Origin of the sequence: Bradyrhizobium sp. C-145 (assembly GCF_023375135.1) — a bacterium.
Taxonomy (GTDB): domain Bacteria; phylum Pseudomonadota; class Alphaproteobacteria; order Rhizobiales; family Xanthobacteraceae; genus Bradyrhizobium; species Bradyrhizobium zhanjiangense.
This window is the reverse complement of sequence record NZ_CP088150.1, coordinates 3,456,170-3,513,840: the sequence shown is the minus strand read 5'-3', so window position 1 is coordinate 3,513,840 and position 57,671 is coordinate 3,456,170. Positions and strand designations below refer to the sequence as shown.

The window sequence follows — 57,671 nt, the reverse complement described above, 5'->3', positions numbered from 1 at the left end:
CGCCTTCTGTAACAAGTTGAAGAACGGTTTCGCGGCGGCAACCCTCTCCCTGAGTTTGGCTTGACGTACCTGGCAATCTGCAGCGTTCTGCTTGCAATATTCTGTCAAGACGACATTTCCGATCTTGGCCAGATTCTCGATGTTCGGGTTGCGGACCGCGTCGATCACTTCGCGCCCCTTTTCGACGTAACCCTTTACCTCGTTGTACTTCTTGACCGTGTCGTCCAACGTCTTCTTGAAGCCCTCCGCCTCTGAGAACGCAGCGGCCAGACTCTCGTTGCTCTTCACCCATTCGCCGACTGCAGATTTGACCTCTGGAATATTTGCAGCCCCCAGCAGCGCCGGCCCGAGGTCGCCCTTGACGGCGCTATCCAGTGTGGCCAGATCAACGCCGCTGAACTGACTGATGCCGTTCAGCACGGCCTGGTTCAGGGCCGACTGCGCCGCCTGAAATTGAGCATGCGCGACATCGAAGTTCTGCTGCTGTATGCGCTGCTCCTGACGCATTCCCTCGATCGACAGCATGTAATTGCGCTGATCTCGGCGGGTCTCCCGACTTTCGATTTCGAGACGCTTCAATTGCGCGTTTCCGCGCTCCGTTTCGACCCGTACGTCGGCCGCGGCGATGTCAGCCGTATTGGCCTGCCGATCGAGATTTTCGGCCTCGTCCGTGCTCGCAAGGACCGCACCGTGGATTCGGCGCATATCCGTCATAAGTGATCTTAGCCGCTTAAGATGAACGACGGGCGATGCGGGATTTCGTAGTCGCGTGAGCCCCCAGAAACCGATCCCGTGCTTCAACAGCAGGCTTCGGTACTTCGCTTCCTCACAAAGCAGAGCCGTCGTATTAGCTTCAACAACGCTCCCGATCGTGGCTGGCAGGTTGCAAGCGTTCTTCTCAACAAGGCCATAGCGAGACACAGCTTCAGCAAGCAGTGCCGGATTGGGATCCTGGTTGCCTGCAGAAATGAATGCTTGGTCAGCTCTCAGCTTCAGAGACGAAAGCCATGCCAGCCGAAGGGCTGCTGCGGAATAGGGCTGATAAGTCTGTCTATACTCCGCCTGCACCTCCTCAACGGCGCGCGGCGTGTCCGGGCTGGGTGGCGTGCTGCCTACATCAGCAGCATGCGCCTTGATAAATCCGTGTGGCCAGAGGCCTGCAATTGCAATGAATACAAAAAAAGGCGCGACAAACTTCGCTTGTCGCACGCGAAACCTGCGACACATCAGTCCCCCCTATGTCCTCGCAGACATCCTACCTGGGGGTCGCTTCGAATTGCAACTCAAAAAGGAGACAATTTCTGCGGCTCGCAACAGTTGAGCACCTCTTTACGGGAGCGGATGTAACGGCAATGATCTGCAGTTGATCGACAGCCGTGTCTCGTAGAAAGGACTTCCAGAACAGGAGCAAGCGATGAAGGCCTTGGTAACCCCGTCCGCGATTGCGCTTGTGCTATTCGGCGCGGCGACAAATGCCCTTGCCGACGACGTCTACATCATCTGCATCGATAACATCTCCAAGAAGTGCGCCGTCCAGAAGAACAAATGCACGCCAGCTCGCTACTATCGCCATCGACAGTATCAGGAGAGCGATCGCCGCAACCTTTGCCGCAAGGCCACCGATCAGACTGACCCCGATCTCAAGACCGTCTGCACCTCTGGCGAAGTCGAGGGCTGCGGGGGTTAGTCCGCCGAAGTTCAACGCTGTGTGTGTCACGATTGGAACCTTCGCCGTGCCCGGTCAGACGGATTGGCGCACGCTGCGGCGCTCCATCAAACGACGCCACAACACCCTCTTCGAAGATTCCATCCGAACACTGTCGACAAACGGGCCTTCGACAGCGGTCCGAGAAAAAGTCTAGAGTTTCAAGTCCACAAGCCGCGAGTCTATGATGCGCTCGGAGGGCGTTCGCATTTGCTGCAATTTCAACAGGTTACGGAGATGAACGGAAGGGTTAGGTGCATTTTCATGCGCAAGGGTGCCTTTCGTGGAGTATCCTTTCAGCGGCTCCCCGGTAGAGACTTCCGGGGCGCGTTTGGCCCATCTTACCGTCCGGAACCACCTCGAGAGCTTGAGCACCTGACCTTTAATCACGGGGTCCTGGGTTCGAGCCCCAGCGCGCTCACCACCTAACCCATTGCTAATAAACAATCCCGAGTTTGAGAGCCTGTCGGGAATTAGGCCTGGGTACAAACTGCTTGCCGCTGGGTACAAACTCCGGTTCTCAAGTCGTTCCCGAAAGCTTGCCGCTTGCCCTGCTGAGTGCAACTGTGGCGCGCTTTCCTCCTGAGTCTCACGCCCTTTTCCAGCAAGATCATGATCGAAATTGATTTGAACGCGCGCGTGTTACCCGAAGAGCATAACGTTTTTGTCGTGCGCCCAGGCAATAGCTATGGGCTGTTTGCAGAGATCACACAGCAAAATGTCCTGCTGTTAGAGCTCCCCGCGCTCGGGCTTGAAAGCGGAACGCGCCCCGACGACGACGACCTCCGGCGGCGCGTAAACCGGTCGCGCGCCCTGCGCGCTTGGTACGGTGGCACGCTCGACGAAAACCTCAAGCCCAACCTCGATCTTGCGACCTATTCGGCCACAGAGGGAGGCCCGAGTACCGCCCAGCTCGCGGCCCTGGTCCGCACTTTCTTTGAGCGGATGAAGCCTGGCGACCTGGTCGTTGTACCGCCAAAATCTTACATGGAGGATGCTTGGATTGGCGAGATTGCCAGTGAGAGCTACGTGGTCGAGCCGGTCAAAGTTGCCCGTCTGTACGGTGACGAAATTTTATCGGGTCGAGCCGTCCGCTGGATCACCCGGATTCCGAAACGGGACCTCCCCTACGAAATCCTCGACGCACTGCAAAAGCCGAGTGCGGCCTTTCTCGTCGAGCGATCTCTACGCAGCAGGTTCTACAAGGTTGCTTATGGCAACTACTCGATCAGTGATTTCTATTCTGCCAAATTCGAGGTCACGGAAGCGGACTTCGACACTGTCGATGACGTCTTGTTGCAGGCCTTCTTCAATTTCGTTGCGGCTAATACCCGGGCTGTCCAGGAGCCCGGTCAGCAGGTTCTAGGGTTCGGGGCTGCCGCTTTCAAAGATTCGGGGGATTTCATCCCCAAGCTGCAGACCAATGTGAACTCGCCGGGTGACATTTCCCTGGTCAGTAAGGTGATTACCCCCCTTGTTGCTTCTGTGCTATTCCTTCTAGCCGTAGACGTCGGACCGTCGGCCAAGGCCGAGGCCGAACAAGGGACCCTAATTTTACGGAACAGTAAGGCTGCTGAGAACGATCCCTGCACCGCAAAGGTCGTTGAAAGTTCGATGCAGATACTTAAATTGCTTAACTTGGATGATTGGCCTGAGGCCTGCCAGCGCGCGCAAGAGGTTGCCAAGAAGACCGGGCTGAAGAGTCCCGCGCGGGTCGAGAAGAGGCAGTGATCATGAAAAAGCTTGTGGAATGGTTGCGAGTCCACCTTCTAGCTGCGCTCACCGCCACTGGGCTGGTGGGCGCTGCTGGCGGCGCTGTCATTAACGACTTCACAAGTTGGCGGAACGCCAACCGCGACTTTCTGAAGGCTCAGACCGAAGCAAGCCTGAAAGCAGATCAAGATCTGATCGATATCCTGCGGAAATTCTCAAACAAAGCGTTGGGTAAAGAAACGACGACGCCTGATGATCTGAAGACCCTCCAGGCGAATATCGCCAAATCCTACTTGGTTGCCTCGGCTCTGTCGATCTCGCGGCCGAGCACGCCACCCCGACGATTAACGTGCTGAATGGCAAGCGCCGTGCCCAGGAAATGCTCCGTCTGCGTCACCGCCATCAGGCCGGTGCGCGAGAACAGCACGCCGATGCGCCAGGGCTCCCCCAGAGGCTTGGACGAATTGTTCATGCGAACGCGATCTCCCGCTTGATCTCACTCAAGTCGAAATCTCACCTGCACGCAAACGGCTCGCGGCACAAGTCGAATTTGGACGCGAGCACCTGAGCAGACCCCGCTCTGAAATACGAACCGTCGCGGCTGCAAATCCCGCGCGAGCCAAGACTCGTTGCGACAACCGCGACGCTGATTCTATCGCGCTGCCATCGGCAAATGCACGTGTCATTGCTGTGAGCTGACGCTGGATTCCGGACTGGATCCACCGATAGCGGAAGTCAGGTCCGCGGCTGCTGACTTGACCAGTCGGATCGCCAACTCCAACTGCTCTGCCTTCATCCGGCCCGCGGGCGCGGCAATATTGATCGCACCGGCAATGATCCCGCCGAGCTTGAAGATCGGGGCGGTGACGGAGACGAGATCCGCGTTGATCTCACCGTGGCTGACGCCGAAGCCCAGCCGCGTGATCCGCTCGAGCGCCGCCTTGAGCTGATCGAGGTCGACGATGGTGTTGTCGGTGATGCGCGTCCGCTTGCGCGCGAGAATTTTGCTCCTCTCGGGTTCTGGCAGGTGCGCCAGGATGACCTTGCTCGACCCCGCATAGAGCGGCCTTCTGCGACCGATGAAGGCCTGCACGCGAAGCTCGCGGGCCGGCTCCCAGCTTGCGACGCACACGGTTTCCTCTCCATCCGGCACCCGCAACTGCGTCGTCTCGTGAACCTGCTCGCCCAGGCGCGCCAGGAAGGGCCGCGCGATCGCGACCAGATCGATCTGACGCGATGCCTTGGCGCCGAGCATCAGGGCGGACGGGCCGAGGCGATAGGTCCGGTTCGGCTCGGCGCAAACGACGAGGCCGCGCTCCTCGAGAGTTTTGAGCTGGCGATAGACGCGCGCTTTGCCCGCCTTCAGGCGACGCGACAGATCGGACAAACCAAGATCCGGCTGATCCGCGATCAGCATCAGAAGGGAGATCGCGGTGTCGAGAGCCTGGATGGTGTAGCTGCCCCCACTCTCTTCTCCTGTCTCGCGCACGCCAGCTTCCTTGCCATCGGTCATTGGACATCTCCGCACTGGTTCGACAGACGAACCGATGTATTCCCAGGGTTGACATCTTCATCGGCCTGCGTCAATGAGAATGCGCCGGACGACGAGAAACGGAGAGAAAAGCCATGCTGGAAGTGGATGTGACCCGCCGCAGGCTTGTGAAATCGGCGATCGGCGCAGCACTTCTGGGACCATGCCTCGAGATTCCGAGTTTGGCGCGAGCCCAGGCGGGAACGCGCTTGCGCGTCGGACTGGCCGCGCCGAACACGACGCTCGATCCGCATCTCCAGAGCAACGCGCCCAACAATGCGGTGGCGACGCACATCTTCGATTCCGTCATGGTCAACGATGAAGCCTCGCACCCGAAGCCAGGCCTTGCCGCGTCCTGGCGCGTGCTCGACGACACGCATTGGGAATTCGCCTTCCAACCCAATGTTCGCTTCTCCGACGGATCGGCATTGACCGTGGAAGACGTGGTGGCGTCGATCGACCGGGCCACGACCATTCCCAGCACGGCCTCATTCCGCACCTACACGCGCTCGATCAAGGCGATTACGGGCGGAGCTGCCAACACATTCGTCGTCGAAACCAAGGCGCCTGATCCGCTTCTGCTCAATTCGCTGAGCCGCATCCGCATCATCAGCGCCAAATACAAGGATGCGCCGAGCTCCGACTTCAACGCCGGCAAGGCCGCGATCGGCACGGGCCCTTATCTCTTCAAAGAATACGTCCCCGGCAGCCACGTGCTGTTGGTCAGAAACGACGCGCATTGGGGGGCGAAGCCGCCCTGGAGCGAGGTCATGCTGCGCATCGTGGCGGACAACGGGGCGCGCATCGCCGGTCTCCTGTCAGGCGACCTCGATCTGATCGAGGATGTCCCGCACGAGAGCCTCGAACGAGTCAAGTCGAACAACGGTCTGCACACGATCAGCGGCATATCGAGCCGCCTCGTCTATTTCGGCATGGACCAGCAGCGCGAGGTCACGCAATTCGCCACAGATGCATCCGGCAAACCGCTCGAGCGCAACCCGTTCAGGGATCACAGGGTCCGTGAGGCGATCGACCTTGCCATCAACCGGCAAGCGATCGTGGAACGGGTGATGGACGGCGCGGCGATGGTCGCGACGCAATATTTGCCGCCCGGCGGCTTCGGCACCTCCCCCAACATCAAGCCGTCCGCCTACGATCCCGCCAAGGCGAAGGCCCTGCTCGCCGAAGCAGGCTACGCCAATGGATTCAGGCTGACGGTCCACGGCCCCAACGACCGTTACGTCAACGATGCCAAGATCGTGCAGGCCGTCGCCCAGATGCTGACGCGGATCGGCATCACCGCCAAGGTCGAAGTGATGCCCTGGGCCGTCTACAGCAACAGGAACAGCAATGCCGAGTTCAGCTTCAGCCTCGGGTCCTGGGGCGTGAACACCGGCGAGACCTCGAACCCCATCGTGGCCCTCAACGCGACCTACAACAAGGACGCCGGCACCGGCGCGAGCAATTTCGGTCGCTATTCCAATCCCAAAGTCGACGAGCTCGTGAAGCAGGCCGCGCACACGATGGACGACGACAAGCGCGCCAAGCTGCTGGCCGAGGTCAGCGAGATCGTGTTTGCCGATCGCGCCATCCTGCCGCTGCATCATGAAGGCCTGACCTGGGCGGCCCGAAAGAACATCCAGTACACGCCGAGGGCCGACCAGTACACGCTCGCCATGGGCGTCACCTCGAGCGGCTGAAGCTGTCCTGACATCCACGGGGCGCGCTCCACGCCCGATGCTATTCCTGCTCCGAAGGCCACGCCATGAACATTTCCGTTTCCGACCCGACCGCCCGCGCCCGCGCGCTCTATGATCTCGGCCCGACTGCGATCTTCGCCGCCAAAGCCGATCCGCGCTTCCACTACTGTCTCTACGTTCCACCGAAGGTCGGCGACGGAGCGAAGGTCGATCTGCTTGTCGCGATACACGGCACCGGCCGAACCTCGTTTCTCGACTTTCGCGACGGCTTTGCCGAGTTCGGACGCTGGAACGATTGCGCCGTGCTGTGCCCGATCTTCCCAGTCGGCGTGCTCGGGGACGGCAACCGCAGCGGCTACAAATACATCGCCGAGGGCGACATCCGCTACGACGAGATCGTCCTGAAGATGGTCGACGAGGTCGCCGGCAAATACGGCCAGGACTGGTCGCGCTTCGCGATGTTCGGCTTCTCCGGCGGCGGGCACTTCACCCATCGCTTCGCGATCCTGCATCCTGGCAAGCTGTGGGCGGCCTCGATCGGCGCGCCGGGGTCGGTGACGCTGCTCGATCCGGCAAAGGATTGGTGGGTCGGAATCCGCGACATCAAGCAGCGCTTCGGTATCGAGTTCGACGCCGCGGCGCTTGCCCGTGTGCCGGTCCAGATGATCGTCGGCGAGGCCGATCTGGAAGCCTGGGAAATCACCCACAAACCGGGCGGGACCTATTGGATGGAGGGCGCCAACGAGGCCGGGCGGACGCGGCCCGAGCGTTTGCAGGCCCTGAAGGCGTCCTTCGAGCACGCCGGAGTCGATGTCCGGCTCGAGCTCGTGCCGGGCGTGTCGCACGACCGGATGAAGGTGCTCGGCCGCGTCAAGGATTTCCTCGCAGGTGTGCTGTGGGCCAGGAGGCCCGCACGATGAAGAACGCCATGATCGTCGCTCCGCAGCCGGAGGCTGCGGAAGCCGGCGCCCAGGTGCTGGAGCGCGGCGGCAATGCCGTCGATGCGGCGATCGCCGCGGCGTTCGTGCAGGGCGTCGTCGATCCCCAGATGTGCGGCATCGGCGGCTTCGGCTCGATGCAGGTCTATATGCCCGCGCGCGGCGCCCACCAGATCGTCGAGTTCTACGGCCGCGCGGCCCTGTCGGCGACGCCGGAGATGTGGCTCGACAAACTCGCGGGCCAGTCGCGCGACGGCTTCGCCTTCCTGCTCGACGGCAACATCAACGAGATCGGTTATCAGGCCGTCTGCACCCCCGGCAGCGTCAAGGGTTACGACTATGCCCTCAAGACCTTCGGCAGTATGGACTGGCGCGACGTGATGGCGCCGGCGATCGCGCAGGCGCAGCGCGGCTTCATGGTCCGCCCGCATGTCGCCTGGTACTGGGGCCTCGACCAGAAGAGCACCGGACAGGTCAACACGATCGACAAGCTGCGTTTCTCGAAGACCGGCCGCGACATCTATTTCCGCCCTGACGGGACGCTGAAGCGACCGGGCGACCATGTCGACAATCCCGATCTTGCCCGAACGCTCGAACGCCTGTCCCGCGACGGGGCGGACCTGTTCTATCGCGGCGAACTCGCCGAAGAGATCGCCGACGACATGGCCCGCAACGGCGGCATGATCTCGCGCGAGGATCTCGCCCGCTACGAGTTCTCGGTGATCGAGCCCTTGTGGGGCTCCTATCGAGGCCACCGCATCGCGACCAGCCCACCGCCCGGCAGCGGCATGTCGATGCTGCAACTCCTCCACATCCTGGAGCACTTCGATCTCGGCGCGCTCGACCATGGCTCGACCGAGCACGTGCGCCTTCTCGCCGAGGCGATGAAGCGCATGACCAACGACAAGGACACCTATATGGGCGATCCCGCCTATGTCGATGTCCCGGTCGAGCGGCTGGTGTCAAAAGCCTATGCCGCCGATCTCGCCGCAGGCATCGCACGCGGCGAACGCGCCAAGGTCACAAGGCTGGATCGATCCTCGCGCGACACCACGCATATCTCGGTCGTCGATGCACACGGCAATGCCGTGGCGCTGACCCATTCGCTCGGCAGCCCGTCCGGCGCCATCGGCTATGGGCTGGGCTTCATGTACAACGGCCTGATGAGCCGGTTCGATCCCCGCCCGGGGCGGGCCGGATCGATCGCGCCGGGCAAGCGCCGGCCGAGCTCGGCGGCGCCGACGATCGTGTTCAGGGACGACAAGCCCTTCATCGTCATCGGCGCACCGGGCGGCAGCTACATCGCCCCGGCCGTCGCGCAGGGCATCATGAACGTCATCGATTTCGACATGTCGATGCTGGAGGCGGTCAGCGCGCCGCGCGTCGTTGCGGTCTCGGATGCCATCGACGTCTCGAACCGCGTCGCGCACCGTGTCACGGACGAGCTGACAAGCATGGGCTACGACGTCAAGCGCTCCTGGCAGAGCTATGCCTTCGCCGCGCTGCACGGAATCATGATCGACGGCGGCCGTTGCCGCGGTGGCGCCGATCCGCAGCGAGATGGCGTCGCGATCTCGGTCAGCGCGACGACTGCGGGAGGACATTCGTGATCGGCTGGCTGTCTCGCCGCCTCCTCCAGGCGCTGTTCGTCGTGCTGGCGATGACACTGATCGTGTTCATCGGCGTCAACGTGATCGGCAATCCCGTCGAGATCCTGGTCCCGCCGGATGCCGACCAGGCCGAGCGGGCGCGCGTGATCGTGCAGCTCGGCTTGGACAAGCCGCTCTGGCAACAATATCTCTCGTTCCTTTCGGGAGCGCTACACGCCGATTTCGGCAAGAGCTTCGTCTTCAGCGAGCCGGCACTTCAGGTCATCCTGCAACGGATGCCGGTGACGCTCGAACTGGCGATCTGCGCAGTGCTGCTCGCGATCGTGATCGGCATTCCGCTCGGCCTTTATGCCGGCCTGAAGCCCGGCTCGATCCTGTCGAAGGCGATCATGGCAGGCTCGATCCTCGGCTTTTCGCTGCCGACCTTCTGGGTCGGGCTGCTGCTGATCATGGTCTTTGCCGTGCAGCTCGGCTGGCTGCCGTCGAGCGGCCGCGGCGCGACGCGCGCGCTGTTCGGCATTCAGTGGTCATTCCTGACGCTGGACGGGCTCGCCCATCTGGTGTTGCCGGCGTTCAATCTGGCGCTGTTCAAGGTGTCGCTGGTGATGCGGCTCGTGCGCGCCGGCGTGCGCGAAGTGCTGCCGCAGGAATATATCAAGTTCGCCCGCGCCAAGGGCCTGAGCGAGCGCCGGGTCATCTTCGTCCACGTGCTCAAGAACATCATGATTCCGGTCGTCACGGTGATCGGGCTGGAATTCGGCTCGACCATTGCATTCTCCGTCGTCACCGAGTCGATCTTCGCATGGCCCGGCATGGGCAAGCTGATCATCGACAGCATCAACATGCTCGATCGCCCCATGATCGTCGCTTATCTGATCCTCATCGTCGCCTTGTTCGTGACCATCAACCTGGTCGTCGATTTCCTCTACACGGTGCTCGACCCGCGCGTCCGGCTTGAGAGCGAGGGCTGAGGCATGACCTTGCAGGCTCCTGTCGACGCCGCTTCCACGCCCCTCTCATCCCGACCAAACCCGATCGAGACGCCGCTGCGCCGCGTGCTGCGCGAATTCGGCTCCTCCCGTCTCGCGCTGCTCGGACTCGTCTTGCTGGTGCTCATCGTGCTGCTCGCGGCAGCCGCGCCGCTGATCGCCCCGCAGAATCCTTATGACCTGATGCAGCTCGACATCATGGACGGACGCCTGCCGCCGGGCTCGCAATCCCTAAGCGGCATGACCTTCTGGCTCGGCACCGACGACCAGGGCCGCGACATGCTGTCGGGTATTCTCTATGGCTTGCGCATCTCGCTCGGCGTCGGCGTCTCCTCGGCGCTGGTCGCAGCACTGGTCGGCGCTTCGCTCGGCCTGATCGCTGCCTATGCGGGCGGTCGCACCGAGAGCACGATCATGCGCATCGTCGATCTCCAGCTTTCCTTTCCCTCGATCCTCGTCGCCCTGATGATCCTCGCCTTTCTCGGCAAGGGCGTCATGAACGTGGTGCTGGCGCTGATCATCGTGGAATGGGCGACCTATGCCCGCACCGCGCGCGGCACCGCTCTGGTCGAGCGGCGCAAGGAATATGTCGAGGCGGCCGAGTGCCTGGTCATTCCGCGCTGGCGCATCCTGTTTAGACATCTCTTGCCCAACTGCCTGCCGCCGCTGATCGTCATCGGCACGGTGCAGGTGGCGCGTGCGATCGCATTGGAAGCGACCTTATCCTTCCTCGGCCTCGGCGTGCCCGTGACCGAACCGTCGCTCGGTCTGCTGATCGCCAATGGCTACCAGTACATGCTGTCGGGCAAATTCTGGATCAGCTTCTACCCGGGTATCGCGCTGCTGATCACCATCGTCGCAATCAACCTCGTCGGCGATCAGCTGCGCGACGTGCTGAATCCCAGGAGGTCTTCATGAGCTCGCATCTGCTCGAGCTGCGGGGGCTCAGGACCGGTTTCCCGACCCGCGCCGGCGAGATCAAGGCCGTCGACGACGTCTCCTTCACGCTGGACCGCGGCAAGGTGCTCGGCCTCGTCGGGGAGTCCGGCTCGGGAAAATCGGTCACCGGCTTCTCTATCATGGGTCTGATCGAGCCGCCCGGGCGGATCAGCGGCGGCCAGATCCTGTTCGACGGCATCGACCTCGCGAAACTGTCGCACGAGGAGATGCGTAGCCTGCGTGGCCGGCGCATCGCGATGATCTTCCAGGATCCGATGATGACGCTCAATCCGGTCCTGCGCATCGACACGCAGATGATCGAGGCGATCGCCGCGCATGAGAAAATCTCCCGCACCGAGGCCCGCGCCCGCGCCCGCGACGCGCTGGCCCAGGTCGGCATTCCCTCACCCGAAGAGCGGCTCGACGCCTATCCGCACCAGTTCTCCGGGGGCATGCGCCAGCGCGTCGCGATTGCCATCGCGCTGCTCAACAAGCCCGAGCTGATCGTGGCCGACGAGCCGACCACGGCGCTCGACGTCACCATCCAGGCCCAGATCCTCGCCGAGGTGCAGAAGCTCACCTCCGAACGCGGCATGGCGCTGATCTGGATCACGCACGATCTCTCCGTGGTGTCGCGCCTCGCCGACGACATTGCGGTGATGTATGCCGGCCGTATCGTCGAATACGGCAAGGTTGCCGACGTCATCGACCGGCCCTTGCACCATTACACGGCGGGCCTGATCGGCTCGGTGCCGAGCCGCAACAAGCGCGGCAGCCGCCTCGCCCAGATCCCCGGCATGACCCCCTCGCTCTTGGATTTGCCGGCGGGATGCGCATTCCGCACCCGCTGCGCCCATGCCGATGCGGCCTGCGAGGCGACGCCGGCGCTGGTCCCCCAGAACGGCCGGCTTCACCGCTGCTTCCACCCCGTGAGCGAGGTGGCCGCATGACCCTGACGAGTCTTGCATCCATGCCTCCGAAGGTCTCGACCGCGACACCCGCATCGAGCGCTCCCATCATCGAACTGCGCGGCGTCTCACGCCGCTTCGGCAAGTCGCCCGCTCTGATCGAGCGCGCCGCCATTTCGCTTGGGCTCGCCAAGGCGCCACCAATCGTGCGCGCGGTCGACGAGGTCGATCTCACGATCGCCAAGCGCGAAGTCGTCGGACTGGTCGGCGAATCCGGTTGCGGCAAATCCACGCTGGGCCGCATCGTCGCCGGCATCCTGCCGCCCTCCTCCGGTCAGATGTTCTGGAACGGACGTGCGATCGACACCCTGCCCGCCGCCGAGCGCCGCGCCGGCGCGTTGCGCACTCAGATGGTGTTCCAGAATCCCTTCGCCTCGATCAACCCGCGTCTGCCGATCGCCGAAGTCGTCGGCGAGGCGCCGCGCATCCATGGCCTGATCAAGGGAGGGCGGGCCGCGCAAGCGGCCTATGTCGACGAGCAGTTGCGGCGCGCCGGCCTCGATCCCTCGCTCAAGCAGCGCTACGCCCACCAGTTCTCCGGCGGCCAGCGCCAGCGCATCGGCATCGCACGCGCACTTGCCGTGCAGCCCGACATGCTGGTCTGCGACGAAGCGGTGGCGGCGCTCGACGTCTCGATCCAGGCGCAGATCCTCAATCTGTTCATGGAGCTGAGGGCGAAGCTCGATCTGACCTATCTCTTCATCAGCCATGATCTCGGCGTCGTCGAACATCTCTCCGACCGCGTCGCCATCATGTATCTCGGCCGCATCATCGAGGAGGCGCCGACCGAGGAGGTTTTTGGTCGGCCCAATCACCCCTACACAAGAGCGTTGCTGGAAGAAGTGCCGCGCATCGAGACGCGCAAGCGCGCTTTCTCCTCCCTCAAGGGCGAGCTGCCGAGCCCGCTGCATCCGCCGACCGGATGCCATTTCCATCCGCGCTGCCCGCATGCCTTCGACCGTTGCAAGGTCGAACGTCCCGCACTCAAGACCATCGCCCCGCAGCACAAATCCGCATGCCACCTGAACGAGCAGGCGTGAGATGCGAGCCAACACAGAACAGGACGTGACACCATGTCTGTACTAGCCGATCCACAACAGGCCCTTGCGACTTGCGAGGCTCCCATCGAGTCCGTGTCGGGAGCGCGCATGATGGAGCAACTGCGCCAGTTCGCGGCATGGACCAAGCTCGCGGGGACGGCAGGCGAAGCCGAGAGCTTCGCCTGGCTGAAGGCGCAGCTCGAATCGCTCGGCTTGCCCGCGACGCTGCTGTCCCATGATGCCTATATCAGCCTGCCGGGCGCTGCTCACCTGACGTGCGATGGAGCGCGCATCAACGCGATCACGCAGTCGATGTCCCGCCCCTCGCAGCCGGAAGGCTCAAGCGGCGTGCTCGTCGATCTCGGCGATGGTTCCGAGAGCGCCTTCGCCGCTCAGGATGTGACCGGCCGAATCGTGCTCGTCGACGGCATCGCCAGTCCCGTGATCGCTGCGCGGGCTACGCGAGCGGGCGCAAAGGGTATCGTCCATGTCAGTCCGCATGCGCTGCTGCATGAGATGTGCATCTCGCCGGTCTGGGGCAGTCCATCGCTGATCACACGCGCAGCACTTCCTGATGTCGTCGTTTTGACAGTCACGGCCGAGGATGGCGCGGCCTTGCGCCAGCGTCTCGCCGAGCGGCAGACGCAGGTAACCTTGCACGCGGCGGTCGACGCCGGCTGGCGCAAGACGCCGCTGCTGGTCGCCGACATGCCGCCTCCCGCGGGTGCGAACGCGCCGTTCGTGCTGCTGTCCTGCCATGTCGACACCTGGTTCCATGGCGTGATGGACAACGGCTCGGCGAATATCGCGATGCTCGAGGTGGTCCGGCTCTGCGCTCAATTGCGCGATCAATGGCGGCGCGGTTTGCGCCTGTGCTTCTGGTCCGGCCATTCGCAAGGCCGGTACTCTGGCTCGACCTGGTATGCCGACAACCACTGGCTCGAGCTCGACGAGCGCTGCGTTGCCCATGTCAACCTCGACAGCCCCGGCGCGGTGGGGGCGACCAATTTGACGCAGACCGGTTCGGCGGGCGCACTGTTCGGCATCGCCGCGGCGGCCATCGCCGCCGAAACCGGGCAAGTGCTCGCCGGCAAGCGCAAGGCGCGCTCGGCCGACGATTCCTTTCCCGGGATCGGCATCCCGTCGGTGTTCGGCAGCCTGAGCACGCAGGAGCCCGGCGCGCTGAAGCTGCGCAACGAGCTCGGATGGTGGTGGCACACCGAACACGATCTGATCGACAAGATCGAACCTGCGAACCTCGCGCGCGACGTACGCATCGTGCTGCGTGTGGTCTGGGACCTGCTCGGGCGCGAACGCCTGCCGCTCGACTTCGCGCCGCAAATCACCGGACTCCGTGAGGAGCTTTGCGCAATATCCGAGCGGTTGAAGGACCGGTTCGATCTCCTGGCCGCATCCGAGGCCATTCGCCAGCTCGACCAGCGCCTGAAGCGGCTCTCGCAGGATCCGCCGAACGGGAATGCCGAAGCCTTCAACCGGGCCATATTGAAACTCAGTCGCCTCCTGGTCCCGCTCGACTACACGACAGGAAACCGCTTCGCCCATGATCCAGCGACGCCGCTCATGGCCTGGCCCGTGATCGAGCCAATCCGCCGGCTTGCAAAGACGAAAACGGGAGACGCGGACGAACCTTTTGCCAAGGTCGATGCCGTTCGCGCCAGAAACCGTCTCGTTCATGACCTCCGCGAGGCCAGCGCGCTGGTCGATGAACTCTACGACGGAGTTCGCCGGTGAACGTGAAACGCCTCTTATCGTTCTTCAAAACCGTCGCCCTTGTTGTCGCCATCGGACTGCCGTCCGCGACAGCCTGGGCGCAGGAGTTGCGGATCGCGATGAAAGGCGCCGTCGACAGTGCCGATCCGCATTTGCTGTTCACCACGAACCGCAATGTCCAGATCCATGTCTACGAACCGCTGGTGTTTCAGGACCGCTTCCTGAAGCCGATCCCGGGCCTAGCCGAAAGCTGGAAGCGCCTCGACGATACCCATTGGGAGTTCACGCTCCGTGCCGGCGTGAAATTCCACGACGGATCAGACTTCACCGCGCGCGACGTCGCGTTCTCGATCAAGCGCGCGCAGGAGACCACGGGACCGCGGACCTATCGCCACTATCTGAAGGACATTTTGAGGGTCGAGCCGATCGACGATCTTCATGTGCGGATCGTCACCTCAGTGCCGTCCCCGCTGCTGCCGGTCAATTTGACGACGTTGGGAATGGTGTCGGCGCGCGCCGCCGCGGGAGCGGGCCCGGAGGACTTCAAGTCCGGCAAAGCCGCGATCGGCACCGGCCCCTACCGCTGGGCGAGCTGGATTCCGGGCCAGCGCGTCGTGCTGGAGCGCAACGACACCTATTGGGGTGCAAAGGAGCCTTGGGCGAAGGTAACTTTCCGCACGGTGTCCAATGACGGCGCGCGCGTCGCCGGCCTTCTCGCAGGCGATGACGATGTCATTGACGCGGTGTCTGGCAATCTCGCCGGCCGGCTGCAAAACCAGACCCAGGTCAGGCTCGTCTCGGACATTTCGATCTTTTGCCTCTATCTGACGCTCGATCAGTTTCGCGACAATTCGCCCTTTGTGACGGATGTCGACGGCAAGCCGCTGACGCGCAATCCGCTGAAGAACGCCCGCGTCCGCGAAGCCATCAGCCTTGCGCTGAACCGGACCGGCATCGCCGATCGGATCATGGACGGCACGGCAACCCCGGCCGGGCAGATCGCACCGGAAGGATTTGCGGGATTTGACCCGCTGCTCAAGCCGGTCGCTTACGACCCGCAACGGGCGCGGCAATTGCTCCACGACGCCGGCTGGCCCAACGGCTTTCAACTGACGCTGCATTGCCTGAACGACCGCTACGCCGGCGACAGCCAGACCTGCCAGGCCATTGCCTCCATGCTGACCGCGATCGGGATCAAGTCGAAGGTCGAGGCCTTGCCGGCCAGCATATTCTTCCGGCGCGCGGCCGGAAAAGGCGAACCGGAATTCTCCGCTGCAATGTCGATCTTCGGCAGCTCCAGCGGCGACCCGATCCAGTCCCTGATCGCCATCGTCGAGAGTTTCGACATGGAGAAGAACCATGGCGTCAATAATCGCGGCCGCTATTCCAACCCTGAGGTCGACCGGTTGATCGAACAGGCGCAGGAAACGTTCGATGAAGAGGCGCGCGAAAAGCTCGTCCGCCAAGCCACGGCGCTCGCCGTGTCCGATGGAGGCCTGATCCCGATCTACTTCCTGAAATCCAACTGGGGCGTCAGCTCGAAATTGCAGCTGACCCCGCGCGGCGACAGTTACACCATGGCGCCCCTGATCCGTCCCACCCCCTGAGCAACATACCATCACGTCCGGAGACACCGTGTCGACCATCTCCCTCAACAAGCCGATCGCAGGCGCAGCCACCCTCCCCGAGCCGGAACGCATCTCGGACAGACTGCTGCGCTACCGCGACGTGATGATCGCGATGCGCGACGGCGTGTGCCTCGCAACCGACATCTACATGCCCGCAGACAGTGAGGGACCGTTTCACGTGGTGCTGGAGCGGACGCCGTACGGCAAGCATCTGCCGTCGCGTGCGGAACTGGCGCCGGGATCGGATACGCCGATGACGCGCGAGGAAACCGCCGCCGCGTTCTGCGCGGCCGGCTATGCCCTCATCTTCCAGGACTGCCGTGGGCGCCATCGTTCACAGGGGACGTTCACAAAATACACCGCGGAAGCAGCTGATGGCTTCGACACCATCGCCTGGATCGCCGGGCAGTCGTGGTGCTCCGGCAAGGTCGGCACGATGGGTCTGTCCTATGCAGCGCATACGCAAATTGCAGCCGCGTGCCTCGCCCCGTCGGCACTGGCCGGAATGATCCTGGATTCCGGTGGCTTCTCGAACGCCTATCGTTGCGGTATCCGGCAAGGCGGCGCGTTCGAGCTCAAGCAGGCGACCTGGGCGTGGAACCATGCGCAGGACAGCCGTGCTTGCGAAGCCAATCCGATACTGCGCGCCGCCCTGGCCGCGGAAGATGTCGTCGCCTGGTTCAAGCGGATGCCCTGGTCGAAAGGCAATTCCCCAGTGCGGTGGGAGCCGGAATACGAGGCCTATCTGCTCGATCAATGGCGCCGCGGAAATTTTGACGACTACTGGAAGGTGGTCGGCCTCTACGCCGCCGGCTATTACGATGAAATCCCCGACATCCCGGTGCTCTTGATGTCGAGCTGGTACGACGTCTATGTCCCGACCACGTTCGAGAATCTCGCGGGCCTGAGCCATGGCAAGCACCGACCGCAGGTGATCATGGGACCGTGGACCCATGGCAATCGCACCCGGCGCATTTTCGGCGATGTCGACTTCGGTCCGGACGCCATCTTCGACGGCAACGTCGGAGACAGCTGGTGCGCCTTCCGCATCGCCTGCTTCGATCGTTGGCTGAAGAGAGAGCATACGCCGACGAACGATGCACCCATCCGCCTCTTTCTGATGGGCGGTGGCTCCGGCCGGCGCACGCCGGACGGACATCTCGATCATGGCGGGCACTGGATCACCGCCACGCAATGGCCGCTGCAGCAGGCGCGTCCGACCGCATTTTACCTGCACGCGGATGGCGGACTTTCGGCAGAGCGTCCCGTTTCGCCGGACGCTCGCCTCACCTACGATTTCGACCCGCGCAATCCGGTCCCCACGATCGGCGGCGCGCTGACCAGCGGCCGCCCGGTGTTCGAGGGCGGCGCCTACGACCAACGCGAGGACGATCGCTTCTTCGGTTGCGCGACACCCGGCCTGCCATTGTCCGCACGGCCCGATGTGCTCGCCTTCGAGACCGAACCGCTTGCCGAAGACGTGGCCCTGGTCGGGCCGATCGAGGTCGAGCTCTGGGTTTCCTCGAGTGCAGCGGATACCGACTTCACTGCCAAGCTGATCGATGTGCACCCGCCCTCGGTCGACTACCCGACCGGCTTCGCCATGAACCTGACCGATGGCATCTTCCGCTGCCGGTATCGTGCCTCCTGGGAAGAGCCCAAGTCCATCAATCCCGGGGAGATCTTCCGCATCGTCATCGAGCCTTTCGCCACAGCCAATCTGTTCAAAGCCGGACACCGCATCAGGCTGGACATCTCCTCGTCCAACTTCCCGAAGTTCGACGTCAATCCGAACACGGGCGAGGCCGAGGGCACGGGACGCGCCTTCAATATCGCCCGCAACACCGTACATCTTTCGGCGGAGCGCTCCTCTCGGATCGTTCTTCCGCTCGTCCCGCCCTCGTCTTTGCGCCGCATGTGAGGAGCACGACATGACCGTCATCAAGACCATTGCCGACTGGTGCGCGGACGCGACGTCGTTCAGCCCGACCGCCATCGAATTGGCCGAGCACGGCTTCAGCGACACCATCGGCTGCATCATCGCCGGCCGAAAAGATCGTGCGACCCTTGCCGCCACCAGCGCCTTCGAGATGCGCCTAGGTCACGGGACCTGCGCCGTCGTGACCGGCGCGCGCAGCGATCCTGCAACAGCCGCCCTGATCAACGGCGTTGCGGCCCATGCGCTCGATTTCGACGACAATTTCCATGGCGCCACGACCCACGCCTCCGCGGTTCTCGTCCCGGCGCTGCTTGCGACGGCGCAGGCCTCCGGCCGTGATGGCCGCCAGATGATCGAGGCCTATATCGTCGGCCTGGAGGCGCAGGCCTGGGTCTCCAGCGGCATGAACCCGTCCCACTACACAGCCGGCTGGCACGCGACCTCGACGATCGGTTGCATTGGAACGGCCGCGGCCGTTGCGCGCCTGATGGGGCTGGACCGCGACGGCATCGCACAGGCGATGAGCGTCGCCGTCAGCATGTCCGCCGGCATCAAGGGACAGTTCGGCACGCCGGTGAAACCGCTGCATTCCGGTCTCGCGGCCCGGAATGCAATCGAGGCCGCTCAGTTGAGCGCTGCCGGAATGGCCGGACGACTGGACGTGCTGGAATCACGGCAGGGCTTCCTCGCGCTCTACGGCGGCGAATACCCGAAGGGATGGTCGCAAGAACGCCCCCCGCACACACTCGCGATCGAGCGTTTCGGGCTGACCGCGAAGCGGCATCCATGCTGTGGGGCGACGCATCGGGCGATCGACGCGGTGCTCGATCTCAAGCGCGAGAACGGATTCCGGGCCGGGGACGTTGCCTCCATCAATGTCACCGTGACGGAGGCGCATGCGCGCAACCTCGCTTATTCCCGTCCGAATGACGAGATGCAGGCGCGCTTCTCGATGCAGTATGCGCTGGCCCTTGCATTGTCGCAGGACTCGCTTCGCCTCTCCGACTTTACGAGCGCGGCGGTAAGACGTGACGATCTGAGGACTTTGCTCCCCCTCACAGAGCTTTCGACCTACGATCGGACCGCCGAGAGAACCACCACCGGCCGATTGCCTCATCGCGTGATCGTGACGCTGAAGGATGGACGCCGTCTCGACGAAGTGCGCCAGGCCGCGAAGGGAGATCTCAGCCATCCCTTCACCGCCGATGAGCGAAGGGTCAAGTTTATCGACTGCGCATGCTTTTCGGGCCTATCGGTTGCTGAGGCAGAGGGGCTATTCGCGCGCTCGAGCAGTCCCAATACGCTCGACACGCGCAATCTAGCAGATTTTTCTCTTTGAAGACGTGAATGCTTCAGTCCCTTTTGTGCGTCGTGGAACATGGACAGACGACATCAGGAGGCGGAACATCTCGATCTATTGCGTACAGCGGATGAAGCCCCAGGCGCAACCCTCGCGCGAAGGCGATCGCACCATATCGTAGATTAGCGCGGAAAATCGTGCGGCGGAGCGGGTGAAGCGCTCTGTTTCGAAATTTCCAATCCAATTATCTCAGCAAACACAATGATATAGATCGATTCCTCCATTTTCATGTTGGACGTTTTGTTGGACGTTTTATTAGACGCTTTTTGCGTCTGCGGCTCAGGTACCGGCGATATCGCAAGAATAGCTTTGCTCAGGGCTAGCGCAATCAGCACCTTTCGACGCCAGTCTCGTGCCAAGCGCAACCGATTTGACCGCCGAAGTCTTCCAGTTCGAGGTAAGTGTCTCGCCCGACATCGTCGGGGCTAATGGATGGAGTACGGCACCTGCTCGACCATGCACAGAGCCGCACGCGCCGAGCCCTCCTGTTATTACGCTAGGCAAACCAAATTCCGCCGTAAGCCGGAAACTTCGCAAGCTAGACAGAATAGCGATCGGTTGAGACCTGGCCTATGAACACTGCATTCCTTTTGATGGCGCAGTAACGGAGGTACGGCAAGACGAAATCACACAGATGACTAGCGAATAAGGATCGCGCGGAAGTCGTTGACGTTTGTCAACGTGGGCCCCGTTACCACAAGTCGGTTTGCTTCAACAAAAGCACCGTATGCATCGTTGGCTGCAAGGAGTTCGGCAAGATCGAAACCGGCCTTAGACGCAGAACAGACAAATGACGGATCAAACCACGCTCCCGCATTATTCTCAGATCCGTCGATTCCGTCCGTGTCTGCCGCCATCGCCGATACGTCCTCCGTTCCATCGAGGGCTAGTGCCAGCGACAGTAGAAATTCGGTGTTGCGCCCGCCGCGACCGCGAGCCTTTATCGTGACTGTCGTTTCGCCTCCCGAAAGTATTACGCAGGGACGCTTCACGGGAGTACCGTATTTCAGAACCGAGCGCGCAATGCCGGCCATGGCGACACCGACTTCCCGTGCTTCGCCTTCGATGGCATCTCCCAAAATGAGCGGCTCAAGGCCTATTCGACGAGCTGCCAACGCCGCCGCGTCGAGTGCCATCCTCGCCGTCGCGATGACATGAACTGCATCGCCAGCTCTCTCGGGCGCGACCTTGGCCGCCGTGATCTTGCGTATGTGGGCCGGCACCTCGATTCCGTAGCGATCAAGGATCGTGCAAGGGTCGACGGAAGGCGAAGCACGCGCGATCGTTGGCCCGGAGCCGACGATGGCCGGGTCGTCTCCCGGGACGTCAGAAATCACATAGGTCACCACCGGCGCGCGGCTGGCAGCGGCGAGACGTCCTCCCTTGATTGCGGAGAGCGCCTTTCTGACCTCGTTCATGGCGCTGATTGGCGCACCGGAACGAAGCAGCTTCGATGTCAACGCCTGCTTTTCCTGCAATGTTAGCCCAGGCGCAGGTAGGCTGAGCAACGCAGAAGCTCCTCCAGAGATCAAGGCGATGACGAGATCGTCGGGGGAAGCACTCTTCACGAGGTCGAGTATTCGCAGCGCCGCTTGCTCGCCCGCAGCATCCGGCACGGGGTGAGAGGCTTCAACCACCTCGATCGATCGGGTCTTGGCGGAGTGGCCGTAGCGGGTAACCACAAGCCCTTCAACCGGGTGTGGCCACTCGGCTTCGAAGGCCTGAGCCATGCTCGCCGCAGCTTTGCCGGCTCCCACCACGATCGTCCGACCTGACGGCGGATTGGGGAGGCGCCCTCCGAACTTTCCCAGCGGGCGAGCGGCGTCCAGCGCTGCCTGGAACAGGGCATCCAGAATTTGGCGATCGTCGGCGGTCGTTTCCATCTCCCTGCCCTATAACGCGAAATGCCCACCGCGCACTCAGATTGACGCGAAACCTTTGGCACATGCGGCCAGCACATCATCCTCCGGCGTCGACCACCATCGTTTCGAAAAAACCTCGACCTCCGCGAAGCCGCCGTAGCCTGTCCCCTCGACCTGGCTTCGAATTCCCTTGACGTCGATCACGCCGTCTCCCGTCATTCCCCGATCGAGAAGGAGATCGGTAGTCGGGACCAGCCAGTCGCAAACATGAAAAGCCATGATGCGGCCCGCGCGTCCGGCGGCAGCGATATCGTCGCTCAGACGCCAATCCCACCAGACGTGGTAGACGTCGATGGCCACTCCGATTCCACCCTGACGAGATGGATCCAGGTTCTGGCAAAGCATCAAGGCTTCGCTCAGGCTGGTGATGCAGGAGCGATCGCCCGCATACATCGGATGAAGAGGCTCGACGGCCAGCCCCACGCCGGCTTCCCGCGCATAGGGCAATAGCGCACTCAGACCCTCGGCCACCTGGGACCGCGCAGAAGCTAGATCCTTCGTCCTCTCCGGGAGGCTTCCGACGACCAGGACGAAGCAAGGCGCACCCAGGGCCGCCGCTTCGTCGATGGCGCGACGATTGTCATCAATGTTGGCCTCGATGGTAGCTCGGTCCGCGCCGGGGAAGTAAGTTCCCCGGCAGTATCCGCTCAACGACAACTCGGCATCTCGGAGATGCCTTCCGACGAGGCGATGGTCCTGCCCCACCAAATCCCGGCGCCAGGGCGAGATCCCGCCAAAACCGTGCCGCGCGACGCGCTCGATCACGTCCCTTATCGGAGATCGATGTCCAAGCGTCGCCGTGTTGATCGAGCATCGCGAGAGCAGCAGCGGTCGAATAGGAGTGTCGAGCATGTTGATCTTGCCTTTACTTGAACCTGGGAACGCGCTTCTCGACGAAGGCCGCCTTGCCTTCGATGGCGTCGTCCGAGAGGCCCAAGGGAACCGTGATCTCGGACTCCATTGCGAGTCCGGCGTGATATCCAAGTCGCAGCGCGGTAGAAACGCAGCGCCGCGATGCGGCGACGGCCTTCGGTGAGACTGCAGCGATCTGCCGAGCGACCTCCAACGCACGATCGAGAAGCTTGTCGTCGTCGACCAGCTCATCGAAGATTCCGATCCGGTAACCCTCCTCTGCATCGATCGGCTGCGCGGTCAGCATCAAGCGAAGTGCCTGGCCCCGGCCGACGAGCAGCGGCAGTCGCATGGTCCCCGTGGCGGTGGGCATGGCACCGAGCTTGGCCTCCGGTACACCGAAGGTAGCGCTGCGCCCCGCGATACGGATATCGCACGCGAGCGCCATGACGGCGCCGCCGCCGAGCGTGTAACCATTGCAAGCAGCGATGACCGGCACCGGACCGAGCTCGATCGCCTCGTTCAACCCAGTTTCCGCAAGCCGGGCGGCCTCAATCCACTCCGGCGTTGCCTCGAATTCGCGGATGTTGGATCCGACCGAGAAGGCCGATCCTGTTCCGATGAGAACGACGCATCGCGCCGAATGGTCGAGATGGGCCCGCTCCAGGAACGCTTTAAGCTCCCGCCTCGCCTCGATCGTGAAAGCACCCATCGGTTTAGAAACGATACGGACAAGAAGAACGCCGGGATGCGGCACGCTGGCTTCGAAAGCGGCGTTCGTCACGACTACAGTCGACATCTCGAAACTCCTCAGGCTGCGCGCTGCTCGGTCGCCCGCTCTGCACCGCTACGTTCTCGCAGCGTCAGCCCGATCGGCTCCGGACGGAACAATCTTTCGTCCATGAGCTTGAGGTCATCGGCGATTGCGAGGGGTATCCCGGCCTTGGCGACGACATCGCGCTGGAGATCGAGGCCTGGCGCGATCTCCACCACCGTCAAGCCGCTCGGCCTGAGCTTCAACACGCATCGTTCGGTCACGTATGTGACATCGCATCTACGGTCCACGGCGCGCTTGCCACTGAAGGTCACGTGGCTCACCTCGGGAATGAACTTCGCGATCTTGCCCTCCTGCTCGATGCGCAACTTGCCCTCGCCGGCAGACACCTTGAGCCCTCCTGCCGTGAAATAGCCGCTGAACACGATCTTCCGGGCGTTTGCCGTAATATCGACGAAGCCGCCACACCCCGCCGTCAGGTAAGGCCGCGCGGCCAGACGAGAGACGTTGACGTTCCCTTGTGCATCGACTTCAAGGAAGGACAGCAGTGAACAGTCGAAGCCGCCACCCTGGAAATAGGTGAACTGCTGCGGCGTCGGGAAGATCGCCTGCGCATTCGCCGCGCAGCCGAACGCAAAACCGGTGAGCGGCACACCGCCGACGGCGCCCTGCTCGATGGCCCAAGTGACGGCTTCGGCCTGCCCTTCCTCGACCAGGATTTGCGGAACCATGGCCGAAATGCCAAATCCGAGATTGACCGCGCTTTCTTCCGTCAACTCCAGCGCGGCCCGGCGCGCGATGACCTTCTCAACGCCCCACGCTTCGGGTGCGAACGAGGACAGTGGCCGCCGCGTCTCGCCGCTTATCGCCGGATCGTACAGGATCTCGGTTGCTTGCGCCTGCTCCGGATCGACGACGATGTAGTCCACGAGGGTTGAAGGGACGTGAACACTGTGCGTGGCAATCGAACCGGCCGCCGTCGTTCGCTTGACCTGGCAAATCACGATGCCGCCCGCGTTACGCGCAGCCAGCGCGAGATCGACCATGCCGAGGACGGCGCCTTCGTGCTCCATAGAGATGTTGCCACGCTCATCAGCCGTCGTGCCGCGAATGATCGCCACGCGCGGCGCGTGATTGGGGAAGTGGAGCCAGGATTCGCCACCGAACTCGACCAGGTGCACGATTTCGCCGCGTGTCGCGGCGGCCTCGTTCATCTTGCAGCCGTTGAGCCTGGGATCGACGAACGTGTCGAGGCCTACCTTCGTCAACACTCCGGCCCGCTTAGCGGCTACGTCCCTCGCCATGTCATACATGATGCCGGAAGGAATATTGTAGGCAGCGATCTCGTTGCGGCCAATCATCTCCCAGATCGCTGGCGAGGGTAGCGACGAGGGACCACTCGGATATGAGCCGGCCAGTATCGCCGACAGAAGCCCTTTCTGGGCCAGATGATCGATCCCCTTGATGCCGTACATGTCACCCGCTGCAATCGGCGATAAGACCGTAAGATTGTGCGGACTGCCCTCAATGCGGAACCGCTCGCCGATGGCGGCAAGCACGCGATCGGGGCAATTCAGCCCCGCAGAGGACCCGATGCAGACGACGTCACTGTCGCGGACGAGGCTCGCCGCTTCCGTTGCCGTAATGATCTTGTTCTTCACATTCCGTCTCCTGGATGACCTCAACTTATGTCGCGCTTCAGTGAGCCGGCTGCTGCTTGGCGCGCGTGACAATCTGGGTGGGATTGACGAACCGAAGTGCGAGGACGAGCCAAATCAACGTCGTCACCATGTAGACGACAGCCATTGCGTCGATGGACTGAACGGCTCTCACGCCAGCGGCAAAAACCGCGTAGTAGAGCGCGACGACCAGCGTCTGGCTCGTGGGGCCCGCGACGAGGAAGGTGAGCTCGAACATGGCGATGGTGCGAACGAGTACGAGCAACAATGCCGCCAGGATGCCGGGGAGCAGCAACGGCATCAGCACGTGGACGAATAGCTTGAAAGTGTTTGCGCCGAAGACGCGGGCTGCGGCTTCGAGCCTGGGATCGATCTGCTCGATGAATGGAATCATCACCAGAATGACGAACGGCACCGTCGGAACGAGATTCGCCGCAACGACGCCCCAGAACGATCCGGCAAGTCCGGTTTGATAGAGGACCGTAGCAAGCGGAATGCCGAAGGTGATTGGCGGCACGATCAGCGGCAGCAGAATGACGAGCATGACCATCTTCTTGCCGGCGAAGTCACGCCGGGCGAGCGCGTAGGCCGCAGTGACACCCAGGAGTCCGGATATGACAACGACTGCGCCGACCACCTCGAAAGTGACGATCAGGACATCCTGAAGCTGGAATTCGCTCCAGGCCGACGCATACCAGCGCGTCGTGCAGCCAGCGGGAAACCACGTGCCCAGCCAACGGGTCGCAAACGAGCTCGTGACGACAGATGCGATCATGGCGAGCAGGTTGAGAACGAAGAACCCGACAAAGACCCAGACCGCAGCAATCCAAAGCTTCGAAGAACGCGACGTATCCCGGATCATGACCTCACCCCTTCGTTCCGGCGACCGGGCCGCGATAGAACAGTCCGCGGGTCGCCATGAGGCTCATGACGATCGCGAGCTGAACGAAGCCCATAATCATCGCGATCGCGGATGCCATCGAGTAGTCGTACTCCTCGAACGCCGCTTGATAGGCGGCGATCGAAATCACCCTTGTCTCTCCGGCCGGCTCACCCAGCAGGACGGCCGACGGAAACACGGAGAACGCCTGCACGAAGCTGAGACAGAACGTGATCGCGAGTCCCGGCATCAAGATCGGCAGGTACACATGGGTAAATCGCTGCCGCGCGCTGGCACCGAGGGTCGCCGCAGCCTGCTCCAACGCGGGATCGATGCCGGTCACGTAGGACAGCACGAGCAGAAACGTAAACGGAAAGCCGTTGATGACCAGCGAAGCAAAGACGCCCCAATAGTTGTGAACGAGGCGCAACGGATGATCGATCAATCCAATCGAAATGAGGACGCGATTGAACCATCCCTGCGGCCCCAGATAATTCAGGAGCCCCTCCGCGATCAGAACCGTTCCGAGCGTGATCGGAACGACGAGAATCGTCGTCAACAGCCGCTGCCGATACATCAGACGCACCCGGAACGCCACCGGCAGCGAGACCAGGAGATTGACCAGGGTGACCGGCACCGACAGAAGCAGCGTCTTCCAGATCGTGCTGTAGAGGTAGGGGTCGGAGAAGAAACGCGCATAGTTCGACCAGGCTGCACCGGTCTTTGGCTCGAACGAGAGCACCAGTCCATACCCGAAGGGGTAAAGGAAAAGCAGCGTCAGCAGAACGAATGCAGGAATCACCAGCAGGGTCACCGCATCGAAGCCGCGGGCGGCAAGACGCTGACGCAGGTTCGAACCCAACTCAACGTCTTGATTGTCGGCGACAGCCGTTATCGTCATGGCCGCCTCACACTTGTTCGCTGAAGACCAGGACGCGGTCCGGAGCTGCCCGCAGGTGAATGCCTGAACCCAATGCCACCGCATGGTCCGACCTGAAGACGAGGTCGATACCGTCCAAGGTGCGGGCGGTCCCGACGAATTCGCGACCTCGGTATTCGATGGTCTCGACCTGCGCGGCGAAGGAATTCGCACCGGGCTCACCGGTGGTTAGGTCGTCCGCACGGATTGCGGCATAGGCTTCCGATCCGTCCTGCACGGACGCTCGCATGACGCCGGTGACTTCGCTATCGCCAACCGCCAGCGTGGCTCTGGTGCCGGATTGGCGGATTACCTTGCCCTTGATACGATTCCGGAATCCCATGAAGTCCGCGACATCGATATGGGCCGGCTTCTCGTAGAGCTCGTTTGGCGTTCCGACCTGGCGGATGACGCCGTCCTTCAGCACGACGATACGGTCAGCGAGCGAGAGAGCCTCGTCCTGATCGTGCGTCACGTAGATCGTGGTCGCCCCGAGCGTGTTGTGGATGCGCCGGATCTCTGCGCGCATCTCCAGGCGGAGCTTGGCATCGAGGTTCGACAGCGGCTCGTCCATGAGTACGAGCGGCGGCTCGATGACGATTGCTCGCGCAATCGCGACGCGCTGCTGCTGACCACCCGAGAGCTGGCCGGGCAGTTTCTGCGCGTGTCCGGTAAGGCGGACCAGAGCCAAGGCCTCATCGACCTTCCGCGAGATCTCCGCCTTCGGCACTCCCCGCATTTTCAAGCCGAATCCGACATTCTGCTTTACGGTGAGGTGCGGGAATAGCGCGTAGCTCTGAAAGACCATGCCGAAGCCACGCTCTTCTGGCCTCAGCGTGTCGATGCGGCGCTTGTCGAGCCAGATGGCTCCCCCGGTGACGGGAAGCAGGCCGGCAATGCAGTTCAGTGTGGTCGACTTTCCGCAGCCGGACGGCCCAAGCAGCGCGATGAACTCGCCGCGCTTTACGGTGAGCGTCACATCCTTAAGGGCGTTCAATGAACCGAACTCGCGGCGAACCTGATCGAGGCGCAGCTCGTCGAATTTCTGAAGGGCGATGGTCATGGATTCTGATCCCTTGAACCGATGGCGCAGCTTGTGTGGTGGCCAATATCGAAAGAGCGGAGCTGCCCGTTTCGTCGGGCAGCCCCCAGTCGAGGGAGACTACTTGCGCTTCGCGCCGCCGATTTCCTCGTCCCAGCGCCGGAACGCGGCGACGAGCTGATCGGCCTGAAGCTGGATCTCGAGAGGAGCGGCTCCGATCAGACGATCGTAGTCGGGCCAGCCGAATTCCTTGATCACCTCCTGGCTCTCCTTGGGAGCCATCGCGAGCGTCGAAGCCTTCACGGAGGGACCTGGATAGAAGTAACCCTCGTCGTAAGCGAAGGCCTGCTGCTCAGGCTTGAGCATGTGCTTGAGCAGATCGATGATGACCGGCAATTTCTCTGGCGCGACACCCTTCGGCACTGCGAAGAACATGGCGTCGGAGACCCAGTGGAAGCCATCCAACGCGAAAAGCCCCGCCTCCTTGGGCACAATACCGAGCACGCGCGGGTTGATGTACCAGCCGACCGTGGAGACGATCATGTCCCGTGTTCCGTCTCCGAGCTCCTTCATCGTCTGCCCGGTCCCGGAAGGGTAGTATTCGATGTTTTCACCCAGGGCCTTCAGATAGGCCCAGGTCTTGTCCCATCCCTTGACGGGGTCGGAGGGGTCCTTATCCCCGAGGAGATACGGAAGCCCCATCAGGAAGGTGCGGCCGGGTCCAGAGTTCGCCGGCCTGGCGTAAAGAAACCGGTTCTTGTTCTCGCGCGCGTAAGCAAGCAGCTCATCGGCGGTTTTAGGCACCTTCTTCACTCGGCCCGGCATGTACTCGAACAGTGGGCCCGAGGGCGAATACGCAATCTCCATGCCCTGCCCCTTCGCCAGAGCCTGCATCTTGAGGGCACCTACGTCGTAGATGTCTTCGGGCTTGGGCAGCGCGCCCGCATATTGCGGCAACAGCTCCTGCCATAGCTGCTGCTCGATGCCCGCAAACAGCCCGTCGGTGCCAGTGAGCACAATGTCGATATCGACACGATTGGCTGACTGCTGTGCCTTCAACTTGCTCGCCAGCTCCGGCGCCGGCGCCTTTGTGTAGGCGATCCGCGAGACGAGCTTGGCGTTCTGCTGCCGATAAGCATCAATGGATTTCTGGCTCAGCGCGAGATTGCCGGCGACATCGATCACGTTCAGCGCAACGGGCGACGACGGCATCGGCCCGAGTCCCTGAGCTTTCGCGCCCACAGCCATCAGCCCAAAGGCACCCATTCCAGCTACGACTGTGCGGCGATCTACGCGACGATCCATTGGGCCCTCTCCTGCCTGGTTGCGATGATTTTGCTTGCTTGTTTTACTAGAACGATCTACTAGATCGATCTACTAGACCGATTTAGTAACAGCACTCTCCGGTTTTGGCAAGTGCCAATCGCGACCGGCTCAACGAAACAGATTGGGGAAGGCCTATGAACGACCAGGGACGTCCGCGGGCTTTGGTAACCGGGGCGGGGCGCGGCATAGGGCGCGCTATCGCTCTCGCGCTGTCGGGCGCTGGGTTCGCGGTGGTGGTGAACGACCTGCCGAATTCAACGGATCTTGCCGAAACCGTCGCGGCTATCCGCAGGCAAGGCGGAGACACAAAGCCCCTCCCCTTCGACGTTTCGAACCTGGGAGATCACGAGCAAGTCGCCGAGGAAGCATGGAATGCCTTCGGCGGCCTTGAATGCCTCGTCAACAATGCCGGAGTCTCCGTGGGGGTGCGGGACGATCTCTTGAAGATGACCCGCGAGAGCTATGACCGGGTCATGGCGATCAACCTGCGGGGACCTTTCTTTCTGACCCAGGAGGTCGCGCGCCGCATGATCCGCGCAAACTCATCGTCATTCCGCAGCATCGTCACGGTGTCCTCGATCAATGCGGAGTTCGCGTCGATCGACAGGGGCGAATACTGCATCTCCAAGACAGGGCTTTCCATGATGGCCCAGCTCTTCGCGATCAGACTCGCCGAGCATGGCATCGGATCATACGAGATCCGGCCTGGGATTATCCGGACCCAGATGACGGCTGTTGCCCGAGAAAAGTATGACCGCCTCATCAGCGAGGGGCTGACTCCGATCAAGCGCTGGGGCGAGCCCGAGGATATCGGAAGGGCCGCGGCCATGTTGGCGAGCGGTCAGCTTCGCTATTCGACGGGCGAAGTCGTTCGTGTTGACGGCGGCCTTGCGCTCAGGAGCTTGTGATGGCCAGTTCGGGACGCTTCCTATCCGCCGGCGAATACTGGTTCGAGGATCTCGCCACAGGCGATCATTACGAAACCGGGCATCTCGTCGTGACAGACGCCCATATCGTTGCCTTCGCCGGACTGTCCGGCGACTTCTTTGACGTCCACATGGACGACGAGTTCGCCAAGTCCCTGGGCTTTCCTGCGCGGGTCGCGCACGGGCTTCTGGGTTTGGCATTGACGGACGGCCTCAAGAACCGGTCTGCCGTTCGGATCATGGCGATCGCATCACTCGGCTGGAACTGGCGATTTCGGGCGCCGATCTTCGCAGGAGATCGCATCGGAGCAAGCGTGCGGGTCGCAAGCATTCGACTGTCGAGCAAAGGGCAAGGCATCATCGCCCTCGCATTCGAAGTCCTGAAACAGGATGGAACGGTCGTGCAGGACGGAGAAACGACCTTGCTCGCCCGCCGCAGAACATCTCACGAGGAAGGTAGCGCAAAATGACTGTCTTTCGACTCCCCGGTGACGACGGCCGCTTCGACGAATTCGCCATGCCCGCGCCTGCGACGTGGCAAACGGCAAAGCCGAACCAGCCACTGGCCCGCATCGCGTTATCTGCTGGACATGTCGTGTCCAATCCGCGCGCCGACATTTCGCCCATGCGCGATGTCGCCATCGACTTCGAAGCCACCCAGCGTTTCCGAGACTATCTTTGGGATCTCGGCTTGGGCGTCGCCGAAGCCATGGATACGGCACAACGCGGTATGGGACTTAATTGGCCGTCGGCACAAATTCTGATCCGCAACACCGTCGAGAGCGCCAAGGCGCGGCCTGGCGCCGTCGTGTTCTCTGGCGTCGGTACCGATCACATCGATCCGGCTGGAGCGAGCCTTGATGCGGTGCTGAAGGCCTATTCGGAGCAACTTTCGTTCGTTCAAGGAATTGGCGGACGCGTGATCTTGATGGCCAGCCGAGCGCTGGTACGCGCAGCACGGAGTCCCGCCGACTACGTCGAGGTATACAGACGGGTGCTGGCCGAAGCGGACCAACCCGTGATCCTGCATTGGCTTGGCGACATGTTCGATCCGGCCCTTGCCGGGTACTGGGGCCACCACGACGTTGCCGCGGCCATGGACACCTGTCTCGGCATGATTGCAGACAATGCCAAGAAGATCGACGGCATCAAGATTTCACTTCTTGACGAAAAGCACGAGATCGCAATGCGCCGACGGTTACCCTCCACCGTCAAGATGTACACTGGCGACGACTTCAACTATCCTGAACTGATCGCTGGTGACGAACAGGGTTTCAGTCACGCATTGCTCGGAATTTTCGATGCCATCGCACCGGCAGCTTCCGCCGCCCTATTGGCGCTGGGCAACGAGAACCGCGCCGCGGGCACCAAGGCGTTCCGCGAAATCCTCGATCCGACAGTTGCGTTGTCGCGCGAGCTGTTCCGGGCCCCAACCCAATACTACAAGACAGGCATCGTCTTCCTGGCCTACCTGAACGGACACCAGGATCACTTCACAATGCTCGGCGCCCAGCAAGGCGCACGCTCCATCCTGCACCTTTCTCGTGTCTTTCGGCTTGCAGCGTCGATCGGGCTGTTCGCGGATCCCGCCCGCGCAGCGGATCGTATGCGGAGGATATTGGCCCTCCATGGTATGGAGTGACGGAGAAGCTTGACGACTGCCGTCTCCTGTGGATGGTGAGCTAACGGCTATGAGAGGCCGAGATCAGGGATGCTGGCACAGTGGATGCGAAGGTAAAATCCGGTAGCCCTCGACCGACGTTGCTGGACATTGCCAAAGCCAGCGGCGTGTCCAAGGCAACGGTATCCCTCGTCCTGCGGAACAGCCCGAGCATTCCGGAGCGGACTCGCGAAAAGGTTCTGGAAGCGGCCAAAAGCCTCGGCTACGTCTATAATCGTGGAGCCGCGAGCCTTCGCCTGCCCCACACGCGAATGATCGCACTGGCGGTCAATAATCTTACCAACCCCTATTTCGCTGAGATTGTCGCGGCAATCGAGGATGCCCTCACGGCTGAGAACCGCATCGTCCTTATGTCCAACTCGGGCGAATCGGTGGCTCGGCAAAGCGCCTTTATCGATACTGTGCGAGAGTACAATGTCGATGGGCTGCTGATGGTCCCGGCAGTCGGAACCGACGCGGCCTTCATCAACTCGTTGCATGCGCTGCACCTACCCTGCGTGCTTGTCTCGCGCACAGTGCCGGGCGCGAAAGTCGATTTCGTCTCTCCGGACCATCGCGGCGGCATGATGAAGGCGATGGACCATCTCATCGGACTTGGTCACACGCGTATCGGCATGATCGGCTCGAACTCGAATATCTCGACGGGGCGTGATCGTTTCGCGGGCTATCGTCAGGCTCTTGCCAAACATGGCATTCCACTCGAACCGCGCCTAGTGCTATCCGGCGCTGAGACCCGCGACGTGGGGATGGCACAAGTGCTCGAGCTTCTGGATCTTCCTGAACCGCCGACAGCGGTCGTATGCTTCAACGATATTGTCGCCTTTGGCGCCATGCTCGGTCTGCGCTCGCTCAATTTGACGCCCGGCGAGGATTTTTCCGTCGTCGGCTTTGACGACATTGCAGAAGCGACCCTATGGCGCCCGGCTTTGACGACCGTCGCGATCCCAAGGGCCAACGTCGGCAAGGTCGCCACGCAATTGCTGTTGCAGCGCATCAGCAACAGGGATGGGCCATACAAATCAACTCTCATCCCAACAGAGCTGATCGTCCGTGACACGACTTGCCCTCCCCCGGCAAAGCCGCCGAGAAAGCGACGATCCCCCTCCTGACACGCGCTGGCATATAGCCTCACTCGCTCGGTGCGCCTTAGAAGCCACCGGAACGAACGCCAACGCGGTCAACACAAGATAGGCCAGTAGTGGCCTAAGTTAGAGAACCAACTCCATACCTGCCCCGCGCGCCATCAGATTGGCGTGTCTCGCGACGTTCGGGTGGACCATTGGCGCGAGCACGCCGTGTGTGACTTGAAGCGCCGTGATGGTTTATGCAGGGGTAGCTGCCTTGAGCCGGAAATTGTCCTGAGCCCATGATGCAAATGTAGTCGGCGTCTTGCCGGCAACTTTGTTCGCTAGAGCGATCTCATCGTCGTGTGAGCCCGGGCCCAGGTAGGTATATGTCTCGTAGTAGGCCAGGGTCTCCCCTAACGCGTCAGCGCCGGGGAAGAAGCCTGCGTACACCTCCCGAGGCACTCGGGTGAACGAGAGTTTATGGCCCAACTGCTTCAACGCGCTCAGGAGGTCGTTGAAGCTCAGGAAGTCGCCGACCAACGGCAGATATGCGCCGTTGCGGGTTTCTTCCGGGTGTGCGAACGCGCCGGCCACGATGTCACCCAGCTCGTTGATGTCACCCATGTGAAAGCAGCGTATTGTGGAATCGATCGGCAGCACCCAGCCAAAGCTTCCGTCCTGCTGCTTTTGCGGACCGAATGGTCCCGAGAAGTTCTGGTAGTAGGCAGGCGGCACGACAAAGGTGTAACGCGGAAATCCGGCATCCCTCACAATCCGGTCAACCTTCGCCTTACCCGTGAATTGCGGAAGGTTAAACTTGCCGCCGCTGATCGCCTCGACGTTTGGAAGGGTCGACCAGATCAGATGGTTGACGCCTGCAGCTTTCGCGGCCTGAATTGCCGCTGCCGCCTGCTTGATCTCGTCGTTGCCTTCTTGCCAGAAGTTGGTGACGAGAAAGACGCCGTGCGCGGCTTTCAGGGCCTCTGCAAGCGTCTCTGGCCGTTCCAGATCCGCTGCGACAACCTCGTCGGCGACGCCCTTGTACTTGCCCGGGTCGCGCGAGAGCGCGCGCACATTGAACTGGCCGTCGGCCTTGAGAGCACGCACCACGCCGGTTCCTTGATTTCCCGTCGCACCGAACACGGCGATCACTTTCTTTTCGTTGGATACCATCTGTAGCTCTTCGTTTTCAGGTTGCGGCGCCCGCGCGAACCGCGGGACCGGTCCTCTCGATCATCTCCAGCTACACCTTGCGCCGGATCGAAATTCGTAACAATGCTTCAACAATTGACATCATTCGCCAGGATTTGATCCATATGAGCGATCCCGTGGAAACCGCGGAACTCGTCGCCTTCACCAAAACGGTCGAAGCCAAATCCCTCTCACGTGCCGCTGCCGAGCTGCGCGTCCCGCGCGCGACTGTGAGCCGCCGTCTCGCTCGCCTCGAGGAGCGTCTCGGCGCGCGCCTCCTCCGCCGCACCACGCGAACCCTCGTCCTCACTGATATTGGTGAGGTATTCTATCGGCAGGCCTGCATCGCGCTCGAGGCCGTGCGCCTTGCCGAGCAGAGCGTGCGGATGACGGACGACGTCGTGCGCGGCGATTTACGCGTCTCGGTGCCTCCGATGATGAGCGTTAGCTTCCATGCGATGCTCTGCGAGTTCGCGAGGCGCTACCCCGAGCTGCGCGTCCATGTCCACACGTCGAATCAGCTCGTTGACATCCTCCACGGCGGCTACGACGTCGCGCTGCGTGCCAGCAGCCAGATCCAGCCCGGTCTCATCGCGCGCACGCTCTTCCGCGACCCGATGATCGCCGTAGCGGCGCCCGCATACCTGGCCGATCGCGGCACGCCACGTACGCAACGCGATCTGCGGACCCATCGCTGTCTTCTTGGCTTCGCGCGCGGCGAGCTGCCGGAGACCCACTGGCCCATGGCTTCCGGGGGCAAGCTCCACGTCGACGGCGCGTTCTTCTCGAACGATATCGCCCTGTTGTGCGACGCCGCCATAAGCGGGCTTGGCATCGCGCTCCTCCCACGTGGCCTCGTGTCGCCGCACTTGGAAAGGGGCGCGCTCGTGCAGGTGCTCGCCGGCCTCGTCGGCGCCGAGTTGCAGATCGCGCTCGTCTACCCTGAGCGCAAATTCTTGCCGCCGCAGGTGCGCGCGTTCATCGAGGCGGTCGCCACCTGGGTACCGCGCGAACTTGCCGCGAACAAGCGCCCATCGCCGCCCGAGCTGTCGGGCGTTGCTGCGAAGAAGGCCGCGCGCCACTCTCCCCGCAAAAGGGGCTTTAGCACTTAAGAGCTGAGCGCGCTGCTTGTCGCCGATCTGGAAGCCTGGATGCGCGAGAAACGTGCCAAGCTCTCACACCGCGAGGCGACCGGTTCTCAGTGTCCGCCTCGACGGAAGGGTGTCGTAGGCAACCATATCTACAATTGACCAACGCGAGTATGAGAATAACTCACGTACGCGGTCCTTGAGGCCCGATTTATCCGGGTATGCCACCAACTTCCATCTCGGACCCGCTTACGACGATAGCGAATACGAAACTCGGCCTGATCTGCGGTTCGCCATGAAGCGAGTCGGCGCGCTCAGCCATCGAGACCGCCTCGCCGCAGCCATTCGCGCGCGGGCGATTTCCGAGGTCTCACAGGATGATCCGGTCATGGACAACCTGGGCCAATCATCATGCAAGCCTGTTAGGTGGATACCTGCACGATCCGGGGCTGTACGGGAAACGTCCACGGCGACATGGGACGAAATCGTCGCCTTCTGTGCTGCCGCGGTCGATCGAATCACAGGTGCAGCTACGCGAATGTACAGCGTGGACTGGCGCTTTCCGCGACCGATCTAGCGCTTCAGAGAACCCTGCTCACTCCGGCTGTCGCGAGATCTTTTTTGATCTCCCAGTGCACACGTCGCGCTCACGTCACCCCAACCGTTCGAAACGACTGAATTCTCGCTCCAATCCATGACTGGGCAACCTGCAGAGCCTCACCTTTGAATGGGGGCTATTGGGTACAGCCGATGAAGCTCCAGACGCATCCGTCGAGCGAACACGATCGCACAAGATCGTAGATTAGCGCGCAAAATCGTACCGTGGAGCGGGTGAAGCGCTCCGGCTCAAACCTCTCATTCTATTTATTTCAGAAATACCAAATAGTTATACCTCTTCCAAATTTTTGTGTTGGACGTATTGTTGGACGTTTCGTTCGACGCTCAACATGGGATTCGCGGCCGGCGACCCGTGATCAAAACCCGCCCGCGGCGCTCCGAACAGGGTACGCAAGAACCAAGGTCTCGCCGTTCTGCTCGGAATGCCTTCGCGTCTGAATGCTACCTACAGTTCAGTCTGCTCATCGCGTTCTGGGAATGAATCCTGGCACGCCGGTCTGCACGACTGCATTGAACCTGGCGCTCGTGGTAATGCCGTTCCGAATCTCCTCCATGGCGTCTTCAGGGAGAGCCGAAATACCAAAGCTCTCCTGGATGCGCTGAAGCCATGGCAACTATGCAGTCAGCACGTCTTCGATCCGGATCGGCAGGGTGCGTACACGCTTGCCAGTAGCATGAAAGACCGCATTGGCGATGGCCGGGGCCATGCCGACCAGCGCAATCTCGCCGAGGCCTTTGACGCCAAGGGCATTCACGTAGGGATCCACCTCTTCGACGAAATGCGCCTCAAGCTCAGGAACATCAAGATTCACCGGCATGAGGTAGTCGGCCATATGCGCGTTGACCGGGCGACCGTCGCGCGGATCCAGGACCGTCCGTTCCATAAGCGCCATGCCAATGCCGCCGATCATGCCGCCCGTGCATTGACTCCTGGCGAGTCGCGGATTGATGACACGACCGATGCCATAAGCGCCCACCGCACGGCGCACCCGGATTGTGCCGACGTCGGGATCGATAGCCACCTCCACAAAGACGGCCCCGAAGGAATGCATGGAAAAGCGGCTCGCGATATCAGGATCGCGCTCAGCAGAAGCCGTAGCCTCGACGGGTCGGCTGCTCTGAGGGCGCTTTACGGCTTCCTCTTGCACGGCAATGCAGGCGGCACGGATCGCAGAGCCGACCGAGGCCATCGTCCATGAGCCACCATGGGATGGAGCCGGCGGATAGTCAGAGCGGCCAAGGCTGAAGCGCACCCGTTCAACGGGCAGCCCCAGAGTCTCAGCAGCAACCTGCGTCATCGACGTATAGGTGCCGGGACCCATGTCGCTTGCCGCGACTTCAACTTCGGCCGTGCCGTCCGCAAGCAGCCGAGCCCGCGCGTTCGCCGGCGCATGGAAGGCCGGATAGCTCGCCGAAGCCACACCCATGCCGACCAGCAGCCGGCCATCGCGCATCGAACGCGGTTCTGGTATCCGGCGCGACCAGCCGAAACGTTCGGCGGCGAGGTCATGGCATTTCATCAGGGAACGGCTGGAGAAAGGCTTGTTCTTACCCTCATCGATCGCCGGATCGTTGCGCCGCCGCAGATCTATCGGATCGATCCCGAGCTTGTACGACAGCTCATCTATGGCACATTCGAGCGCAAGGACGCCGCTTGCCTCGCCGGGACCACGCATATGGTTCGGGGTGCCGATATCGAGTGGCAGCAGCCGGTAGCGGGTCCGCACGTTCGGCGTAGAGTACAGGAAGGTCGTGACCGAAGTCAGGGCCTCCATGAATTCTTCGTAGCGGCTCGTCTCTCCGGTGCCTTCGTGGACAATGCTGGTGAGCTTGCCATCCGCCGTGGCCGCGAGAGCCATCCGCTGCAGGGTGCGGGGCCGATGGCCCGTCGTAAAGAACATTTGCTTGCGTGTGAGCGCGAGCTTGACGGGACGCCCCACTTGTCGCGCCGCCATGGCCGCAAGCGTCACATGCGGCCACGTCCTGAGCGACGTACCGAAGGCGCCGCCGATAAACGGACAGATCACCTGTACGTTCTCGGGCGGCAGGCCAAAGATGGCTGCGATCTCGGCCTGTTCGTTGACGACGAACTGGCTCTTGCTCCACAGCGTCAGCCGATTGCCATTCCAGGCCGCGACGGTCGCGTGCGGCTCCATTGGATTGTGGTTCTCGCGCGCGATTTCGTAGATCTCATCGACCTTCACCGGCGCATCCGCGAGAGCGCTGTCGGCATTCCCGCGCGCGGTGTCGGCCGGCAACATCGCATCCGGCTGCTTCCCGGCTTCGGGAACGACAGGCCGGGCTTTTGGGTCGGCCGGATCAACGATCGGCCGCTCGGCCGCGTAGGAGATGCGTAACGCCGCAGCCGCGCGCTCCGCCTGGTCGAGCGTATCGGCGATGACGATCGCTACCGGTTGCCCGTAGAAGCGGATGTTGTCATCCTGCAACACATGCAGCCGCTCGCCTGTTGCCGGATCGATGTAGCTCTTGTGGGGTGCGTAGGGCAGACGTGGCGCATTGCGATGAGTGATGACAGCAATGACGCCCGGCATCTTCTCAACCTGCGCGGTGTCGATGCCGGTCACGCGGCCGAGACCGACCGTGGCACCGACTATCACCGCGTAGGCCTGGCCGGGCTGGTTGAAGTCGGCCGCATAGCGCGCGGCGCCCGTGACCTTGGCACGACCATCCACGCGCGGCAGCGGCTTGCCGATCACATTCGTCTTCATGCGGCTTCTCCGGTCATTTCAAGGGCGCGGACGATCGTCCGGGGCAGGAGTTCGAGCTTGTAGTGATTGCCCGAGAGGGGACGGGCTCCTTCGACTGCCAACCGGGCGGCTGTTTCGAACACGTTGCGATCCGGCGCCTTGCCAATCAGTGCTTTCTCCACCGCGCGCAGGCGCCACGGCCGAGTGCCCACACCGCCGACAGCGAGCCGCGCCTCGCGGATTACCCCGCCGCCAATGTCGAGTGCGGCGGCCGCGGACACCAGCGCGAACTCATAGGAGGCGCGGTCGCGCACCTTGAGATAGCGCGCCCGCCGGCTGTACGGGCCACCGGGGACCCGCACCGCGAGGATGAGTTCGCCAGGCAGCAGCGTGTGTTCGAGATGGGGCGTATCGCCTGGCAGGCGAAAGAGTTCCTCGACTGGAAAGGTGCGCTCGCCCCGCGGTCCCCTCACCTGCATCGTAGCTTCGAGGGCGACCAGGACGACGGCGACGTCCGAAGGGTGCGTTGCGACGCAATGATTGCTGGTGCCGAGAATGGCGTGGCCGGCATTGAGACCATCGATCGCGGCGCAACCCGAGTTCGGCGTGCGCTTGTTGCAGGGCGCATCGTGCATCCGGAAATAGGGGCAGCGTACGCGCTGGAGCAGATTGCCGCCGATCGAGGCCATGTTGCGCAGTTGGGGCGATGCGCCCTCGATCAGACTTTCGGCCACGAGCGGGTGCAGGCGCTGCACGTCGGGATGGGCGGCGACATCGGCCATACGGGCCAGCGCGCCGATCACGAGATCGGAGCCCTCGATGCGGATTTCGGAAAGCGGGAGCGTGTTGATGTCGATAAGGTGCTCCGGCCGCTCCACCTCCTCCCGCATGAGGTCGATCAACGTCGTGCCACCGGCGATGAAACGTCCGCCGGATGATGCAGCGGCGATAGCGTCTTGGACGGAGGTCACCTTCTCGAGCGTGAATGGAAGCATGGTCAGGCCCTCTTGGCAGCGTCGGCGACCGCGGCGACGATCCCCGGATAGGCCCCGCAACGGCAGATATTGCCGCTCATCCAGAACCTGATTTCATCCGGCGTGCCCGCATGGCCTTCCGCGATGCAGCCTATGCCCGACATGATCTGTCCCGGGGTGCAGAAGCCACACTGCAAACCGTCATGCTCGACGAATGCAGTCTGGAGCGGATGAAGCTCGCCATTCGTTTCAAGGCCCTCGATCGTCTCGATCAGAGCCCCGTCATGCATCGCGGCCAGTGTCAGGCAGGAGACGATCCGCCTGCCATTAAGAAGCACGGTGCAAGCGCCGCAGGCGCCCTGATTACAGCCCTTCTTCGTGCCGCTGAGATTGAGCGTCTCCCGGAGTACATCGAGCAGTGAGCGGCGGGGGTCCAAGTCAAGCTCATGTTGCTTTCCGTTGACGATCAAGCGGACCCGTCCCTTGGATGCGGTGGGAGGCCGTTCAGCTGAGGGTTGCGCGGCAACTTCCGATGTGGCCGCGAGGGTGGCCACTCCGCCGGCTGTAAGCAGGATCGAACGGCGCGATAATCCGCCACGGCTTTGTTCAGTCTCGACAGCGTCGTCGGTGAACGGGTCAACGTTTTTCATAGTCTCGTCTGCTCGCTTGTGAGGGGATGATGGTTCGCTTGATTGCGACAAGATGGCACCATGATTCCTCTTCGACGCTCGGAGGCGGATCGGATTGCGCCGCGCACGAGTAACGAGCGCAGCCGGGCCACCGCCCCAGAACACCGCGAACTAAGCATGACCCGGATTGGGGGTACCGTTCGGATATTGCGGTGACTATCGCAGTGTTGCGATGAACTGCCGCCGGCGCTTACAGAGCGCGTCGGAATCCCGATGGGGTCACCCCGACAATCGTACGGAAGGCCGCCGTGAAGGCTGACGGCGTCTCGTAACCGACTGCAAGCGCGACCTCTGTGACACTCAGGCCTGAGTGGGCGAGAAGCTCGCGGGCACGGCGCATGCGTTGTACGGTCAACCATGCATGCGGGGTCTGGCCGGTCGAGTGCCGAAATGCCGTGCAGAAGTGGAAGCGGCTCAGGCCGACAAGGGCGGCGAGCTCATTGAGCCCGATATGCTGTTCGAGATTCTCGCGCATGAACGTCGTGACACGCCGCACCTGCCAGCCAGCAAGGCCGCCCTTTCTGACGGGAGCAGGCAAGCTGCCAAATGATGAATGCTCCCGGATCAGCCGCGAGCAGAGAAGATCGATCGCCTGCTCCACGAACAGACGGGACGATGCACTGTCCCGCGTCGCCTCGTGACTCAGAATTTCAAGCAGCCCCGCCACCGCTGGATCGGCGAAAGCCACGCGCGGAAGAATCTCGACACCTCTTCCACCCGCAATCTCGTCGGCGCATATCTGGAGCCGTTCCTGGGTAAGGTAGACATGCGAAACGACCACCGGGCCAGCAATGTTCCAGTGGCCATCAACGCCTCTCGGAATGAGGGTGAAGCCTTTCGAGTTGGTCCTGGAAGTCAGGCGCTTGTTCTCAATCCGCCAGGATATCGCGTGCTGTCCTTCGTGGCAGCCGACCGCGACGTGCCCAGCAACGCCGCGCATGTAATCCTCTTGCAACCCGCCATGCGCCCACTTCCGGGTCAGGCGCGTATCGCCGTGCAAAACCTCAGGCACCAGTACCGGCGGCTCGTCCAGGATGCGGGCCATTTCAATGGCAGCATCAGGACTTGAGTGGTCCGCTGCAGATCGGCGCAGGCCGCGTGAATTCGGCGCAGCTCGCTGGTCCAAACTGTCGCCCTCCTCGAGCTGGTAATATACTGGAATCATTGAGATTGAGGCTCAATTATACCAAAGGGCCCGCATGGCATACGAAGGTTGACAAAAGTCCGCGACCTCGCCGGTGCCGTCCGCGGATCTGCCCACAAACTGGTCAGCGCATCATTGATGGACGCGCGATTCGGGCGATGCCTGGGCCTCGTAGCTTAGTGGTAGCGTGCTACCTCGATCTTCGCTGACCGCCTGTTGTGCTACGCACAGGAGCTCGCCGCTCTCGAAGCCTCCATCGCGCGCCGTTCATAGTTTTCCGCAACGCATGGCATTGACCACGTTGCTGGCCTAACCCTACGGCGCAGCGTGCGCCTGCGCGCGGCGGCCGATCTCGGTAGAGACATCTGCCGTCGCGGAGAAGGGCTCTCGTTTTCGCCCTCCGTGTCCGCTTTCTCGGACCGCCGGCATTGGACGACGTATTCAGCGGAAATGGTCTCGTCTCGCTCTGGAGGCAGGCCGAATTGAAAAACGGCACCCCGAGTTTCATTCGCGCCCGCCCTTATGCGTCCCCCGTGCGCTTCCACGATCGAACGGCAAATTGATAATCCCATGCCCATGCCACTGGGCTTGGTCGTGTAGAATGGATCGAAGACGTGCAAGGCTCGCCGGATCCAGCCCCGGGCCCGAATCTCGCAAGCTGACGAGCACGCCATTCAGGGCATCTCTCTCAGTGCAGATCAGCAACTCACGCGGCTCCTCGCGGAAGGCGCTCATCGCCTCGACGGCGTTGAAGATCAAGTTGAGGACCACTTGTTGCAGTTGGACCCGATCTACTCGAATGAGCGGCAAGCCGTCCGCGAGTTGCGTCGGCACCGAGACGCCGTTCTTCATCACTTCGCCATGGGTCAGAGCTATGACCTCAAGCACGGCCGCGTTGATCTCCACTCGCCGCGGAGGCGCCTTCTTGATAAGTACCTGGATCCGACCAATGATCTCGCCGGCTCGCAGGCCATCACTTATGATCCAGCCAAGCGTTGTCGGACCCGATTCAGTTCTGGCGGTTGAGCGCCGCCAGACCAGCCAGAACTCTGGCCAACCATGGAGGAGTAGAAGCCGCCTTCCTCCTTTGCCGAAACGAGCGACATTGAAAAGCAGATCGCCGAATGGAATTCGGTGCTGCTCAATACCCACGGCTTCTGCTGCCGCGAAAGCTTCCTTTAGCGCCGACATCGCCTCTCCAGAAAAATCTATATGGGAGGACTCCGATGCTCTGAGGCAAATGTCCAATAGAGCCTGAATAACATTCTAGACGTACTGAATATGGATGCCGTCACCACGCTTATTTGCATCACGAAGAGAGCTTCTACGACATCTCAGCCACTTCACGGTCCCCACGGCAGCTCAGCTCTTACGCTCTTCGCGATCAATGTTGAAAGGTCACAGCCCTCGAGGAAAGCGAGCGAAAAACAGCCATCAGATCGGCGCCTGCAGTCGCTCGGTGCGTTGATGGTGGAGCGGGCGCTGAGATCCGTGTAATATGTCTCGACGTCGATGCCGCTATCAGCGGACGCATACGACACAGGAGCGATTTTCAGTTTTTCAGATTACTCCAAGCAACCGCCACCACAGATAGTCCAGCGGGAGCAGCAGCAGCAATGTCAGGATTGCCAGCCGTACGCCAAGGCGAGACGCATCCAGCACACTGACCTTCCCCAATCCGATTGCCACGGCGATCGGCGGCGCCTGATAGGAAAACAGGACCGTCGAGAAGCCAAGCACCTGGATCATGAGAACGGTATTGAGCGGCAATCCAGTTGCCTGCACGAGATCGTTCGCTAACGCGGTGTAAATCGCACCGACTGCATTCGCACTGGCAACGAGAGAGATGGCGAGCGATAGCAAAACCAGCAGCACAAAATTCCAGGCATTCTCGCCAGCACGAAGCGGCAGAAAGCTGAGGACAGCTTTGGACAAGGACGTCGCAAGACCCGTCTCGGAAATAACGGCGACCACGCCGAGAAGTGCCGCGACGTAAAGCACTGTACGATGATTGACGTCGTTGAACGCCTCTGGACCGATCACGGCGACGCCGGGAAGCAGACAGACAACAGCCGCAGCCAAACCCACCCACGCCGGGGCTAATCCGTGCACGCCCTCGGTCAACCAGAGCCCCAGTGTCGCGATGAGAATCACTGCAAGACGGCGCTCGGCGGCCGACATTGGAGGTTGGACTGAGGTCAGTGAGATGGGAGCGCGCGATACGGGACCGTCGACCACAGCGCCCTCGATCGCCGCGAGCTTCGGCGAAATGCGATCGGGAAACTGGCGGCATATGAGGCCGGCAAGAACACCGCCCTTGGCTAGTCCGAGCACCGGCGCATGGAGCACCAAGTAATGGATGTACGATAATCGTACGTCGTACAGGGCCTCGATTGCGCCGGCCATCACGAGATTCGGAACATTGGCAGGCAGGATCGTGGTGGAAAGAATAAAGGTGCCGAATCCGACCGCTAGAACGACACCCGTCCGCCCCGGCCTCCCCTCGTCGAGGCCGACTTGATCGGCAATTGCGAGTGCGATGGGGAGCAACAGCGATATCCGTCCGATGTTTGAAGGCATGACGAACGCAAGCCCATAGCTGATCAGCAGAATGCCGATGATCAGCCGGGCATAGGAGGTTGACAGCGGTGCCGCAACTAGGCTTGCGACTCGGCGGCCCAAGCCGGTTTTATTCATGGCTTGCGCGATAACCATTCCGCTCAGCACGAGCCAGAATGCCGACGAAGAGAATCCCGTGAAAATTACATTCGGTGATGCAAGCTGCCCCAGCGAGGCGAGCGCAAAGAATGCCAGGCCCGTGGTGAGCTCTGGCAACGCATTGGTCGCCCAGCTGGCCATGGCGAACGCGACCATGGCGCCTGCTAAGGACTGGCGATGGCTGAACCCGGCTGCCGCGAGGCCCGCACCCACTGCAATAGAGGCAAGAGCGACGACGAGAACAATGACGACTGGCGCTCGCCAGCGTGGTCGTTGCAACATCGCAACCGGCTGCGCAGCCGCGCTTGATGTCACGATTTTCCCCCTCTCCCATATTTCACAGATCACGAATGTTAGCTGCGCATTGCGTGGGTTCATATTCTTAGAAACTGAAGTAAAGCTTCAAAATCTGCGAAGTCTCACCCTCGGTATCTACAAAGGGAAGCGTTGCGATGCGGTTCGACGAGGTCGACCTTGATTTGTTTCGGCACGTCTGCGACGCCGGGAGCATTACCCGCGGAGCAGTTCGAGCCAATTTAGCCCTCACAGCGGCCAGCACCCGGATTCGCAACATGGAGGCACGTCTTGGGGTCGTGCTGCTCGAACGCAAACGGCACGGCATCGTCCTGACGCCGGCCGGGCGTGTTTTGCTGGCGCGCGGGCGAGCGCTGTTGGCGGAAACCGATCGGTTGCGGGAAGAACTCAGCCTGTTTCAAGGCGGGCTTGCAGGGCAAGTGCGCCTTTTTGCCAACACCAACGCCTACACCAGTTTCTTACCTGATCTGTTCAGCGGCTTTCTGCTTCAGCATCCGCAGATCGACATCCGTATCGCGGAGCGTACCAGCGAGGCCATCATCGGCTTGGTTGCCGACGGCACGGCCGATGTCGGAGTGGTGGCGGCGGAGACAGACCTTGGCGGCCTCGACGCCAGGCCATTCGCCACAGATCGCTACGTTGTGATCACGCCAGTCGGCCATTCCTTAACCGAATGCGCCCCGGTCGATTTCAGCCGCGTCCTCGATTTTCCATTCGTCGCCGGTCCCAGCCATGGCCTCTTCACCGCGAAGGCCCAACGCCTCGGGCGCCAGATCAAGACCCGGATCAAGATGCGCGACGACGCTCAGGTCTGCCAGCTCGTCTCAGAGGGCGTCGGCATCGGCATCGTGTCGCTGTCGAACGCCCGCCGCGCTGCGGGGTCGTGGTCGATCGGACAAGTGGCATTGACCGATCCCTGGACCGAGCGTCGCATGTTTGCCTGTGTTCGCGCAAAGGACTCGCTGTCGCGCCCAGCGAAGCTTTTGTTCGAGCACCTCACAAAAGTCGACGCAGTCGTGGCTCAAGCGTTATCGGATGCTCAGTGAGCAGCAGCATGATTCCGGCTTGCAGGCAAGGTCGTCGATCTGGCCATTGCCATCGTTTGCCCCCTGCTTCGCAGGGCGCCGGCACAAAGACAATTCGCGGTGTTACCGCCCGGCCAACTTCGGAGGTGGACGCATTTCACCGGTCGGACCGGGGCCGGCCGTGACCGCCATCCTCGTCAGGACACGCCGACCAACGATAGCCTCAATGATCACAATCACCACTGCCGTTCCAAGATTCCACATCAGGTTCATGATGGTGGCATCGAGGCGATAAAGCAACGACATGGCCGTCGAAGTCATGCCCGCAACGGCCAGTCCGGCTGCCAACGTCACCAGGGCCGGGCGCAGGCGGGCGGCGTGACGTAACATCACAAAAATCGATGCCGACAGTGGCAGGCTGACGAGAAGCACCGTGGCGAAGCACTGAAAAGCCGCGCCCATCCGCAGGCTGCCCGCGTCGTAACTGACCCAGTCTGTCAGGCAACCATAGCCAAGGGTTGCCATCCACACCGCAAGCGGCGGCAGCGGAAGCATCAACCAGGACCGCGAACGGTCGGGCAGGCTTGCCATCAGGCAACTCAAGGCGGCCAGCGCGCCCGTCAGAAAGGAGGCCGTAGTCCCAACGACGAAAGACGGGTTGCGCAGCTGGTTTGCGATGTCCGACCGAAGACCATGTTCGACGGCGAGCAGGACCACGACGACGAGTGCGATCAGGAGCCAACAGCCGGCCCGGAAGAGCGGAGGATGAATGACGCGCACTGGCCGCGCGGCGTTCGCCAAGCTCTGGATGAGGTCAGTGGTATCCATCCTTTTAGTTGCCTCCCTCGCCCAGGAGGCGCCTGAGCGCCTTGATGCCCCGATGGGCAGAAACCTTCAAAGACGCAATCGACATTCCGCTCTGTTCGGCGGCCTCCTTCAATGACCTCTCCTGCAACTTCAGAAGCGTGATGGCCTCGCGCTGGCCCTGCGGAAGTGCCAGTAGGGCGGCGTCCATAGCTCGACCATCCAGTGCCAGCTCACTATGCTGGTCGGGGGCGGCAAAGGCTTCGTGCTCGGTTTCCAACATCACTTCTCCTGCCGCCACGCGCCCCAGAGCGCGCAAGCGATCCGCAACACGATGCCGCGCGATACCAGCCAGCCAAGGCTTGAACGGGCGTGACGGGTCGTATGTGTGCCGAACCTCATGCAGTGTCAGCAGGATATCCTGGACGGTATCTTCGGCATCGCTCGCGTTGCGATGCGCCCGGTTCGCAATCATTCGCAGATAGGGCGTGATGCCGAGCAACAGGCGGTGATAGGCATTTGTGTCTCCACGTTGCCCCAGCACCATGAGTGCCGTCCACTCCTGCGGGTCCGCCGCACGCAAACCGGACACCTCAAAACCGCGTGGTGAGGTCGGTCAGCCAGGCCGGTGACGCGGCGACAAGCGCGGCTTCCAGTGCGTGATCCGCGCCGGTCAGGATAAGAACTGCAACGGTCACCGCGCTTCCGCCTAGCAAGAGCTTGCCCGCCTTTCCAGCATTCATCATTTTGCCCCGCCAGCGCATCATCGCCGTTCGGGAAAGCGATCCAACGATGAGCAAGGGGACACTCGTTCCCAACCCGAATGCAACCATGACGGCTGCCACGCTTACGAGATCGTGGCCCTGGGCCGCAAGCACCGACGCAGCGCCGAGCGTCGGCCCCACGCAGGGGCTCCAGACGGCGCCCAGCAGAACGCCCACCGCAAACTGCCCCCTGACACCGGTCGGGGTCACGCGGGCGATGAGCCGGCTTGCGGCATTGCTGACGCCGCCGGTGGCCATCGCGAAGCGCTGCTGCAATACGCCGCTCAGCAGGAGGGCCCCTAATCCAGCCAACAGGACGGCGGAAATGTCGCGAAACACATCGCCGTCGAGGCCGATAGCGAAGCCTATCGTGGCAACGAACAACCCGATGCTGGCGAAAGACAGCACAAGACCCGCGACCAATGCGGGGACACCTAAGCGATGCACGGCCAGCGCAGGCCCGAGCACGAGCGGCAGCAGTGGCAGGACGCAAGGGGACAGGGTCGAGAGTATGCCCGCGACGAATCCGAACCCGATGCTGGCGAATGGCAAGGTCACGACGATATTCCCTGGGTCTAGTCGTTCGCCTTCTCGAGGAGCGTCTTGATCGAATTGGCATCGGTATCACCGGTTGAGCGCCCCTTTTCGGCGGCACCGTGGAACACGATCAGTGTGCTTTGCTTCTGGGCGCCCATGGCCCGGACAATGTCCTTTTGAGTGTCGAAATCGACTTTGTACACGACCAGATCCTTGAACGCGGCTTCGTTCTCGAGGCTGCTCAGGATCGGCCTCTGCTTGGCACAATACGGGCACCAGGGGGCAGTGATGTGGACCAGGATCGGCTTACCCTGATGCTGGGCGGCATCGAACGCCTGCTGCGTGAACGGCACCTCTGTCGCAGCGAAAGCGGCGGAGCCGAAACCCGCAGGAAGACCCAGAGCCAACACGGCCACAGCCATCATCCTCGTGAAATGCATCGCAATCTCCTGGCAGCTTATGAACGTCCCGGCAAACGCTGCCAGGCTCGTGATCTAAGGTTCCGATCTATCTGCCAAAAGGTTACAGCGTCGGTGGCCAAATTTCGTATTGGCACGTCGCAATACAGACTTGGTCCGGCTCCCGGCGCACCGCTACCTATGTTCCCCCGACATTTTGGTACGTAGCTGGGCGGTCCAGCGCTCAAGTGCCCCCGGATCGCGTCGATCACGAGTCGATTCCGTGGCCAAGATTCGTGCACATCAAGCGGCTCAAAAGGTCGAGATACGGCAACGCCTTGGTCCAGAAAATGATAGCAACTCGCTCCGGTGACCACGGGCTGTCCGTGCGGGTTTGCTCTGAGCCGAGACTCGATTTTCGTCAGCGCGGATTATCTCACGAGACAGCCTCGGCATTTGCTAGCGGCCACCACCGACCGGAAGGATCGCACCGGTCACATAAGAAGCGGCGGGCGACATGAGCCAAATGATGGCCGAAGCGACCTCTTCTGCGGTCCCAGCTCTTCCGATCGGAATGCCTTTTGCGAGGCGATCGAGGCGGTCAGGCGCCCCCGCCGCCGCATGTAGCCCTGTCTCGATCAGTCCGGCCGCGACCGCATTGACACGAACCCCCTCACCCGCGACTTCCCGTGCCAACCCCACGGTGAGAGTATCGAGCCCGCCTTTACTCGCGGCATAGTGGATCCACTCGCCCGCTCCGCCGAGTTTCGCCGCGATGGAGGAGACGTTGACAATATTCCCCCCTCTGCCGCCGCGCCCTGTCGAAAGGCGTCGGACGGCTTCCCTTGCGCAAAGGAATGGACCGGCGACATTGACCGCCAAAACATGGCGCAAGACGTCATCGCGAAGGTCCTCGAGGCGCGCAAAGCCGCCTGTGACCCCGGCATTGTTGACTAAGCCGGCTAGTGGCGCGTCGACCTTGTCAGCAGCCCTGAACATCCTCAGAACGCCCTCTTCATTGGCGAGATCAGCCTGGATCGAATGTAAGGTGAGGCCCTCGTGCCGCTGCTCTTGCACAAAGGCGTCTGCGGCCTGCGAATCTGCTGAGAAATTGATGAGGACGGGGTGACCAGCTTGCGCAAAAGAACGCGCCACGACCGCGCCGATTCCGCGTGAACCGCCCGTGACGATAATCAAGCCCTTGCCTGAATCCGCTCTGCTCATTGGGGGGAGTGTGGACCAAGACTCGGCGGATTGGCCAATACGACTTGAGTTATTTTTCAGACGCAGTGCATATGGTCCCGACATGAGACGCAAGCTTCTTCCGTTCGGCGTCGGTCACGGCGAGGAACTCGCGAAGTGCTGGCGAGATGTCCTCCTCCCGCCAAACAACTGTGAGAGGCGCCATCGGAACAGGCGGCGAGAGCGGAACGAACGTCACGCCGCGCCGCCTTTGGCCGTCAGCGGCAGCCTGGGGCACGAGCGAGACGCCCACGCCCGCAGCTACCAAGCCGACGACCGTCTGCAGGTGCCTAGCCTCCTGTGCAACCCGCGGCACAAATCCGGACTCACGGCAAGCCGACGTGAAGAGCTCCGTCACACTTGGCCCGGGTGTCGACGGGTAGAGCACGAACGGCTCGTCAACGAGCTCACGAAGAGCGATCGAACTACGTCCAGCAAGCCTGTGCCGCTTCGGCAGGGCTGCCAGATATGGCTCCTCCAAAATGAGCTTCTGTGCGACGCGATCGAGTGGCGGGAGTTGTGGGCGCGCGAACCCGACATCAATCTTCCGCTCCTGCAATGCCTGAGCGACTTCGCAAGCGAGCATCTCGTGAAGGTTCAGCTCAACATTTGGGCAGGCTTCACGAAACCCATTGATGACGTCCGGAAGAAAGACGTACATGGCGGAGCCAGCGAAACCAACCGATAGCTTGCCCGTTTGGCCACGACCAGTTCGTCGTGTCTCGGCCATTGCCGCATCCAGATCGGCAAGGATCGTGCGCGACCGTTGCAGCAGCACTTCCCCGGCATCGGTTAATCGGAGCGGTCGGGCGCCCCGCTGGAGCAGCGTGACGCCCAGCTCCTCCTCGAGTTGTTTGATTTGTTGACTAAGCGGGGGCTGAGCGATGTGCAACCTCTCGGCGGCGCGCGTAAAGCTCAGCTCTTCGCCGACAGCCATGAAGTAACGAAGGTGGCGCAGTTCCATGTCGCAACATATCAGCGTGCTGCGTAACATGACAACGGCGTTGGGCACAGTCTTACCGGCTATTACGAAGCGCGGCGGCAATGCTGTTGATTGAAAGGTGAATGCCGGTGAGAACCCGCTGGTAGTTGTCCTCGACAAACGCAAATCATCCATGACGGCATGCAGGGCCATATCAGCGACGGTCGGCTCGCGCCCGCGCAGCACTCCACGACGTCCTGTCCCGCCGATATGTTCGTTAGCCTCTCCAACCCGTCGCGGAAAACGACCCTGCCGCCAGCAGGGCATGGGTCTGCGCCCCCTGTCGCGCCCAGTCAGATCGCTTTCCAAGTTAAGGGTCACGTGGACCAATTGAGGACGAGTTGCTACTTAAGTGCCACAACAATCTCAACCTCAACCGCGGCACTTCGGGGCAACTGAGCAACCCCAACACTAGTCCGCGCGTGGGCGCCGCGATCTTTGCCGAACAAGTCGAAGATTAGCTGTGACGCACCGTCGGCCACGGAGCTCTGCTGGTTGAAATCGGCAGCGCTATGCACAAAGACTGTCAACTTGAGTATTTGGTCGACTCGATCCAGCGTCCCCAACTCTCCACGGAGGGCAGCCAAGGCGCGAATGAATGCGATCCGAGCTCCTCTCTTGCCCGCCTCTAAAGACACATCCCGCCCGACTTGGCCCACGACATAGACGAAGTCCCCATCCCGCGGGAGCTGTCCGCTGACATAGGCTACGCGATCATGGACAACGACCGGCGTGTACGCCGCGCCTGCAGGTGCCGATTTTGGCAACTCGATACCGAGGTCCTTAAGACGATTCTCAACACTCATCGTATCTCTCGACGTTTGGGCCGAAGCCTTGATAAAGTAGCCAGCGACGTAAGCGCAGCACACAAATGCTGCGCTCGCGCTATCGTGATGCGCGCCCACACAGTCGATCGCGGAACAACGATCAAGACCGCATACGGATTTTCCCGGCCGGCCAATTCGGGGCGCGCCGATGCAGATCAGCGCAGGATCGCACGCGCTTGCCGCAAGAGGGTCGCATAGTTTCGAACGTGCTCATTCGGCTGCGCTCTGCGCGCGCAGTCCAGAGAAAAAGGCACGAATTTCACGCGCCGCAACGTCCGGGACTTCCGCGTGAACATAGTGACCAGCATCAGCGAAATCGAGGCTGTAGTTGGTCCAATACTCGCCAAGTCGATCAGACCAGTTGGGCAGAATCAAGGGATCGCGGCGCCCCCATAGAAAGCGAGTGGGGACGTTGATTGGCGGCTTTGGCGGAAGCTTGCCTTCGAGCCAGAGCCGCCGGTTTGGCGCGGAGCTCAGGTACCAGTCGAAGCCCCCCTGGATATTTCCCGGCTTCATGAAGTTATCAACGTAAGCTTCGAGAAGATCCGAGAAGACTTTCGGATTATCTCCAGACCAATGATCGAGAAAATGCCGGAAATAGATGCGGCACGCCTCTCTCGAACTACCAACGAGTTCAGCAGCCCAAGGCAATTGCTGCAGGTACTGATACCAGACCTCAATCAGATGACTTGGCTGACCATATCGGAAGCCGAGGCCCGGATACGGCGTGCAGAAGTAGAAGGATCCCTCGAGCCGTTCCGGTGCCCGATGCGACATCGCTTGCGCAACATAGGCCCCGAGATCGCCGCCGACGACTCCGAACCGCTTGATGTCCAGCGCATCCATCAAGCCGAACATATCGCCCGCGTGCCGATCGGCAGTTGCCGTTGCGTCGGGGCCCGGAAATGGCTTACCCGTATCGCCACACCCCCGGAGATCGGGCGCGATCAGTTCGAACTCCAGCCCAAGCCGCTCCATCACCGGCCGCCAGACCAGCCAGAACTCTGGCCAACCATGGAGGAGTAGAAGCCGCCTTCCTTTGCCGAAACGAGCGACATTGAAAAGCAGATCGCCGACTTGAATTCGGTGCTGCTTGATACCTGCGGCTTCTGCTGCCGCGAAAGCTTCCGTTAGCGCCGACATCGCCTCTCCAGAGAATATCTATATAGGAGGATTCCGATGCTCCGAGGCACATGTCCAATACAGCCTGAATAATGTTTTAGACGTGCAGAATATGGATGCGGCACCACGCCTATTTGCGATCACGACGAGAGCTTCGGAGCGATAGCGAATTCAAGCTGCTCTAATCAGCTTCGCCATGAGGAGTTGGGGTCCGAGTCAGGGGAAGGCTACCGCCTTCTTACAGCGACCGCCAAGCCTTATGACCTGCCGCGCCGTGCTCTGCGATCAAGTCCCAGGCGGTAAATCCGCGCTTACGCCGGCAGCAAGAACTGCGCATCAGTCAATGCAGTTGATGACGGCATGACACCTCCCCGATTGATCAACCTACCGAAGGCTCAAAACTGGTCCAGGAATCTCATTGGTGCGCCACGACCTCGCCTGGTACACAGCTATTGGGACTAAAGTCTTCTGCGCGCATCGAGCCAGCGAGGGATGATCGCGGTCGCGGCGATAATCGAGAAGGCAAGGATAGCTATTGCCAATACCGGCCTCCCAGTGCCGAAACAGGCGCTCACCCCCAGCGCGGCCAGCGACGCGCTTCCGATCTGGAAGAACCCCACCAGCCCGGAGGCGGTGGCGGCATGTTTTGGTTCGCTGGCAATAGCGCCCGAGACAGCCAATGACAGCGACGAGCCGTTCGACAGGCTAACCAGAAACATCGGTGCGACAATGGTGGCGGCGCTCATAACTGGCGAGGCCAAAGTCAACACGAAGGTGAGACCACCGAGACAAAAAAAGCATACACCACCGGTAACGATGCCATCGTAGGACAGTTGCTCGATCAGCCGCTTCGAGACGAAGTTGGCCAGAATAATCCCGCAGGTCAGCGGCAGATAAAGCCACCCGCTGACAGTTTCCGGCAAGCCGAGGCGCTCGAAAAGAAAGGGGGACTGGGTCAAGTACACGAACCAGGCGCAGTAGATCGCGCAGACCACGAGGGCGTAGCGAATAAACGCACCGTTGCGCAACACAACGGCAAATGCGGCTAAAAAAGCGCCGTCATGACGCTTTTTCGGACGCGTTTCGTCGAGCAGCATCAAAGTCAGACATAGCGCGATGGCACCAAATGCAGCGACAAAGAGAAAATCGGCCCGCCAGCCGAATGCGGCCGCAAGGTAGCCGCCAATGGCAGGAGCGAGCGCGGGCGACAACGACACCAGCGGATAGACCACGCTATATACTTTTGCGGAGGCCTTCTTGTCGCATGTGTCGGCGATGACGGCACGCCCAATGACCAGACCCGAAGCCGCGCCGACGGCTTCGACCATGCGCCAGCCTAGGAAACTCGTGAAGCCAACGGCCAAGGCGCAACCGATCGAGCCCGCAATGTAAAGAAGGATGCCGGCGACGAGAACGGGCTTGCGGCCCCACCGATCCGATAGCGGACCATAAAGGAGCTGCGCCGCCGCGAGCGCCATCAGATAGACCGACACCGTCTCCGGCATCTGCCAATCCGCAATCCCAAGTTGCCGCGCCATCACGGGCATTGCGGGCACATAGACGTCCGAGGCGATGAGGCCGAAAGCGCTCAGCGCCGCGACGACAAGAACCAGTGTGGGTCGCATCAATAGCTCCAGCACTCGGACGCGGTTGAATTGCGCCGAAATGACGAACGGCGTCCGCCGCCGGCAGAGCGGATTGCTAAAGAGGAATGTGGCGTGCGAAAATGCATAGAAATGCAGGCAATGGCTGCAAAATCGCATTCAGCGCGGTGGGCATGAACTGGGACGATGTTCGAATCTTTCTCGCGATCTATCGCGCTGGCACGCTGGTCGGGGCCGGGTTGGCGCTGGGTGTCGACCAGACCACGGTAGGACGACGCCTCGCTGCGCTCGAGAAGCGCCTGGGCTCAATACTCTTCTTGCGCACCAATGCGGGCTATGTGCTGACGGCAAGTGGCGAGGAAGCCTTGCGAGCGGGCGAAGCAATGGAGCGCCTTGCGGTCTCCTTCGAACACCGTAGCGTGGGATCGGATGCGCGCGTGGCGGGCGATGTCCGGGTCACAACCACGGACTCTCTCGCGATAGACTTCGTCATTCCTGCGATCGATCGGGTCCGCATCGACCACCCGGACATCAGGGTGATTCTCACGACGACGACGAAGCTGCTCGATCTCGGTCGAAGGGAAGCGGATATCGCTGTCCGCACCCTGCGCCCGGCACATTCGGATCTGATCGTGCGCAGGCTGGCCGAGTGGGAAGTTGGTCTCTACGCGTCCCGGAAATATCTCGATGCACGCGGTAGACCTCGACGGGGCTCGGCGTTTGCCGGCCACGACCTGGCGATCTATCAGCCCGGCGTCACGAACAGGCAGGGCGCGACGCTGGCGGGCGAGTCCGTCGCGGAAGGGAAGATCATCGCAGAATTGGATTCCAGCCTGATGTTGGCGAGCGTCGTCCGGGCGGGGCTGGCTTTAGGGGAACTACCAACCTATCACGCCAAGCGCGATCCGGACCTTGTTCGGATCTGGCCTATGCGCAAGCGAGCGGCACCCTACGAAGTGTGGCTTGTGCTGCATGCGGATCTCGCACGCGCGGCTCGCGTGCGCGTCGTCGTTGACGCGATTGCCGCGATGTTCGAGGCTAAGCAGAAAGTAGCGGTGGTCTCTTAGCTTGGCTTGTGATGGTCGATATTGCCATGCCAACAAACGCGTATGGCGTTCGCACCGCTGCTCCGCGGCATGCCGGACGGGAGGAACTCAAGCGCCACCTATTCAGCGAACGCGATCGCGGGAGATCGGAGTTTGGCTTAGAAAATCGTAGGATTGGTAACGGGGGAGCGACTCGAACCTCCGATGGAATCGTTGCTACGGTTCGCATGTCTCGTCGCGATAGATACTGAGCTCTGGCAAATGAGCGACGACCCTCAGCTCCCAAATCTTATCGATAGGCCCGCCCTTCCGATGCCCCCACTCTCCATGCGCCGCCCGTTCCGCGGCGTCGCAAGTCACGTGCCGACACTTGCCTTGGGTGGACTTTGTTGATCTCCCAGTGTGCGCGTCGAGCACACGCTAACTTGTAACCAATTGAAAAGCCTGAACTCTCGGCCCAATCCATCATGGGCCAGTTTGAGCCAGCTCCGGCAATCGACATCCGACTAGAGCCAATAGAAAAGTTCTTAAACGGGCTTCGCTTCCAATTCCCAGATCCGAGCGATAATAGCGTGTATTGAACCGAGCTCGTGGCTGAAGCCGAGCGCCACCGGAACGGCAGGATGCCATTCCCCCTCGCAGTCCGTAAGGCAGCCAGCTTGCAGGCTCGACCTTCAGTTCGCTTTCGCCTTCACGTATCGACCGGGAGCGGATTCGCCTGGCGGATAGAGGTTGTTGCCGAGCTGGGTGCGGGCCGGTAGTTGCTCTCCTGACCGCGGCTTGAGCCAGGCGATCCAATCGTTCCACCAGCTGCCCAGCTTTTCGTCCGCACCCGCCAGCCATGTCGTCGGATCATCGCAGCGCCCGTCCGAAACCCAATAGCTTCGCTTGTTCTTCGAAGCCGGATTGATGACGCCGGCGATATGCCCGCTCGCGCCGAGAACAAACCGGGTGTCGCCGCCGAACAGGCCTGTCGTGCGATAGGCGGATCGCCACGGCACGATGTGATCCTCGACAGTCGCCAGAACGTAGGCAGGCAGGTCGACCCGCCCCAGATCAACCGGCGTACCGCACATCGTCAATCTGCGGGGATGCCGCAGATTGTTCTCCAGATACATATTGCGGATGTACCAGCAATACATCGGCCCAGGCAGATTGGTGACATCCGCGTTCCAGAACAGGAGATCGAAGCGCTCGGGCGGCTTTCCCTTCAAATAGTGGTTGATCACGTTCGGCCATATCAGTTCTTTCGAGCGCAGGGTCTGGAAGACGAATCCCAGCTCCGCGCCGCGGTAGATGCCTCCACTGCCGATCGTCAACTCGCGCTGTCGCACACTCTCTTCATCCACGAAGACGCCGAGATCGCCTGGCTCACAGAAATCGAGCATGGTGGTCAGCAAAGTAACACTCGCGACCGATTCGTCGCCGCGCGTCCGCAGGATCGCGAGCGCCGACGACAGGATGGTTCCTCCAACGCACCAGCCGACGACATTGATCTTGTCGGCACCTGCGATCGACCGAACGATCTCGATGGCGCGCATCGCTCCATGCTCGATGTAGTCGTCCCAACCAAAGTGCCCGCAAGAAGCATCCGGATTGCGCCAAGACACCACGAACACGGTCTGGCTGTGTTCAACTGCAAACCGGACGAAAGAATTGGCTGGCTGCAGGTCCAGAATGTAAAACTTGTTGATGCAGGGCGGCACGATCAACAGAGGCCGTGCGGCCACCTGCTCGGTTGCCGGTTCATATTGAATGAGTTGAAACAGCTCGTTCTCGAACACGACCGCCCCTTTGGACGTTGCGACGTCCTTTCCGACCTCGAATGCGGTCTCGTCCGTGATCGTCAAATTGCCCTTGCCCAGATCGGCAATCAAATTGTCCAGGCCGGTCTTGAGGCTCTGACCATCGGTATCGATCGCCAGCTTGATCACATCGGGATTGGTGGCGATAAAATTGGTTGGGCTCATCGCTTCAACGAGTTGGCGCGTGAAGAAGCGCAGCCGGTGCTTTTCCTTCTCTTCCATATCCAGGGCTTCGACGAAGTCGGTACAGTAGCGTGAATTCAGCAGGTAGGATTGCTTCAGCAGGCTGTAGAACGAATTCTCCCGCCACTCCGTGCCGTTGAGCCTGCGATCGCCTCGCGCAGGTTCGGTGCCCCCGTTGCCCTGCCCGCCTGCTGCCGATGTCATGAGGTGCTCTGTGAGTTGGTACAGGCCCTTCAGATAGTCAGCCTGCAACTCGGCGAAGCGCCCGGAAGAAGCTAGAGACGAGTTGATCATAGCGCCGTCGCGTTCATCATTTGTCGGCCACGCCAGCGATCGCCACAGGCTCGCGCCCGCTTTCGCGAACGCGTCGACGAACTCATCAGGCATATTGAATGGCCGATCCATTGGATTTCCCTCACTCTGCAACCAGGATGATGTACTGCGTTTCGACCGTGGGCGGCTTCTATCCGGCGCCCTCTATTTCTTCCTTCGCCATGCGCACGCCGAATCCGGCCACCTGCACCGCACCGTCGCTTCGGAAACGTCAGGTTCCGGCGCGAGCGACCGAGCCTTCGCGGATGCCGTCGACGTTCACGGCGAGACGCTTGATCTTGTCGTACAAGGTCTGCTTCGGGATGCCCAAAAGCGTTGCGGTTGACTGCACGTCGCCCTGCTTGCGCCGCAGCGCGTCCTCGATGATCGAGCGCTCGATGTTCTCGAGCTGTCGAGGCAACGAGAGATCCGACGTGCCAAACCCGGATTTGTTGATCGCCTTGCCGTCCAGGACGCCCAGCACGAAACGATCGGCGACATTGCGAAGCTCGCGTACATTGCCCGGCCAGGAATACGCCAGCAGAGCGGACATCGTCTGCTCATCCTGTATCGGTGCATCACGCTCGAACCGCCTGGCGGCGTCCAACGTGAAATGATCGAACAACAGTGGAATGTCTTCGCGCCGCTCTCGAAGTGGCGGCAGCTCGATGAATGCGACGCCGAGCCGATAGTAGAGATCGGCGCGGAACAGCTT

48 protein-coding genes and 3 pseudogenes (2 of these 51 running past the window's edge) are annotated in these 57,671 nt (G+C 61.7%); 21 read left to right on the top strand and 30 right to left on the bottom strand.

Translation table 11 applies throughout. From position 1 onward, the window contains the following. On the bottom strand, positions 1 to 1,209 hold the 5' portion of the coding sequence (locus LRP30_RS16130) for a hypothetical protein (RefSeq protein ID WP_249761004.1). The gene continues 2,937 nt to the left of window position 1, outside the view; 1,209 of the gene's 4,146 nt are visible here — the first part of the coding sequence; it begins with the start codon at positions 1,207 to 1,209; its stop codon lies beyond the left edge, outside the window. 205 nt (positions 1,210 to 1,414) lie between these two features. Between LRP30_RS16130 and LRP30_RS16125 the strand changes: the two genes are divergently transcribed. From LRP30_RS16125 to LRP30_RS16115, 3 genes are all read left to right on the top strand, one after another. Beyond that, positions 1,415 to 1,687 carry a hypothetical protein gene (locus LRP30_RS16125; RefSeq protein WP_249761003.1) on the top strand — a complete coding sequence of 91 codons (273 nt, stop codon included), beginning with the start codon at positions 1,415 to 1,417 and terminating at the stop codon, positions 1,685 to 1,687. Between the two features lie 630 nt (positions 1,688 to 2,317). Further along, positions 2,318 to 3,436, top strand: coding sequence for a hypothetical protein (locus tag LRP30_RS16120; RefSeq protein ID WP_249761002.1), 1,119 nt, complete (start codon positions 2,318 to 2,320; stop codon positions 3,434 to 3,436). A gap of 2 nt (positions 3,437 to 3,438) precedes the next feature. Further along, positions 3,439 to 3,774 carry a hypothetical protein gene (locus tag LRP30_RS16115; protein WP_249762000.1) on the top strand — a complete coding sequence of 112 codons (336 nt, stop codon included), beginning with the start codon at positions 3,439 to 3,441 and terminating at the stop codon, positions 3,772 to 3,774. Here the strand turns inward: LRP30_RS16115 and LRP30_RS16110 are convergent. Both LRP30_RS16110 and LRP30_RS16105 read right to left on the bottom strand, forming a co-directional pair. Further along, a pseudogene (locus tag LRP30_RS16110) lies at positions 3,729 to 3,890 on the bottom strand (transporter substrate-binding protein); the annotation flags it as partial. The gene LRP30_RS16115 and the pseudogene LRP30_RS16110 overlap by 46 nt on opposite strands. 210 nt (positions 3,891 to 4,100) lie before the next feature. Next, positions 4,101 to 4,931: an IclR family transcriptional regulator gene (locus tag LRP30_RS16105; protein ID WP_249761001.1), complete on the bottom strand. Its 831-nt coding sequence runs from the start codon at positions 4,929 to 4,931 to the stop codon at positions 4,101 to 4,103. 113 nt (positions 4,932 to 5,044) lie between these two features. Here LRP30_RS16105 and LRP30_RS16100 point away from each other — a divergent pair, with 113 nt between their 5' ends. From LRP30_RS16100 to LRP30_RS16050, 11 genes are all read left to right on the top strand, one after another. Further along, positions 5,045 to 6,649, top strand: a complete 1,605-nt coding sequence (locus LRP30_RS16100; RefSeq protein ID WP_249761000.1) for an ABC transporter substrate-binding protein — start codon at positions 5,045 to 5,047, stop codon at positions 6,647 to 6,649. Between the two features lie 65 nt (positions 6,650 to 6,714). After that, positions 6,715 to 7,569 (top strand): alpha/beta hydrolase, encoded by an 855-nt coding sequence (locus tag LRP30_RS16095; RefSeq protein ID WP_249760999.1) that lies wholly within the window; start codon positions 6,715 to 6,717, stop codon positions 7,567 to 7,569. Next, positions 7,566 to 9,197 (top strand): gamma-glutamyltransferase, encoded by a 1,632-nt coding sequence (gene ggt / locus LRP30_RS16090; RefSeq protein ID WP_249760998.1) that lies wholly within the window; start codon positions 7,566 to 7,568, stop codon positions 9,195 to 9,197. The genes LRP30_RS16095 and ggt overlap by 4 nt, the downstream gene beginning before the upstream one ends. Next, entirely contained in the window at positions 9,194 to 10,168 is a 975-nt protein-coding gene (locus LRP30_RS16085) for an ABC transporter permease (RefSeq protein ID WP_249760997.1), read from the top strand. Before ggt ends, LRP30_RS16085 begins: the two co-directional genes overlap by 4 nt. A gap of 3 nt (positions 10,169 to 10,171) precedes the next feature. After that, complete coding sequence (locus LRP30_RS16080) at positions 10,172 to 11,104, top strand: ABC transporter permease (protein WP_249760996.1); 933 nt, start codon at positions 10,172 to 10,174, stop codon at positions 11,102 to 11,104. Beyond that, positions 11,101 to 12,075 (top strand): ABC transporter ATP-binding protein, encoded by a 975-nt coding sequence (locus LRP30_RS16075; protein ID WP_249760995.1) that lies wholly within the window; start codon positions 11,101 to 11,103, stop codon positions 12,073 to 12,075. Before LRP30_RS16080 ends, LRP30_RS16075 begins: the two co-directional genes overlap by 4 nt. A 20-nt stretch (positions 12,076 to 12,095) precedes the next feature. Beyond that, positions 12,096 to 13,133 carry an ABC transporter ATP-binding protein gene (locus LRP30_RS16070; RefSeq protein ID WP_249761769.1) on the top strand — a complete coding sequence of 346 codons (1,038 nt, stop codon included), beginning with the start codon at positions 12,096 to 12,098 and terminating at the stop codon, positions 13,131 to 13,133. A 108-nt stretch (positions 13,134 to 13,241) separates the two neighbouring features. Beyond that, on the top strand, positions 13,242 to 14,885 hold the full coding sequence (locus tag LRP30_RS16065; RefSeq protein WP_249760994.1) for a M28 family peptidase: 1,644 nt from the start codon (positions 13,242 to 13,244) through the stop codon (positions 14,883 to 14,885). Then, on the top strand, positions 14,882 to 16,471 hold the full coding sequence (locus tag LRP30_RS16060; protein WP_249760993.1) for an ABC transporter substrate-binding protein: 1,590 nt from the start codon (positions 14,882 to 14,884) through the stop codon (positions 16,469 to 16,471). Before LRP30_RS16065 ends, LRP30_RS16060 begins: the two co-directional genes overlap by 4 nt. A gap of 28 nt (positions 16,472 to 16,499) precedes the next feature. Then, a complete protein-coding gene (locus LRP30_RS16055) occupies positions 16,500 to 18,413 on the top strand; it encodes a CocE/NonD family hydrolase (protein ID WP_249760992.1) in 1,914 nt (637 codons plus the stop codon). A 10-nt stretch (positions 18,414 to 18,423) separates the two neighbouring features. Further along, positions 18,424 to 19,770 carry an MmgE/PrpD family protein gene (locus tag LRP30_RS16050; RefSeq protein ID WP_249760991.1) on the top strand — a complete coding sequence of 449 codons (1,347 nt, stop codon included), beginning with the start codon at positions 18,424 to 18,426 and terminating at the stop codon, positions 19,768 to 19,770. Between the two features lie 659 nt (positions 19,771 to 20,429). Here the strand turns inward: LRP30_RS16050 and LRP30_RS16045 are convergent. The 8 genes from LRP30_RS16045 to LRP30_RS16010 all read right to left on the bottom strand — a co-directional run bounded on the left by LRP30_RS16045 (position 20,430) and on the right by LRP30_RS16010 (position 29,165). Then, positions 20,430 to 21,674 (bottom strand): glycerate kinase, encoded by a 1,245-nt coding sequence (locus LRP30_RS16045; protein WP_249760990.1) that lies wholly within the window; start codon positions 21,672 to 21,674, stop codon positions 20,430 to 20,432. A gap of 36 nt (positions 21,675 to 21,710) precedes the next feature. Continuing rightward, entirely contained in the window at positions 21,711 to 22,565 is an 855-nt protein-coding gene (locus LRP30_RS16040; RefSeq protein ID WP_249760989.1) for a sugar phosphate isomerase/epimerase family protein, read from the bottom strand. 13 nt (positions 22,566 to 22,578) lie between these two features. Continuing rightward, a complete protein-coding gene (locus LRP30_RS16035) occupies positions 22,579 to 23,364 on the bottom strand; it encodes an enoyl-CoA hydratase/isomerase family protein (protein ID WP_249760988.1) in 786 nt (261 codons plus the stop codon). A gap of 11 nt (positions 23,365 to 23,375) precedes the next feature. Beyond that, complete coding sequence (locus LRP30_RS16030) at positions 23,376 to 25,001, bottom strand: CoA-transferase (RefSeq protein ID WP_249760987.1); 1,626 nt, start codon at positions 24,999 to 25,001, stop codon at positions 23,376 to 23,378. Positions 25,002 to 25,038: 37 nt separating this feature from the next. Further along, positions 25,039 to 25,881: an ABC transporter permease gene (locus tag LRP30_RS16025; protein ID WP_249760986.1), complete on the bottom strand. Its 843-nt coding sequence runs from the start codon at positions 25,879 to 25,881 to the stop codon at positions 25,039 to 25,041. Between the two features lie 4 nt (positions 25,882 to 25,885). Next, complete coding sequence (locus LRP30_RS16020; RefSeq protein ID WP_249760985.1) at positions 25,886 to 26,800, bottom strand: sugar ABC transporter permease; 915 nt, start codon at positions 26,798 to 26,800, stop codon at positions 25,886 to 25,888. Between the two features lie 7 nt (positions 26,801 to 26,807). Further along, positions 26,808 to 27,881, bottom strand: a complete 1,074-nt coding sequence (locus LRP30_RS16015; RefSeq protein ID WP_249760984.1) for an ABC transporter ATP-binding protein — start codon at positions 27,879 to 27,881, stop codon at positions 26,808 to 26,810. Between the two features lie 99 nt (positions 27,882 to 27,980). Further along, on the bottom strand, positions 27,981 to 29,165 hold the full coding sequence (locus LRP30_RS16010; protein WP_091889296.1) for an extracellular solute-binding protein: 1,185 nt from the start codon (positions 29,163 to 29,165) through the stop codon (positions 27,981 to 27,983). A 155-nt stretch (positions 29,166 to 29,320) separates the two neighbouring features. Here LRP30_RS16010 and LRP30_RS16005 point away from each other — a divergent pair, with 155 nt between their 5' ends. From LRP30_RS16005 to LRP30_RS15990, 4 genes are all read left to right on the top strand, one after another. Then, the gene (locus LRP30_RS16005) at positions 29,321 to 30,094 is read left to right on the top strand and encodes a 3-ketoacyl-ACP reductase (protein WP_249760983.1); all 774 of its coding nucleotides are present in this window, start codon (positions 29,321 to 29,323) and stop codon (positions 30,092 to 30,094) included. Beyond that, the gene (locus LRP30_RS16000; protein WP_091889300.1) at positions 30,094 to 30,582 is read left to right on the top strand and encodes a MaoC family dehydratase; all 489 of its coding nucleotides are present in this window, start codon (positions 30,094 to 30,096) and stop codon (positions 30,580 to 30,582) included. Before LRP30_RS16005 ends, LRP30_RS16000 begins: the two co-directional genes overlap by 1 nt. A gap of 47 nt (positions 30,583 to 30,629) precedes the next feature. Then, positions 30,630 to 31,754 (top strand): dihydrodipicolinate synthase family protein, encoded by a 1,125-nt coding sequence (locus LRP30_RS15995; RefSeq protein ID WP_249761768.1) that lies wholly within the window; start codon positions 30,630 to 30,632, stop codon positions 31,752 to 31,754. A gap of 80 nt (positions 31,755 to 31,834) precedes the next feature. Continuing rightward, complete coding sequence (locus tag LRP30_RS15990) at positions 31,835 to 32,902, top strand: LacI family DNA-binding transcriptional regulator (RefSeq protein WP_249760982.1); 1,068 nt, start codon at positions 31,835 to 31,837, stop codon at positions 32,900 to 32,902. A 213-nt stretch (positions 32,903 to 33,115) separates the two neighbouring features. Here the strand turns inward: LRP30_RS15990 and LRP30_RS15985 are convergent, their stop codons facing one another. Continuing rightward, a complete protein-coding gene (locus tag LRP30_RS15985; RefSeq protein ID WP_249760981.1) occupies positions 33,116 to 34,033 on the bottom strand; it encodes an NmrA/HSCARG family protein in 918 nt (305 codons plus the stop codon). A gap of 77 nt (positions 34,034 to 34,110) precedes the next feature. Here LRP30_RS15985 and LRP30_RS15980 point away from each other — a divergent pair, with 77 nt between their 5' ends. After that, on the top strand, positions 34,111 to 35,163 hold the full coding sequence (locus LRP30_RS15980) for a LysR family transcriptional regulator (protein ID WP_249760980.1): 1,053 nt from the start codon (positions 34,111 to 34,113) through the stop codon (positions 35,161 to 35,163). A 1,055-nt stretch (positions 35,164 to 36,218) separates the two neighbouring features. On the opposite strand, the pseudogene LRP30_RS15975 reads toward LRP30_RS15980, so the two are convergent. The 7 genes and pseudogenes from LRP30_RS15975 to LRP30_RS15940 form a co-directional block, all read right to left on the bottom strand. Next, a pseudogene (locus LRP30_RS15975) lies at positions 36,219 to 36,359 on the bottom strand (aldo/keto reductase); the annotation flags it as partial. 12 nt (positions 36,360 to 36,371) lie between these two features. Beyond that, positions 36,372 to 38,486, bottom strand: coding sequence for a xanthine dehydrogenase family protein molybdopterin-binding subunit (locus tag LRP30_RS15970; protein ID WP_249760979.1), 2,115 nt, complete (start codon positions 38,484 to 38,486; stop codon positions 36,372 to 36,374). Then, a complete protein-coding gene (locus tag LRP30_RS15965; protein WP_249760978.1) occupies positions 38,483 to 39,460 on the bottom strand; it encodes a xanthine dehydrogenase family protein subunit M in 978 nt (325 codons plus the stop codon). Before LRP30_RS15965 ends, LRP30_RS15970 begins: the two co-directional genes overlap by 4 nt. Positions 39,461 to 39,462: 2 nt before the next feature. Further along, complete coding sequence (locus tag LRP30_RS15960) at positions 39,463 to 40,089, bottom strand: 2Fe-2S iron-sulfur cluster-binding protein (protein WP_249760977.1); 627 nt, start codon at positions 40,087 to 40,089, stop codon at positions 39,463 to 39,465. 229 nt (positions 40,090 to 40,318) lie between these two features. Continuing rightward, on the bottom strand, positions 40,319 to 41,293 hold the full coding sequence (locus LRP30_RS15955) for an AraC family transcriptional regulator (RefSeq protein ID WP_249760976.1): 975 nt from the start codon (positions 41,291 to 41,293) through the stop codon (positions 40,319 to 40,321). Positions 41,294 to 41,493: 200 nt separating this feature from the next. Continuing rightward, a pseudogene (locus LRP30_RS15950) lies at positions 41,494 to 42,007 on the bottom strand (ATP-binding protein). A gap of 825 nt (positions 42,008 to 42,832) precedes the next feature. Further along, positions 42,833 to 44,305 (bottom strand): SLC13 family permease, encoded by a 1,473-nt coding sequence (locus LRP30_RS15940; protein ID WP_249760973.1) that lies wholly within the window; start codon positions 44,303 to 44,305, stop codon positions 42,833 to 42,835. Between the two features lie 137 nt (positions 44,306 to 44,442). Between LRP30_RS15940 and LRP30_RS15935 the strand changes: the two genes are divergently transcribed. Then, positions 44,443 to 45,351: a LysR substrate-binding domain-containing protein gene (locus tag LRP30_RS15935; RefSeq protein ID WP_249760972.1), complete on the top strand. Its 909-nt coding sequence runs from the start codon at positions 44,443 to 44,445 to the stop codon at positions 45,349 to 45,351. Between the two features lie 102 nt (positions 45,352 to 45,453). Here LRP30_RS15935 and LRP30_RS15930 read toward each other — a convergent pair whose 3' ends face one another. From LRP30_RS15930 to LRP30_RS15890, 9 genes are all read right to left on the bottom strand, one after another. Further along, complete coding sequence (locus LRP30_RS15930) at positions 45,454 to 46,158, bottom strand: NrsF family protein (RefSeq protein ID WP_249760971.1); 705 nt, start codon at positions 46,156 to 46,158, stop codon at positions 45,454 to 45,456. A 4-nt stretch (positions 46,159 to 46,162) separates the two neighbouring features. Continuing rightward, on the bottom strand, positions 46,163 to 46,681 hold the full coding sequence (locus LRP30_RS15925; RefSeq protein ID WP_249760970.1) for a sigma-70 family RNA polymerase sigma factor: 519 nt from the start codon (positions 46,679 to 46,681) through the stop codon (positions 46,163 to 46,165). Between the two features lie 46 nt (positions 46,682 to 46,727). Further along, entirely contained in the window at positions 46,728 to 47,456 is a 729-nt protein-coding gene (locus tag LRP30_RS15920; protein WP_249760969.1) for a cytochrome c biogenesis protein CcdA, read from the bottom strand. 17 nt (positions 47,457 to 47,473) lie between these two features. Further along, a complete protein-coding gene (locus LRP30_RS15915) occupies positions 47,474 to 47,857 on the bottom strand; it encodes a thioredoxin family protein (RefSeq protein WP_249761767.1) in 384 nt (127 codons plus the stop codon). 435 nt (positions 47,858 to 48,292) lie between these two features. Next, the gene (locus LRP30_RS15910) at positions 48,293 to 49,030 is read right to left on the bottom strand and encodes an SDR family oxidoreductase (protein ID WP_346016218.1); all 738 of its coding nucleotides are present in this window, start codon (positions 49,028 to 49,030) and stop codon (positions 48,293 to 48,295) included. A gap of 76 nt (positions 49,031 to 49,106) precedes the next feature. Beyond that, positions 49,107 to 50,243, bottom strand: coding sequence for a LysR substrate-binding domain-containing protein (locus tag LRP30_RS15905; RefSeq protein WP_249760967.1), 1,137 nt, complete (start codon positions 50,241 to 50,243; stop codon positions 49,107 to 49,109). A 158-nt stretch (positions 50,244 to 50,401) separates the two neighbouring features. Further along, positions 50,402 to 50,863 carry a RidA family protein gene (locus LRP30_RS15900; protein ID WP_249760966.1) on the bottom strand — a complete coding sequence of 154 codons (462 nt, stop codon included), beginning with the start codon at positions 50,861 to 50,863 and terminating at the stop codon, positions 50,402 to 50,404. Between the two features lie 231 nt (positions 50,864 to 51,094). After that, complete coding sequence (locus LRP30_RS15895; RefSeq protein WP_249760965.1) at positions 51,095 to 52,027, bottom strand: alpha/beta hydrolase; 933 nt, start codon at positions 52,025 to 52,027, stop codon at positions 51,095 to 51,097. 437 nt (positions 52,028 to 52,464) lie between these two features. Beyond that, a complete protein-coding gene (locus LRP30_RS15890; protein WP_249760964.1) occupies positions 52,465 to 53,631 on the bottom strand; it encodes a multidrug effflux MFS transporter in 1,167 nt (388 codons plus the stop codon). A gap of 152 nt (positions 53,632 to 53,783) precedes the next feature. On the opposite strand from LRP30_RS15890, the gene LRP30_RS15885 reads away from it, so the two are divergent. Next, positions 53,784 to 54,677 (top strand): LysR family transcriptional regulator, encoded by an 894-nt coding sequence (locus tag LRP30_RS15885; protein ID WP_249760963.1) that lies wholly within the window; start codon positions 53,784 to 53,786, stop codon positions 54,675 to 54,677. Positions 54,678 to 55,330: 653 nt separating this feature from the next. On the opposite strand, the gene phaC is transcribed toward LRP30_RS15885, so the two are convergent. Beyond that, positions 55,331 to 57,049, bottom strand: coding sequence for a class I poly(R)-hydroxyalkanoic acid synthase (gene phaC, locus LRP30_RS15880; protein WP_249760962.1), 1,719 nt, complete (start codon positions 57,047 to 57,049; stop codon positions 55,331 to 55,333). 139 nt (positions 57,050 to 57,188) lie between these two features. Beyond that, a protein-coding gene (locus LRP30_RS15875; protein WP_249760961.1) for a sigma-54 dependent transcriptional regulator crosses the window boundary here: on the bottom strand, positions 57,189 to 57,671 show its 3' end. It continues 894 nt past the right edge of the window; 483 of the gene's 1,377 nt are visible here — the last part of the coding sequence; its start codon lies off the right edge, out of view; the stop codon is at positions 57,189 to 57,191.

What these genes read in the sequence shown, in the direction of transcription:
- LRP30_RS16125 (WP_249761003.1), top strand. Translation starts at nt 1,415, where the DNA reads ATGAAGGCCTTGGTAACCCCGTCCGCGATTGCGCTTGTGCTATTCGGC.
- LRP30_RS16120 (WP_249761002.1), top strand. Translation starts at nt 2,318, where the DNA reads ATGATCGAAATTGATTTGAACGCGCGCGTGTTACCCGAAGAGCATAAC.
- LRP30_RS16115 (WP_249762000.1), top strand. Translation starts at nt 3,439, where the DNA reads ATGAAAAAGCTTGTGGAATGGTTGCGAGTCCACCTTCTAGCTGCGCTC.
- LRP30_RS16105 (WP_249761001.1), bottom strand. Translation starts at nt 4,931, where the DNA reads ATGACCGATGGCAAGGAAGCTGGCGTGCGCGAGACAGGAGAAGAGAGT.
- LRP30_RS16100 (WP_249761000.1), top strand. Translation starts at nt 5,045, where the DNA reads ATGCTGGAAGTGGATGTGACCCGCCGCAGGCTTGTGAAATCGGCGATC.
- LRP30_RS16095 (WP_249760999.1), top strand. Translation starts at nt 6,715, where the DNA reads ATGAACATTTCCGTTTCCGACCCGACCGCCCGCGCCCGCGCGCTCTAT.
- ggt (WP_249760998.1), top strand. Translation starts at nt 7,566, where the DNA reads ATGAAGAACGCCATGATCGTCGCTCCGCAGCCGGAGGCTGCGGAAGCC.
- LRP30_RS16080 (WP_249760996.1), top strand. Translation starts at nt 10,172, where the DNA reads ATGACCTTGCAGGCTCCTGTCGACGCCGCTTCCACGCCCCTCTCATCC.
- LRP30_RS16075 (WP_249760995.1), top strand. Translation starts at nt 11,101, where the DNA reads ATGAGCTCGCATCTGCTCGAGCTGCGGGGGCTCAGGACCGGTTTCCCG.
- LRP30_RS16070 (WP_249761769.1), top strand. Translation starts at nt 12,096, where the DNA reads ATGCCTCCGAAGGTCTCGACCGCGACACCCGCATCGAGCGCTCCCATC.
- LRP30_RS16065 (WP_249760994.1), top strand. Translation starts at nt 13,242, where the DNA reads ATGATGGAGCAACTGCGCCAGTTCGCGGCATGGACCAAGCTCGCGGGG.
- LRP30_RS16050 (WP_249760991.1), top strand. Translation starts at nt 18,424, where the DNA reads ATGACCGTCATCAAGACCATTGCCGACTGGTGCGCGGACGCGACGTCG.
- LRP30_RS16045 (WP_249760990.1), bottom strand. Translation starts at nt 21,674, where the DNA reads ATGGAAACGACCGCCGACGATCGCCAAATTCTGGATGCCCTGTTCCAG.
- LRP30_RS16040 (WP_249760989.1), bottom strand. Translation starts at nt 22,565, where the DNA reads ATGCTCGACACTCCTATTCGACCGCTGCTGCTCTCGCGATGCTCGATC.
- LRP30_RS16035 (WP_249760988.1), bottom strand. Translation starts at nt 23,364, where the DNA reads ATGTCGACTGTAGTCGTGACGAACGCCGCTTTCGAAGCCAGCGTGCCG.
- LRP30_RS16025 (WP_249760986.1), bottom strand. Translation starts at nt 25,881, where the DNA reads ATGATCCGGGATACGTCGCGTTCTTCGAAGCTTTGGATTGCTGCGGTC.
- LRP30_RS16020 (WP_249760985.1), bottom strand. Translation starts at nt 26,800, where the DNA reads ATGACGATAACGGCTGTCGCCGACAATCAAGACGTTGAGTTGGGTTCG.
- LRP30_RS16015 (WP_249760984.1), bottom strand. Translation starts at nt 27,881, where the DNA reads ATGACCATCGCCCTTCAGAAATTCGACGAGCTGCGCCTCGATCAGGTT.
- LRP30_RS16010 (WP_091889296.1), bottom strand. Translation starts at nt 29,165, where the DNA reads ATGGATCGTCGCGTAGATCGCCGCACAGTCGTAGCTGGAATGGGTGCC.
- LRP30_RS16005 (WP_249760983.1), top strand. Translation starts at nt 29,321, where the DNA reads ATGAACGACCAGGGACGTCCGCGGGCTTTGGTAACCGGGGCGGGGCGC.
- LRP30_RS16000 (WP_091889300.1), top strand. Translation starts at nt 30,094, where the DNA reads ATGGCCAGTTCGGGACGCTTCCTATCCGCCGGCGAATACTGGTTCGAG.
- LRP30_RS15995 (WP_249761768.1), top strand. Translation starts at nt 30,630, where the DNA reads ATGCCCGCGCCTGCGACGTGGCAAACGGCAAAGCCGAACCAGCCACTG.
- LRP30_RS15985 (WP_249760981.1), bottom strand. Translation starts at nt 34,033, where the DNA reads ATGGTATCCAACGAAAAGAAAGTGATCGCCGTGTTCGGTGCGACGGGA.
- LRP30_RS15970 (WP_249760979.1), bottom strand. Translation starts at nt 38,486, where the DNA reads ATGAAGACGAATGTGATCGGCAAGCCGCTGCCGCGCGTGGATGGTCGT.
- LRP30_RS15965 (WP_249760978.1), bottom strand. Translation starts at nt 39,460, where the DNA reads ATGCTTCCATTCACGCTCGAGAAGGTGACCTCCGTCCAAGACGCTATC.
- LRP30_RS15960 (WP_249760977.1), bottom strand. Translation starts at nt 40,089, where the DNA reads ATGAAAAACGTTGACCCGTTCACCGACGACGCTGTCGAGACTGAACAA.
- LRP30_RS15955 (WP_249760976.1), bottom strand. Translation starts at nt 41,293, where the DNA reads ATGATTCCAGTATATTACCAGCTCGAGGAGGGCGACAGTTTGGACCAG.
- LRP30_RS15935 (WP_249760972.1), top strand. Translation starts at nt 44,443, where the DNA reads ATGCGGTTCGACGAGGTCGACCTTGATTTGTTTCGGCACGTCTGCGAC.
- LRP30_RS15930 (WP_249760971.1), bottom strand. Translation starts at nt 46,158, where the DNA reads ATGGATACCACTGACCTCATCCAGAGCTTGGCGAACGCCGCGCGGCCA.
- LRP30_RS15925 (WP_249760970.1), bottom strand. Translation starts at nt 46,681, where the DNA reads ATGGTGCTGGGGCAACGTGGAGACACAAATGCCTATCACCGCCTGTTG.
- LRP30_RS15915 (WP_249761767.1), bottom strand. Translation starts at nt 47,857, where the DNA reads ATGGCTGTGGCCGTGTTGGCTCTGGGTCTTCCTGCGGGTTTCGGCTCC.
- LRP30_RS15900 (WP_249760966.1), bottom strand. Translation starts at nt 50,863, where the DNA reads ATGAGTGTTGAGAATCGTCTTAAGGACCTCGGTATCGAGTTGCCAAAA.
- LRP30_RS15895 (WP_249760965.1), bottom strand. Translation starts at nt 52,027, where the DNA reads ATGTCGGCGCTAACGGAAGCTTTCGCGGCAGCAGAAGCCGCAGGTATC.
- LRP30_RS15890 (WP_249760964.1), bottom strand. Translation starts at nt 53,631, where the DNA reads ATGCGACCCACACTGGTTCTTGTCGTCGCGGCGCTGAGCGCTTTCGGC.
- LRP30_RS15885 (WP_249760963.1), top strand. Translation starts at nt 53,784, where the DNA reads ATGAACTGGGACGATGTTCGAATCTTTCTCGCGATCTATCGCGCTGGC.
- phaC (WP_249760962.1), bottom strand. Translation starts at nt 57,049, where the DNA reads ATGGATCGGCCATTCAATATGCCTGATGAGTTCGTCGACGCGTTCGCG.